Raw genomic sequence first — 45433 nt, 5'->3', positions numbered from 1 at the left:
ATTCTGGATTGTTTGTCCAGGATCCGGGGTTCAGTGCATGGCCACGCCCTCTGCACTCCCGGGCCCTGCGCCAGCCCAACCCGCCGCTTCGCGGTACCTTCACTCATTCGCGATTCCTGACGGACCGGTGTCGATTCGCTCCTGCTCAACGCCACCTCTCGCCGCATCCATGCGGCTCATCCTGGAATCCCTCACTCGTTCAGCGGATTGGGATGTCGCCTCAACACCCGCGCTGCAGCAGCATTGCGTTTTCTTAACTCACAATCGCTACAAACTCCGTAGGGTCGCCATTCATGGCGACCTGGTGCGCATAAATATGCGCACCGGCAATCGGGATTACGTTGGGCGGGTGAAAAACTGCGATTCACATTGGCGCGCGATCTCCCACAGCTTATTGCGAATCACCTGTTTCAGCTGCAGCGTGGATTGCGACTGCGGCTGATCGCGGCGGCTGATTAACATTACTTCAAACGGTAGCGGCTGCGCGACCGGCAACAGCTTGAGCTGGTCGGCATAACGGCAGGCGGTAAACAGATCGACAATCCCGACGCCACCTCCCGCCAGCACCATATCGGCAATCACCGAATAGGTTTTGATCGACAGCGAAACCGCTGGATTGAGCCCTTTATCGCGCAGCGCGCGGTGCAGCACGCGACCGAGCGGATCCTGATTCTGCATCATCAGCAGGTTGTTAGCGCACAGCCACTCCAGCGTCACCGGCTCATTGTGGGTGTGATCGCGCGGCAGCAGCGCCACCATCGACGACTGAAACAGCGGCTCCGCCAGTAAATCCGCATCCACCTGCTGACCAAACACCAGCGCGAAATCGAGCTGATTAGCCATGATCATGCCGCACAAGGTGCTGAAATGCTCGGTGACCAATTCCACGCTGACCGATGCCGCTTGTTGCCGCCAGTTCACCAGCGCTGGCGCTAACACCATCTGACCAAACGCATGAGCGGCACCGACGCGCACCGTTTGCCCTTCGCCGCGCCGCAGTTGCTCGGTCAGCTGGGTAATCGCTTGTAAACGTTGGTAGATGTCTTCCACTTCCGGCAGCAAACGCCGCCCTTCTGCCGTCACCACCATGCCCTGCGCACGCCGCTCAAACAGCGCAAAACCGAGCTGCTGCTCGGCGTGATTGAGCACGCGGCTGACATTCGGCTGCGACACATTCAGCAAACGCGCCGCCGCACTGATGCTGCCGGTCTGCACAATCGCCTGAAACACTTCAATATGCCGCAGCCGCATGATTATTCGCCCCAGGTGGCTTCAAGCACGCGCAGCCAGTTGCCGTGGCAAATCTTCTCCAGCAGCTCACGCGAATAGCCGCGTGCCGCCAGCGCCTGCACCAGCAGCGGGAATCCGGCCACGTCTTTCAAATCGCCAGGCATGGTGGCACCATCGAGATCTGAACCAAAACCAACGCCATCTTCCCCGACTTTTTCCAGCAGATACTCAACGTGACGCACAATGGCATCGACGCCGGTCGGCGCATGGCGATCGCCATCTTCACGCAGGAACGGCACGGCAAAATTGACGCCGACAAAGCCGCTGGTTTCGGCAATCGCCGCCAGCTGGCGATCGGTGAGATTACGTGACTGCGCGCTGATCGCATGCGCGTTGGAGTGGCTCGCCACCAGTGGCGCATCGCTGATCTCTGCGGTGTGCCAGAAGCCTTTTTCATCCATATGCGACAAATCAACCATGATGCGGCGGCGATTACAGTCGCGTACCAGCTGCTTGCCCGCGGCCGTCAGGCCGTTGCCGATATCCGGCGACGAAGGATAGAGGAACGGTACGCCATCGCCGAACTGATTCGGGCGGCTCCACAGCGGCCCCAGCGTGCGCAAGCCGCTGGCGTAGAGCATGTCGAGCAGTTCGCCGTGAGTATCCAGCGCTTCCGCGCCTTCCACGTGCATCACCACCGCTAACACCTTGTTTGCCATGCAGTGGCGAATATCGCGCACGCTGCGGCAAATCTTCACCTGGCCGTTTGAGGCCTGCTCAATGCGCAGCAGCAGCGCCAGCATAGAAAACGTCGCGTCGCGCGCTGAGTTGATAATTTCCTGAGGAAAATCTGCGAGGTCTGGCGCACTTCTTGCAATCAGAGGGTGGGACGGCACCCAGGTGGCGAAAATGCCACCTAACATATTTCCCTGACGGATACGCGGAAAGTCCATTTGGCCCGTTTTGGTGCCAGTGAAAAATGCATTAACCGCGTCCGGCTGATGGTGCTGCCACAGCTTATTCAGCACATCGTTGTGGCCGTCAAAGACCGGAATATCGAGGGTAATCGAGTCAGACATGTTGTTCAGTTCCATGTTCGGGGGGAAAGCGCAGCACTGCCAGCTGGCGGAGCAAATTGCACCAAAAAAGGGCGAGCACACACGCGTGAAACAAATGGCTTAGAGCCGGTATTAATCCTCCGGCAGGTGCGTAAAGTCAAGACAAAAAACAATCAAATAACAATTTTTTATTTTACTTATCAATCAGTTGGGAGTTTACATGGTTACCAGAAGACGTTTTCTTGCAGGATGCACTGCTGTACCTGTTGTTTCCTACCTCAGCCTGAATTCTTCCTTTGCCGCGACGCCGCCGACCATGCTGGTGATCGCGATGCAGCTCGATAACATCACCAGCCTCGATCCACACGAAAGCTTCGAAGCCACCGGCGGCCAGATCTGTGGCAACCTCTATCAACGTTTAGTCACGCCCGATCCAAAGCAAGCCGACAAAGTGATTGGTCAACTGGCGCAAAGCTGGGACGTCAGCAGCGATAACAGCACTTACACTTTCCATCTCGATCCGGCAGCTAAATTCGCCGATGGTTCGCCGCTCACTGCAGAAGACGTGGCGTTCTCGATTGAACGTATCGTCAAGCTGGATAAAAGCCCGGCCTTTATTATCAATCAGTTCGGCTTCACCAAAGACAACGTGACGCAGCTGGTGACCGCGAAAGATGCGCACACCGTTGAGATGAAACTCGGCGCGCCGGCGGCCGAAACCTTCCTGCTCTACTGCTTATCCGCCACCGTCGGCAGCATCGTGTCGAAGAAAGTCTGCCTGGCGAACCAGCAGAACAATGACTTCGGTAACGGCTGGCTGAAGCAACACAGCGCCGGTTCCGGTGCCTTTACCCTGCGCACCTGGAATGCCAGCGAAACGGTGATTCTGGAGATTAGCCCGCAATATAAAGGCTCAAGCAAAACCAAACGCGTGATCCTCAAGCACATCGCCGACCCAGCCGCGCAGGCGCTGATGCTGAAAAAAGGCGATGTCGATGCCGCGTATGACCTCACCACCGAACAGCTGCTGCAGGTGAAAAACGACAGCAGCGTGTCACTGGTGAATCAGTCGCTGTCGGCCATCATGCTGATGTCGTGCAACACCAATAATCAGTACCTGAAAAAACCGCAGGTGTGGCAGGCGCTGAAGTGGGCGCTGGATTACGAAAGCATCCAGAAAAACATTCTGTCGATGAGTTTTGTCACCCATCAAAGCTTCCTGCCGAGCGGCTTCCCGGCGGCGCTGGACGATACGCCATTCCACAAAGATCTGGCGAAAGCCAAAGCGCTGCTGGCCGAAGCGGGTTATCCGGATGGCTTCGAAATCACCCTCGATCACTACTCAATGCAACCGTATCCGGACATCGCGCAGGCGATTCAAACGCAGTTGGGCGCGATTGGCATCAAAGTGTCACTGATCGCCGCCGAAAACCGTCAGGTTCTGACCAAAATGCGCGCGCGTCAGCATCAGCTGGCATTGACGGTTTGGGGAGCCGATTACTTTGATCCTAACTCCAACACCGAAGCCTTCTGCGTTAACACCGACAACAGCGATAACGCGCGTGCGCGTACGCTGGCGTGGCGCTGCAGCTGGTCAGACGATGAATTTAACAAACTCACCGAGCAGGCTTTGCATGAGCCGGATCCAGCGAAGCGCATCGCGCTCTATCAGCAGATTCAGCAGTTAGGTCGCGAGAAGAGCCCGTTCATTTTCATGATGCAGAAGACCAAAAACGTGGCCACCAGCAAAGCGCTGAGTGATGTCCACATGACCGTGCTGGAGCAGTGGCCGTATGCGCAGGTGAAAAAAGCCTGATGCCGTTACTGAAGAGAATTGTCAGCACCCTGGGAAGCCTGGTGCTGACGCTGTTTGGTCTGTCGGTTTTGACCTTTTTCATTGGCCGCGTCATGCCCACCGATCCGGTGCTGGCGGCGGTCGGTGATAACGCACCGCAATCGGTGGTTGAGCGTGTGCGTGCGGAAATGGGGCTGGATCAGCCCCTTTACGTGCAGTTTGGTCACTACCTCAATCAACTGCTGCATGGCGATCTCGGTAAATCGATTCTCACCTCGAATCCGGTGATTACCGATATCGCCCGCTTCTTCCCCGCCACCATGGAATTGGCGACGGCGGCGATCATCATCGCGGCGCTGATCGGCATTCCGCTCGGCGTGTGGGCGGCGGTGCGCCAACGTTCGTGGGTCGATCAAACCATTCGCGTCATTTGTCTCGCCGGCCATTCACTGCCGGTGTTCGTGCTGGCGTTGCTGAGCCTGCTGGTGTTCTACGCGGTACTCGGCATTGCGCCCGGTCCCGGACGGCAGGACATCATCTGGCAGGATATGGTGCCGCAGGTCACCGGCTTTCTGACTATAGATTCGCTGCTGGCCGGGGAAACCGACGCCTTCTGGGATGCGCTGGCGCACATGGCGCAGCCGGTGCTGATTCTGGCCTACTTCAGCATGGCCTACATCACGCGTATGACGCGCACCTTTATGCTTAACGCGCTGAGTGGCGAGTTCGTGATTACCGCGCGCGCCAAAGGTTTGTCGTCACGGCGGGTGATTTGGCGGCATGCGTTTCCCACCGTGGCGGTTCAGCTGGTCACGGTGCTGGCGCTGACCTACGCCGGATTGCTGGAGGGCGCGGTGGTGACGGAAAACGTCTTCGCCTGGCCCGGTATCGGCCAATATCTCACCACGTCGCTGATGAACGCCGACATGAACCCGGTAATCGGCGCAACCTTGCTGGTCGGCACCGTGTATGTGCTGCTCAATCAGCTGGCTGACCTTCTCTATCGACTTTGGGACCCGCGCGTAAAATGATCTTCTTCTCACGAGAATGGCTGCTCGACGATACGCCCGCCAATCGCCGCCAGGCGGTGTGGGGCCGGCGTTATCGCCTGTGGCTCAGCCTGCGCAGTAATCCACTGGCGATGGCCGGACTGCTGGTGGTGACGGTGATGCTGCTGCTGGCATTGTTTGCGCCGTGGCTGACGCCGTTCGATCCTGGCGTGCAGCATCTGGAAAACCGTCTTGCGGCACCTTCTGCCGCGCATTGGCTCGGCACCGATGAACTGGGCCGCGATGTCTGGACGCGCATTATCTATGGCGGCCGCACCACGCTCGGCATGGTGATCGCCGTGGTGCTGCTTACCGCGCCGCTCGGCCTGCTGATTGGCTGTATCGCCGGTTATGCCGGAGGTTTCATCGATAAAGCGCTGATGCGCCTGACCGATATCTTCCTCGCCTTCCCGCGTCTGATTCTGGCGCTGGCTTTTGTCGCCGCGCTGAAACCTGGCGTCGAGAGCGCGATTCTGGCGATTGCCCTGACATCGTGGCCGCCGTATGCACGTCTCGCGCGCGCTGAGACGCTGCAGTTCCGCCACAGCGACTTTATCGCCGCCAGCCGTCTGACCGGCGCGTCGCCGTTGCGCATTATTCTGCGCCACATCATGCCGCTGTGCGTGCCAAGCCTGATTGTGCGCGTCACGCTGGACATGAGCTCCATCATTATCACCGCCGCCAGCCTTGGCTTCCTTGGCATGGGCGCACAGCCGCCATCACCGGAATGGGGCACGATGATCGCCACCGCACGTCGCTTCCTGTTCAGCGAATGGTGGGTGCCATTAATGCCGTGTATCGCGATTTTTCTGACGTCGCTGGCGTTTAACTTTCTCGGCGACGGTCTGCGTGACGTGCTGGATCCCAAGGAGCGCTAAATGTTGGTGGAAATCGAGAACCTGCGTGTTGCCTTCCGTTCGCGCAGCGAAACCTTTGAAGCAGTGCGCGGCGTCAGTTTTAGCGTGAGCCGCGAGAAGTTCGCCATTGTCGGCGAAAGCGGTTCCGGCAAGTCGCTGACCGCGCGCAGCCTGATGCAGTTATTGCCGGGCAACGCGGAAGTCAGCGCCGATGTGCTGCGCTTTGATGGTATCGATCTGCGCGGTGCCAGCGAGAAAGTGCTGCGCAAAATCCGCGGCAAGCGCGTCGGTTTTATCCTGCAGGACCCGAAATATTCACTCAATCCAGTGATGACCATCGGCCAGCAAATCGCCGAAGCCTGGCGCGAGCACAAAGGCGGCAGCCATAAAGCGGCGATGCAGGCGGCGATTGAGCTGCTGGAGCAGGTGAAAATTCGCGATCCCGCAGCCGTGGCGAAACGCTATCCGCATGAAGTCTCAGGCGGCATGGGTCAACGCGTGATGATTGCCATGATGCTGGCGCCAGATCCGGAACTGTTGATCGCCGATGAACCCACCAGTGCGCTGGATGCCACGGTGCAGGCGGAGATCCTCAAGCTGATTGACGAGTTGGTATCGGCGCGCGGCATGGGGCTGATCCTGATCAGCCACGATTTACCGCTGGTGTCGCACTTCTGCGATCGCGTGGCGGTGATGTACGCCGGTCGCATCGTCGAGCTGCTTGATGCCGGACAATTGCAGCAGGCGCAGCATCCGTACACGCGCGGTTTGCTGGCGTGTTTGCCGTCGTTGCGCCATCCGCGCGAGCGTTTACCCGTATTGCAGCGCGATGCCGCGTGGCGCGATTAATTATCGGCGCACAGCGTAGGGTCGCCATTCATGGCGACCGTTTAAATGGACGCACAGAATTCACAGGCTTCCCATGATTCAAATCGAAAACCTGCGCATCAACTTTGGTGCGCACACGGCGGTGAAAGACGTCAGCTTCACGGTCGGTAACGGTGAAAGCTTTGGCCTGGTCGGTGAAAGCGGCTCGGGCAAATCCACCATCCTGCGCGCGCTCGCCGGACTGAATGCCGACTGGCAAGGCAGTATGTTGTTTGGCGGCATGCAGCTCAGCGCCAAACGCAGCCGCGCCTTCTATCGTCAGGTGCAGATGGTTTTTCAGGACCCGTTTGGTTCGCTGCATCCGCGTCAAACTATCGATCGCATCCTGCACGAACCGCTGCTGGTGCATCAGCTCGATCGCGCCGAACAGCGCATCAGCCAGGCGTTAGCCGAAGTGGGCTTGCCCGCCTCGGTACGCTTCCGCTATCCGCATCAGCTGTCGGGCGGCCAACGTCAGCGCGTGGCGATTGCACGCGCGTTGATCGCCGAACCGGAAGTGCTGCTGCTGGATGAGCCGACCTCGGCACTTGATGTGTCGGTGCAGGCCGAAATCCTCAATTTACTCAGCGACCTACGCAGCGAGCGCAAACTCACCTACATTATGGTGACGCACAACCTCGCGGTGGTAACGCATCTGTGTCAGCGCATTGGCGTGATGCAGAATGGCGAGATGGTGGAGCAGCTGAGCGCCGACGATCTGCGCGAGCGGCGCATCCAGCATCCGCATACCGCCCAACTTTTCGATCTCAGCATGACGCTGGAGGAACCGGCATGACCGCTAACTGGCAACACGCCGCGGATGTCGCACAACAGATCACTGAAAGCTGGCAACAGCCGGGCGCGCCGGGCGGCGCAATGGTTCTGTTTGATGCGCACCAGATTCACTCAACCCACTGCGCCGGATTGGCCGATTTGGCGCAGCAAACGCCGTTCAGCGCCGACAGCGTGGTGCGTTTCGCCTCCATCACCAAACATCTGTTCGCCGCGCTGGTGACCGGGCCGGGACGCCGCTACCTCAAGCTCGACGATGCGCTGGCGCAGCATCTGCCGCAGCTGAGCGGAGCCAACGGCCAAATCACCGTCGGCCAGGCGCTGGATATGAGCAGCGGTTTGCCGGACGTGCGCGAAACCTTATCGCTGCTGGGATTGTCGGTGTACAACGCCACCCGCGCCGACGACCTGCTGGATTTTATCGCGCGCGAAGGCGAGCTCAACTATGCGCCCGGCAGCGAAATCTCCTACACCAACACCGGCTATCGGCTGGTGGAAGAGGCGCTGAAAGCCAAAGGCGTGTTATTCAATGATCTGCTGCAGCAGTACATCTGCGATCCGCTGGATATCAACCTGATTGCGCCGGAAAGCTGGTTCGATATCGTGCCTGGTTTGGTGCCTGGCTACTGGCAAAACGGCGCGCAGTGGCAGCTCTCCAGCGCCGGTTTGCATCTCTCGGCATCGGGCAGCGTCACTGGCAGCCTGAATCATCTGACGCGCTGGCTGCAAAGCCTGCTGGCCGATAGCGGACCGGGCGCAGGCGTGCTGCAGCGCCTGAGCGCGCCGCGTAATCTCAACGATGGCCGCACCAGCGGATACGGTTTGGGCATTACCAGTTCGACGCTCGGCAGCCAGACGCTGTTTGGTCACGGCGGTTCGCATGCCGGTTATAAGAGCTATTTCCTGCTGCATCCGGAACTGAAAATCGGCGTGGCGCTGGTCGCCAACCGCGAAGATGTCACCACGTCGGAAAGCGTGCTGCGGGTGATGGCGGCGCTACTCAACCGCGCATTACCGGAGAAAGGACACGATTTAACGCCCGGACTTTACGTGGCGGAAGACGCCGCCGACTGGCTGGAAATTAAAGGCGTGACCGCCACCTGGCTCGGCGCAGGCGAAACCTTGTGGCGTGACGATGTGCACGGTACGGCGGTGTCGCTCTCCAGCACTTTCCCGATGCGGTTACGTCATGATGGCACGGCGATTGTCGGTGAAATTGGGCATGCCGCACGACGTTTTGTGCCGGTGCAGGCCGATCAGGCCAGTCTCGATAATCTGCAAGGCCGCTGGTTCGCGCCGCAGTGGCGCAGCGAGTTGGTGATTGAGGGCGACAGCTTAATCATGGGCATCGGCCCGGCGGCGATTCGTGCGCGTTTGCAGTCGCTGGGCAACAATCGCCTATTAGCCACCGCGCAGGATGGACCGTGGGAGAAGCGCTTCGCGATTGCGCGCGAAGGCGATACGCTGCGGCTGCTGTTGAATCGCAGCCGCATCATTAAATTTGTACGTTAAGACATCGTAGGGTCGCCATTTATGGCGACCGTTTCGCGCACTTTGACGCCAGGTGCGCATTAATGCGCACCCTACAACGTCGCATCGCTGCGTGGATTTTATGCCACGCGGTGACGCAATCTGCCAATTTTCTCAATCTCAACTTCAATCTCATCGCCGGGGAACATAAACAGCGGTGGCGTGCGTTTTTTACCGACGCCGCCCGGTGAACCGGTGATGATCACATCGCCTGGCGACAGCGGGCTGAACGCGGAAATGTACTCGATAATCTTTGCCACCGGATGCACCATGCTGGCGGTGGTGTCGTTCTGCACTTCGCGCTGATTGAGCCAGGTTTTGATCGCCAGCTGCTGCGGATCGGGGATCTCGTCGGCGGTGGTCATCCACGGCCCGAAACCGCCGGTTTGCTGCCAGTTTTTCCCGGCGGTGAACCAGGTAAACTGCATGTCGCGCACTGTGGCATCCATAAAGCAGCTGTAACCCGCAACGTGATTCAGCGCATCGGCGGCTTTCACCTGATAGGCCGCTTTGCCAATGATCACCGCCAGTTCGCCTTCGTAATCAAATTCCTGTGTGGTAGCGGGTTTCAGCAGCGGCTGCTCGTGCGCCGCCAGCGAATCCGCGAAACGCACAAACAGCGTCGGCGCTTCAATCGTCTCGGCGAACTCTTTGCGTTTGTCGGCGTAGTTCATGCCAACGCAGAACACTTTGCCAGGATTTTCTACCACCGGCAGGAAGCGAATAGCGCTAAACGGATGATCAATGGGCTGTGACACGAAGGCGTCGAGATCGCTTAACGCGCCGCGTTGCAGCAAGGTTTTCAGGTCCGGGCAGTCAGCGCCGAGACGCACGCCGATATCAATCACGCCCTCTTGCTGCACGATACCGTAACTTTTTCTTTCCTGGTCAATAAGATAAAAACTGCAGAGCTGCATGACTGCCTCGTTGTTATATATAAATTGCGCGCAGGTTAGCAAAATTCAGCAGGAAATGCGGACCGACCTGATGATTTAGCGCGGTCGCCATAAATGGCGCCCCTACGATCACGATTGTGTACTTGCCAGATAGGAGAAGGCACTCAGCAGGCTGATTAACGTGTTCATGTCGTCGGCACAATAGCCAACAGTGACCGCGTCAATACGCGTCACGCCGGGAATCAGACTGAACAGGTCCGCCAATACCGGTTTGCTGGCTTGCAGCTGCATCTCATAAGGCGCGCTCAGCCGCGTGGTGCTGATCTGGCGTTTGCGCTGCACCGCAGCAGTTGCCGCAGCGCGAATGGCGTTTTGCGCTGCCTGCGGGCTGATGGATTCTGCACAGGTATGCGAGATGGCGCGTTTCACACAGACGTAATCCACCGAGGGATAATGCTCGGCAATCCAGCCTTTGAGCTGATCGTCACCGCTTACCAGCCACAGCGGCGTGCCCTGTTCGGCAGCGGCTGCGGCGTAGATGTCGGTCTCGCCCATCACCTTGCCGTTGATGTGAATGCGCCAGAACGCACGGCCATTAATGGTGTGCGCCAGCACGCCGGGTTCGCCCGCCGCGCTGTGATAGCCGATAAAGAACAGGCCATCAAACGGTTGCTGCTCAATGCCTTCCACCATTGATAAGCCGCGCGGTTTGCCCTGCACCATGCGCGCGCGGGGATCAATATTTTCCGCGCGCAGGTTGGTCATCTGCGCGTGGCTGTCGGCCACCACCACTTCCGTCGCGCCACCGGCAAAGGCGCCATCAATGGCGGCGTTGACTTCTTGTTCCATGAGTCCGCGCGCCAGTTGGTATTCCGCGTGGCCGGGAGAACACTGTTCCGGGCGCATGACGCCGGCGATGCCTTCGATGTCGGCAGAGATGAAGATTTTCATGAGGTTGGTTCCGTGCGGTTATTGGCAGAGGTCGCCATGAATGGCGACCCTACGATGCAGCTAATCGATCTAATACTTCGGTTAACGACGGGCGATGATGGCCGCGGAAACCGGTGACGGCTTCGGCGCTGAGTAAGGCATCCAGCACCGCGTGTTCGGTGGCATCGGCGGCGGCGGCGAGCATCGGTTCCAGCGTGGATTCTTCTGGCGGTTGCGGCTGTGGCTGGGTGGAAAATGCCACTGCAATATCGCCCGAACCGTGGCCCCAATAGCTGCCCATGCGCCCCAAACCGGCCCCGGCGCGTTTGGCGATGCGCTTCAGCTGACGCGCATCAAGCGGTGCATCGGTCGCCATAATAATGATGATGGAACCGGCATCGCGTTGCGGCGTCAGTTCCGGCAGCAGCGGCGCGATCATTTCGCCAAAGCGCACGCCATCCAGCGTCAGCGCGGTTAATGCGCCGAAGTTCGCCAGCACCAGCACGCCCAGCGTGGCGTTGAGCGACGGAATGATGCGCGATGCTGTACCAATGCCGCCTTTCAAACTGAAACAGCTCATGCCGCGCCCGGCACCAACGCTGCCGCGATCGAAATCTGCCGTGGCGTCATAGAGTGCTTGCTGCGCCATCGTTTCAGTGATCGCCAGCGCCTGAATATCGTTGAGCCAGCCGTCGTTGCACTCCAGCGCCAGCGGATTGACCGTGGGCAAGCTGCGGCCCAACTCGCTGTTGCGGCTGATGGCATCGCGCACCAGCGTGGTAAACAGCGTGCCGACCGCCAGCGTGTTGCTTAGCAATATCGGCGTTTGCAGCACGCCCAACTCTTCAACCTGCACCAGGCCAACCGGCTTGGCGAAACCGTTAAACACCGCCGCCGCACAAGGCAGCGGCTGGGTAAACAGATTGTCGCCCGGCGGCACAATCGCGGTGACGCCGGTTTGCCGTTCGCCATCGGCTAACGTGTAGTGACCGACGCGCACGCCCGGCACATCGCTAATGCGATTGGTTGGCCCGCTGGCGCTGCGCGGTTGTCCAAGCTGACGCTCGCTGCGCCAGCGTTGCAGCAGCGCGTCGCGCTGCAGTTGTTGAAAGTCCATGCTTAGCTCTTCAGTTTGGGATCGAGCGTGTCGCGCAGCGCATCACCCAACAGGTTAAACGCCAGCACGGTAATAAATATCGCCAGACCTGGAAACACGCTGACGTGCCACAAGCCAGCCATCATCATGCTGCGGCTCATCGCCAGAATATTGCCCCACTCCGGCACATCGGGTTCCGGGCCGAGGCCGATAAAACTCAGCCCGGCGGCGGTCAGAATACTGGTGCCGATACGCATAGTGAAATAGACAATCACGTTTGACAGCGTGCCCGGCAAAATGTGGCGCAGCAGAATCACGCGATCCGGCGCACCGGCACAGCGCACCGCTTCGACATACGCCGCCTGTTTCAGCGACAGCGTTGACGCACGCACGATGCGGGCAAACACCGGCACGCTGAAGATCGCTACCGCGATGATGACGTTGTTGAGTCCTGGACCGAGAATCGCCACCACCGCAATCGCCAGCAGCATACCGGGAAAGGCGAACAGCACGTCGGAACCACGCATAATCAGCATATCGATCCAGCGTCCGTAATAGCCCGCCAGCAGGCCGAGCAGCACGCCAACCACCATGCCGAGCGTCACCGACAACACGCCGACATACAGCGAGATACGCGCGCCAAAGATGATGCGGCTGAACAGATCGCGGCCGAGTTCGTCGGTGCCCATCCAGTGCGTGCTGGAGGGCGGCGATGACAGCGCCATCCAGTCGGGTGCCATCGGATCCCATGGCGCCAGCCAGGGCGCGAAAATGGCCACCAGCACCAGCAGCAGCACAAAGCCGCCGGAGACCAGCGCCAGCGGATTACGCACCAGCGCGTGCAGGAAATCGCGCCACGGCGAACGGATCGCCTCCTGCGCGTGGGCAGGCAGAGATTGCAGACTCATCAGGGCTCCTGTCGCAGGCGAATCGCTGGGTTGACCACGGCATACAGCAGATCGACCAGCAGGTTAATGACAATAAATTCAAACACGAACAGCATGACTAACGCCTGGATCACCGGCTGATCCTGCGCCTTGATCGACTCGATCAACAGCCAGCCCAATCCCGGCCAGTTGAACACGCTCTCGACCACGATCGATCCGCCGAGCAGAAAACCGAACTGCAAACCGAGCATGGTGATCACCGGGATCAACGCATTGCGCATGACGTGTTTCCACGTCACCAGCCGATTGCGCAGCCCTTTGGCTTTGGCGGTGCGCACGTAATCTTCCTGCGCCACTTCGAGAAATGCCGAGCGGGTGAAGCGCGCCATCACCGCCGCCACCGAGGAACCGAGCGTGATTGCCGGTAATACGATGTCGCTGGGTTGGTTAAAGCCGCTGACGGAGAACAGGCCAAACGGCATGGCGACGAACTGGATCAGCAGCAGGCCGAGCCAGAAAGTGGGCATCGAGATGCCGCCGACGGCGACGCTCATTAAGGTCCAGTCCTGCCATTTACCGCGTTTCAGGGCGGCAAATACGCCGAGGAATAAGCCCAGAATCACCGACCAGGCAAAACCGGCCAGCGCCAGCCACAGCGTGGGCATAAAGCCCTGTTTGATCACGTCCAGCACCGGCTGTTGAGTGCGGTAAGTGACGCCCAAATCGCCGCGCAGCAGGCCGCCAATCCAGTTGATATATTGCTGCGGCAGCGGATCGTTGAGTCCAAGATGCTGACGCGCTGCTTCCACCGCGGCCAAAGGCGCATCCGGTCCGGCGTAGATGCGCGCCGGATCGCCAGGCAGCAGTTTGATGAAGCCGAAGACCAGCAGCGAGACCACCAGCAATACGGGGATCATCTCCAGCAGTCGGCGAATGATGTATGCGAACATGCGGTTCCTTTTGGTTGGGTGCGGATTGTTCCAGGTGCGCATGAATGCGCACCCTACAACGTAGGGTCGCCATGAATGGCGACCGCCAACCTTTACTTAAACGTCGCCTGATTAAACAGGAAGTTGCCATCTGGCAGCATCGACACTCCGCTCAGCGTGCTGCGTTTGCCGACCAGATTGTCTGGCGTGCCGAGGAAGGCGACTGGCGCCTCTTTCCACAACACTTTCTGTGCCTCGGCGTAGGCCTCGCCACGCTTAGCCGGATCGGCGGTGGCTAAACCACCGGCAATTGCTTTGTCGGCTTCGGCATTGCTGAAGTACGAGACGTTATACGAGGTCGGCACCCAGGATTCGGTGGCGTAGAGTGGACGCAAGGCCCAATCGGCATCACCGGTTGATGTCGACCAGCCGCCGTAATAGAGATCAAATTCCGCCTCTTTCGGGTCCTTCACGCCCCACAGTTTGGCGTTGCGCGTGCCGGAATCCATCGGCGTTACCGTGGCGCGAATGCCCACCGTTGCCAGCTGCGCTTTCAATACCTGCGCGGCACGCACGCTGGCGGTGGCGTTGGTGACCCACAGTTTAAGATCGAGGCCGTTCGGATAACCGGCGGCTTTCAGCAGCGCTTTGGCTTCATCCGGCGCATAGCGATAGTTCGGCGCGCTCTGCTTCTGATAGAACTGCACGCCTTCCGGAATCGCCGAGCTGGCCGGTTTGCCCATGCCGGCAAATGCCACTTTCAGCCACAGATCGCGGTCGATGGCATAGTTGATCGCCTGACGCACTCGCACATCATTCAGCGGTTTGTGCTGGGTGTTGATCGCCATGTAATAGAGATAAATGCTCGGATCGCGCTGCACCGCCAGTTTGCTGTCGCTCTGCACGGTGGCGATCAGATCGGATGGCAATGGCCAGATCGCATCCACCTGACCGGACTTCAGTGCCGCAACGCGCGTGGCATCTTCCGGGCTTGGCGAGAAGATCACGTTATCCACTTTCGGCCAGCCTTTTTGCCAGTAGCCGTCGTACTTCGCCAGCGTCACGGCTTTACCCGGCTGCCAGGTCACGAATTTGAAGGGACCGGTGCCGACCGGATGCAGGCGCAGCTGCGCTTCTTCCGGATACTGCTTGAGAATCGCCGGGCTCCACATCACCGCCGACGGATGCGCCAGCGTGTTGATGAAGGCACCAAACGATTGGTTCAGCTCGATTTTCACCTGATCCGGTGCCAGCACCGTCACCTTGGCAATCATCTTGTAGAGGCTGTTGCGCTTGAGGCCTTTGGTCTGATCGGCAAGGCGATCGAGGTTGGCTTTTACCGCTGCGGCATCGAACGGCGTGCCGTCCTGGAAGGTCACGTCTTTACGCAGCGTCAGGGTAAATTCGGTGGCGCTGTCGTTGCTGGTGTAGCTGGTGGCGAGCCACGGCTGCAGCTTCATCTTTGCATCGAACTGGAACAGACGTTCGAAGATGCCGCTCTGCACCGAGTAGCTGACGTTATCGGAGGTATCGTGCGGATCGAGGCCGGTGATGTCGGCATACATCGAAATGCGCAGATCCTGCGCCTGAGCGGCGGCGGCCAGCGAGAGGGTCAATCCCAGCGCGAGCGCAGTACGGCGGAAAATCGGGTTCATGAAATCTCCTGGTATTGAGGGTTAGCGCGAAACAAAATCAGCGACCCAGTGTTGCGGAGCAACCTGGCGATAACGCGGTTTAACGACCGTTTCTCCTACCTTGCGCAGCGGCGAAGGAATTTCGCTTTCCTCGAAAGTGCGGGGTTGACGGTTCTGGGGATCGGCCACCGGCACCGAGGCCAGCAGACGTTGGGTATACGGATGTTGCGGCTGGTTGAACACCGATTGACGCGGCCCCAGCTCAACAATCTGGCCGAGATACATTACCGCCACGCGGTTAGCGATACGTTCCACCACCGCCATATCGTGCGAGATAAAAATCCATGCCACGCCGGTTTGCTGTTGCAGATCCATCATCAGGTTCACCACCTGCGCCTGAATCGACACATCCAGCGCCGAGACGGCTTCGTCAGCGATGATCACTTTGGGTTTCAGTGCCATGGCGCGTGCAATGGCGATACGCTGACGCTGGCCGCCAGAAAATTCATGCGGATAGCGCTGCGCATGTTCCGGCAATAAGCCCACGCTTTTCAGCAACGCATCGACATGCGGCGACGCTTCTTCCAGCGACTTCACCATGCCGTGCAGCAGCAGCGGTTCGGCAATGGTAAAGCCGACGGTGAGACGCGGATTGAGCGAGGCGTAAGGGTCCTGAAACACCATCTGAATTTCACGGCGCAGCGGCTGGAACTGCGCCTCTTTCAGGTTGGCGATTTCATTGCCCTGGAAATGAATGCTGTCGGCGTCGCTGTTGATCAGCCGCATCAGCGCACGACCGGTGGTGGATTTACCGCAACCGCTTTCGCCGACAATCGCCAGGGTTTCGCCCGGCCACAGGCTGAAATCGATCTGCTCCACCGCGTGCACCTGATGGGTGAGCGCTGAGAAAATGCCGCTGCGAATCGGGTAGTAGACTTTCAGGCCGCGTACATCCAGTAGCGGCGTTTCGTCGTAGCGCGCGGTGCGCTGCTCGCTGTTATCGCTGGCATTGCTGCCCAACAACGGAAAGCGCTGCGGCCATGCGTGTTCGCGCATATCTCCGAGCTTCGGCACTGCGGCCAATAATGCTTTGGTGTAAGGATGCTGCGGCGCGTTGAAGATTTCAGCTACCGTGCCCTGCTCAACCACCTCGCCGCGCAGCATCACCACCACGCGATCGGCGATTTCTGCCACCACGCCCATGTCGTGGGTGATGAACAGCACCGCCATCTGCTTCTCGCGTTGCAGGTCACGCAGGATGTGCAGAATGCGCGCCTGCACCGTGACATCCAGCGCGGTGGTCGGCTCATCGGCGATCAGCAGTTGCGGATCGCAGGCCAGCGCCTGAGCAATCATCACGCGCTGGCGCATGCCGCCCGATAGCGAATGCGGATAGCTTTTCATCACGCGATCGACATCAGCAATGCGCACCTGGCGAAGTAACTCACGGGCGCGCGCCTCGGCCTGACTTTTGTCGCAAATCTGATGATCCCGCAGCGCTTCGGTCAGCTGATCGCCGACGCGCAGCACCGGATTGAGCGAGGTCATCGGCTCCTGAAAAATCATCGCCATTTCGCGGCCACGCAAAGCACGGCGCTGGGTTTCATTCAGTGTGGCAAGCTGATGCGCGTTGCCCTGACGATCACGGAACTGCATGCTGCCGCGATCGATACGCCCGGATGCGGCCAGCAAACCCATTACCGCCAGCGAAGTGACCGATTTACCCGAGCCACTTTCACCGACCACGGCGACAATTTCGCCCTGATGAATATTAAAACTGATGCCCTTCAGCGCCTGATTTTCGCCGCTGCGGCCGCGAAAACTGACGCTGAGATCCTGAATCGCGAGCACCGGTGCTGAACCGGCAACGCTGGCGGCGTTGGGTGTAAGTAAAGTGTCCGTCATCGTTGCTCCGCGTGCGGGTTACAGCCAGATTTGGCCTTGAGCGTAAGAAAGGAAGGGCGAGCTATCGGCGGCCAGCCAGATTGGGCCATCGAGATCGACATGCTCAGCGGCAATCGCCACCGGCAGCGCTGCTTCCATCGCCAGTGAAGAGCCGAGCATGCAGCCGACCATCAACCGCATATCGCGCTTCTGCGCCTCTTCCACCATCGCCAGCGCTTCGGTCAACCCGCCGCATTTATCCAGCTTGATGTTGATCATCTCGTAGCGATTGCGCAGCTTCGCGATGTCTTCACGTGTGTGGCAGCTCTCATCGGCACACACCGGAATCGGGTGTGCGAAGCGCTGCAACTCCTGATCCTGGCCCGCTGGTAGCGGCTGCTCGATCATCGCGATGTTAAAACTCGCCAGCGCGTTGAACAGGCTGGGCAAATCCACGCCCGACCAGGCTTCATTGGCATCAATGATTAAGGTGGCGCGCGGCGCGGCCTGACGAATCGCGGCGACTTTTTCCAGAATCTCGTCGCGATTGAGTTTGATTTTCAGCAGGATGGCGCCGCGTGATACCGCATCGGCAGCGGCGGCGGCCATGTTCTCGATGGAATCGAGGCTAAGGGTTTCGGCGGTGATCACCGATGGCGGCTGACGACGCTCGCACTGTTGCCACAGCGTGTGCTTCGCCAGCGCGGCATCAAGACGCCACAGCGCGCAGTCCAGCGCATTACGCGCTGAACCGGCAGACAAACGGCTTTGCAGATCGAGGCGGCTCAGGCCTGCTTCCATGTCGGCGCGCAGCGCTTCCAGTTCGGCGTTGACGCTTTCTGGCGTTTCATCGTAGCGCGGCGTGGGCGTACATTCGCCGCGGCCAATAAAGCCGTTCTGCTCCAGCGTCACGCGAATCACCGTGACCGCCGTGCGTGTGCCGCGTGAGATGGCAAACGGACGCGCCAGCGGCAGCTCCAGCACTTCAATCTGCATGCGCCGCATAATTAGCCACGCTCCTGCAGCAGCGCGGCGATATCCGCAATGCCGAAACGCACCGGATCGGTGGCTGGCACGCCGAATTCTGCGCTGATTTCTGCGCAATAGGCGCGCGCTTCTTCTTCGCTGTAGTTTGAGGTGTTGATAGCGAAACCGGCCAGTTGCACCGCGTCGCTGGTAACGTGCGCCGCGCGCAGGTTGGCTTCAACGCAATCTTTCAGGCTGACCATCGGCTGATGCGGCAGATGACGCATATGCGGACGGCCCATTTCATGGCACATCACCAGCCAGTGCGGCTGCGCACCGTGGATCAGGCCCATGCTGACGCCAGCATAGGAAGGATGGAACAGCGAACCCTGGCCTTCGACGATATCCCAGTGATCGGCGTCATTGGCTGGTGACAGCGCTTCAACCGCACCGGCGATGAAGTCGGCAATTACTGCATCAATCGCGATACCTTCGCCCGCCACCAAAATGCCGGTCTGGCCGGTGGCGCGGAAATCGGCTTTCATGCCGCGTTCACGCATCGCGGCTTCCAGCGCCAGCGAGGTGTACATCTTGCCTACCGAGCAGTCAGTGCCGACAGTAAGTACACGCTTACCTGTGCGCTTTTTACCGCTGCCTACTTCCAGTTTTGGACGCATGTGACGCAGGTCGAACAGCTCAACACCGAACTCTTTGGCCAACGCCACCAGCTCTGGCTCATCCACCAGACGATGGTGCAAACCGCTGGCAACGTTCATCCCGGCAGAGATGGCGCTTTTTACCGTGTCGAGCCAATGCGTGGGCAAGTAACCGCCGGCATTCGCGGTGCCGAGCACCAGCGTTTTAGCACCGCGCGCTTTGGCAGCGGCAATGTCGAGGACCTCGAGGCCCAGCGATACGGTGCAGCCCGGCAATTTGATTTCGCCAACGCACTGCTCTGGACGCCAGACGTGGATGCCGCGTGCGGTTTTAGCGGCCAGTGGATCGGTTACGTCGCCGAGGAAGAGTAAATAAGGTTGTGGGATCAGCATGATGTTTCTCGTTTCAGACGGTTTATAGGGCCTGAATTGACTATTTCATGCAGGAGAAGGGGTGACGAATGCTTGTTTAGTTGCGGGGTATAACGTGCGGCTATAGCCAGATCGAAATCTGATGGCTGAAGGGTTTTATCAGCAAGTTAGGGGGAAAATGGGGGGAATTGCGGCTGGAGAGATAAGAAAACAGTTGATAACCACAGGTCGATCCCTGACCGCGATTATCGAGGGTATTCTGTTTGCGCTGGATTAATGCTGTGCGCCTGGCGGTACGTGCTTGAAGGTTTCAACATAAGCGTTAAACACGTAGCGGAAAAAGCGTTTCATAAGGCACCTGGTTCAAAAATTGTTGAAGAAATACGCAAAAAGTATAGCCGCTGAGCGTTTTTACCGCAATTATTTTTGAAGTAGATCACAGAATTGGGGTTTGGTGCGGATGTGAAGAAGAGGTCGCCATGAATGGCGACCCTACAAATTAAAACCAGCCTAAATGCTCGCTTAAAATGGTGCAGCCAATGCTGATCAGCACTACGCCGCCCAGCACTTCGGCCCATTTGCCCATCACCGGACCGATAAATCGGCCAACCAGCACGCCGGTGGTCGCCATAATAGTGGTAGCGGCGCCGATGGTGATGGCGGTCATGATGATATTCACCTGCAGGAACGCCAGGCCAACACCCACGGCCAGCGCATCAAGACTGGTGGCGACGGCGGTTAACGCCAGCACCATAAAACCGTGACGCTGCGGCGCTTCGCACGGCTCATCGGCGGTTTGACGGAAACCTTCCATCATCATACGGCCGCCCAGCACGGTTAACAGCACGAACGCCACCCAGTGATCCCACGCCATGATGTAGCGGCTGGCCGCAAGACCAATTGCCCAGCCAATCAGCGGCGTTAACATCTCGATGACGCCAAAGATCAAACCGGTACGCAGCGCTTCTTTGAAATTCGGGCGATGCAGCGATGCGCCTTTGCCCAATGCTGCGGCGAAAGCGTCCATCGACATGCCAAAGGCCAAAATCAGGGTTGCGATAAATGTCATGGGTTTTCAATCAATGCTGCGGAACAGGCGCTAAAGCCGCTACTTATCCGCATTTATTGTTCAGTAATGAAAAAGTGCGCGCAGTCTAACACGCAAAAACGGCAAAAAAAAGACAGTAAAATCAGGGATTTAAGTATAGCAAAGGCTATAACTCTTAACTTTCGCTATTTTTGACGCTAAGTGAATGGAATAGAAGAAATTTCTTAGCGTGATTCGGCACGGGGATTGCACCCTAGCGCGGTTTTATGCGCTAATGCCCGCGCTAACTGATTTGGAAAACGACCATGAATAACCCATTCGAAACGCTGATCATCCCAGGCGGCATTCTGCTACTGGGCTTTCTTTCTGCACTGCTGCTGCCCGCACCTTCATTTGGTATTGAGCTGGCAAAACAGCTGCAGGAAAGCCTGCACCTGATGGATGTTAATCAGCTGTATACCATCGTCTTTAGTTTGTGGTTTTTACTGCTGGGCGCGATTGAGTTTTTCGTGATTCGCTTCCTCTGGCGCCGCCGATCGCGCTGATCATTTTTCCGGCAAGGTGATGCATTTTTCTTCTGGCGGGCACCCACGCCCAAGCTGAAATTCATCACCACAAAAATGTAACATTACTTTTACACGATATGGCGAAATATCGCGCAACATAAAATCCGCATAAATAATCAATTTAGTTAAAACTCATTATTTTCAACACATTAAAATGTGACACACCTCACTCAACGTTTTCAATCCCACCAAAAGCACTCACAATAGCGTAACAACTGCATTACTCTAACCGTCTGATTAAGAGATAAAAATCCCTTATGACCGCGGGGTTGAGCTGATTAATTCTTATGCTGAATCATTTCCGCCTTTAAAAAATAAACAAACGTTTAATTCCGATACGAGAATGTTATATTCGAATGCATATGCATAACGTGCAGTTAACCGTTATCGTCCCCATGACTTATACCTGAGTCTTAACCTTTGAGAGATAGCGCCACGCGCTCGAAAGAAGCGCGGCTATTTCGCCTGCGAACCTGTTGAGCTTCAGGTCAACAGAGAGAGGAGATGTCGCCTCATGAGTACTACTGCGGTAAATCTGGCGCTCGCCGCCGCTGGCATGGAAAGTGCAAACCTTCAGGAACGAAAAGACGTCGACGTACTGCTGATTGGCGCAGGCGTGATGAGTGCGACTTTGGGCGCATGGCTGCAAGATCTCGAGCCTGACTGGTCGATTGAGATGGTTGAACGTCTTGATGACGTGGCTGTTGAATCCTCTAATGGCTGGAACAACGCCGGAACCGGACACGCCGCGCTGGCGGAGCTCAACTATACGCCGCAGAAGGCGGATGGCAGCATCGACATCGCCAAAGCGGTGGCGATTAACGAATCGTTCCAGATTTCGCGCCAGTTCTGGGCGTATCACGTTCAGAAAGGCAACCTGCGCAATCCTAAAAGCTTTATCCACAGTACGCCGCACATGAGTTTCGTCTGGGGCGACGATAACGTTGAATTCCTGCGCAAGCGTTTCAATGCGTTGCAGAAAAGCACGCTGTTCCGTGGCATGAATTACTCTGAAGACCGCGATCAAATCACCCAGTGGATTCCGCTGGTGATGAACGGGCGTGACAGCAAACAGAAAGTCGCGGCTACCTGGACCGAAATGGGCACCGACGTGAACTTCGGTGAAGTGACGCGTCAGCTGATTGCTTCTTTAGAGAAGAAAGCCAATTTCCGCCTGCGTCTGCGCCATGAAGTGCGTGATATCAAACGCCTGAGCGACGGTCGCTGGCAGGTTACGCTGCATAATCTGGCCAGCGGTGAAAATCGCGTGCTGACCACGCGCCAGCTGTTTATTGGTGCGGGCGGCGCGGCGTTACCGCTGCTGCAGAAATCCGGCATTCCGGAAGTGAAAGGCTACGCCGGTTTCCCGGTGGGCGGTTCATTCCTGGTGACGGAAAATCCTGACGTCGTGAAACAGCACATGGCGAAGGTGTATGGCAAAGCCAGCGTTGGCGCACCGCCGATGTCGGTGCCACACGTCGATACCCGCGTGCTGGATGGCAAACAGGTGCTGCTGTTTGGGCCGTTTGCGACCTTCTCCACCAAATTCCTCAAGCAGGGTTCGCTGCTGGATATGTTCGGCGCGATGAACACCAGCAACCTCAAGCCGATGGTGCAGGTTGGCCTGAAGAGCTTCGACCTGGTGAAATATCTGGTTGATCAGGTTTTGCAAAGCGACAGCGATCGTATGGAAGCGTTGCGCGCTTACGTGCCGCAGGCGAAGCAGGAAGATTGGCGTTTAGTCACTGCCGGCCAGCGCGTGCAGATCATCAAGAACGATGCCGTTGAAGGCGGCGTGCTGCGTCTTGGTACCGAAGTGGTGACCTCGGAAGATGGTTCGATTTCGGCGTTGCTGGGCGCTTCGCCAGGCGCCTCCACCGCCGCGCCGATTATGCTTGAGCTGATGGCGAAAGCCTTCCCGGAACAGATGCGTTCACCGGAATGGCAGACCAAAATCCGCATGGTTATCCCATCGTGGGGCCGCAAGCTGAACGGCGACGTCGCATTGACCGAGAAAGTGCTGGCTGACACCAGCCGCGTGCTGCAACTCGATTACGAGCCGGTGATTACACCTGATGCCGCCAACGATGAAGCGCGCGAAACGGCGCACGTGGTGGGGAAGTAATAAGGTAGTTCTATCCTGGTCGCCATGAATGGCGACCCTACAAGGGGTGAGCGTCGCTCGCCCCTTATTCCTTTTTTCTATTCCCCCGTAATTATTGACATCGTTGATTATATTTAATGATTGCGTTAATTAAATGCTAAAAACCTTTTCCTGTATAAAATTGATTTAACTGACTTCGCATACTCTCTATACGCGAATTGATGCAATCATATTAACCCGCATCAAATATCTCTTAATGTATAATGAGGTCATTGCGATGACAGTGAAAAATAATTATTCATCCTGCGCCATTCGTTTTCTCAATAAAAAAGATACCATCGCCCTGCGGTTATCCTTGATCGTTGTTTTCCTATTTTTTGGTATCGCCAAGTGGTTTGAATTTGAAGTGGAGGCGCTGACTCCGATAATTACCACAACATGGCTCAGTATTTTGAAGGACATGCTGGGACTGCATGGCACCAGCTACTTTCTTGGCGTAGTGGAATTAACCACCGTGGCGCTGCTGGTGCTGGGATTCAAAAATCCGATGGCGGGTGCCGCTGGCGCCACGTTGATCGTTTTAACGGGTGTGGTGACATTGAGCCTACTGCCACAGCTTGGCACGATCGATAGTTTTATACTAAAAGATATTATGGTTGTAGCTATTGGTTTAACATTGCTTAAACAAGATTTAGTTCGCTGGCAGCAAGCTTAAGCTCACCTCCCAAACAATGAATTATTCAAAGAGATAATATGATCATGGAACAACAATTCTCTGAAGCTGATGAAGCTTATATGACAAAAAAAATACCTCAATATATAGATGCGTTGGTTGAGAAGATTAATGACAAAATTATTGAAACAGAAACGACTGCCAGCTGGGATTTTGTTTCGCGCGGCATTACCTTTAATGACCACTTCCCCGCTAATGCCGATTTTTTGACAATCAGCGTGGTTGAAACGCTTTTTCATAAACTCCACGCCGGAGATAAAGACTTAGCTGAATTAATGCTGACGATGATGGGTAAGCAAGCGGGAATAGAGCTAAAACGGTGTTAATATTTTATCGCAATGAAAACACTATTAAACCCACGTTGCTGCGTAATAAGCAGCAACGTGGATAATGAATATGATTAACTCAACAATACCGCGTCGTACAACATCCAGCCCGTTGTCGCCACCAGCGATAGCGCCATTAAGCTGTTAAACGCCTGACGTTTCCAAGCCACCTGCAGATGGCTGCGCAGGCGATCGCCGAGCGCTGCCCATATCAAAATGCACGGCAGATTCAGTGCCGCAAATCCCAGCAATACCGTCAGCACGCCGTTGCTGTTGGCGTACATCAGCGCCACGTTGGTGACCATCAGCCAGGCTTTGGGATTGACCGCTTGAAACAGGATGCCGCCCACCAACGTCATGGGACGCGGACGTTCACGCAGTTGCGGCGCGCCGGCACGGAAAATCTTCCACGAAAGCCACAGCAGATAGCTACAGCCAACCACCGTCAGCGGCAGGCGAATCGCACCCATCCAGTGCAGCAACACATCTAGCGCCACACTCGCCAGCAGCATCTGTATCGCACAGCCCAGCAGGATGCCAAACAGCATCGGCAGCGTGCGTTTAAAGCCAAAGTTAACGCCCGACGTCGCCAGCAACAGGTTGTTCGGACCTGGCGTGATCGACATAACGGTGACGTAGCTGAAGAATGAGGGATCGAGCATGATGCGCTTCCTGAAGTATCAATGATGTCTTCATGCTAGTGCGAACGCTGCAATGGAAACAGAGACACAAAACCACTATTGTAATGGATACAGTTGTCTCAAAAATGAATTGTACCTATTGCGCGCGGAGGCTTTTGTGTCCCTTCCACTTTCATCTGGTCAAACGCTGTATCAGCAGCTGGTCGATAGCTTTGCCGAGTCGATTCATCAGGGCACGTTGAAGCCCGGCAAGCGGCTGCCGGCGATACGTCGCGTGGCACAATCGCATCAGGTGAGTATCAATACCGTGCTTAATGCGTGGCAAATTCTCGAAGATCGTGGCTTGATTGAATCGCGTCCGCAGTCGGGTTACTACGTACGTGGCGTGCTGCCCGCCGTGACGCGCCCGGTAAAACCGCTGCCAGCAAAAATCAACGATCCCAGCGCGCAAAAGCTGGAGCTGATTGAGCAAGTGTTCGCGGCGCAAAATAATCCCGATTACACCAATATCTCGCTGGCCTGTCCGCAGGATGGCACCTTCTATCCGGCGGCGCGAATAGCGCGAATTACTGCGTCGATTTTGCGCCAGAATCCCGACATTATCGGACGCTATGCGCTTCCGCCTGGTAGTGAGCGCTTACGGGAGGAGATTGCGCGTCGCGCTCTGCACAACGGCATCAATCTGCCGCCGCAGGCGATCACGCTGACGCACGGCTGCATGGAAGCGCTCCAGCTGGCGCTGCGTGCGGTGACCAAACCTGGCGATTGTATTGGTCTGGAATCGCCAACCTATTTCTTCCTGTTCCCGCTGCTGGCGTCGCTGGGTTTGAAGGCGCTGGAAATTCCCACCGATCCGCAACAGGGACTGTCGCTGGATGCGCTGGAGATGTTGTTACAGGAGAAGCGGATTCAGGCGGTGATCGCCATGCCGGGCGCGCAGAACCCGTTGGGATACGTGATGCCGCTGGAGAACAAAAAGCGGCTGGCGAAGTTAGTGAATACTTACCACGTTCCACTGCTGGAGGATGGTTTGTATGACGAATTGCAGTTTGAGTGGCCGCTGTCGCCGCCGGTGAAGGCGTTTGATAGCGATGGCTGGGTGATTTACTGCACCAGCTTTACCAAAACCGTGGCGCCCGATTTCCGCGTCGGCTGGACGGCCGCCGGGCGTTTTCATGATGCTATCGCTCACCTCAAAGCGGTTTCGTCGATGGCGGAATCACGCTTGTTGAGTGAAACCCTGGCCGAATTCCTTGCCAGCGGCGGCTACGATCATCATCTGCGCACGCTGCGTCGGCGCTATGCCGCCAATCTGGATGCAGCGCGCGGTATCCTGGCTCGCCACTTTCCGCAAGGCACGCGCGCTACCCTGCCGCGCGGCGGGTTTGTTTTTTGGGTCGAACTACCGGGAAATATTGATACCGTGGAGATGTTCCATCGTCTGCTGCAGGAGCAAATCTGTGTGACGCCAGGCGCGCTCTACTCGCTGAGCGATCGTTATAAACACGCCTTGCGTCTCTCCTGCTGTTATCCGTTCGATGAGCGTTATACGTGGGCATTGCAGCGTACCGGCGCGCTGGCCTGTGAAATGACAGGTTTGGCGCCGGGACAGGATCAGGGTTTGCCGTTGCGGCCCCAGGTGGTGTAAGGCTCGCGCTCGGTCAGACGCTCGTAATAGGTCTGGACCGCCGGGAAGTTAGGATGCTCCAGCGGGGTTTCAAACCAGCGGTTCACCGCCAGACCAACCGGAATATCTGCCAGCGAGAAGTTGCGGCCTGCGACGTAGCGCCCGGTTTTCTCCAGATGCTGGTTGAGAATGTTCATGGTGTGCGTCCAGCCTTTAACGGCCGCCGCCAGCAAACGGGGATCCTGATGCGCTGGCGAGTTGCGCACCAGTGACATAAACGCGTAGCGCCATGAGGTATTGAGTTCGGTGGCTTGCCAATCCATCCACTGATCGACCGGCGCGCGTGCGCGTGGATTGTCAGGATAGAGCCATTCGCCGCCATTGCTGTTGGCGAGATAGCGCAGAATGGTGTTGGATTCCCACAGCACGAAGTCGTCCTCAATAATTACCGGGACCATGGCGTTGGGATTGAGCGCCATAAACTCTGGCGAGTGCAGCGATTGCGGATCATCGCCCCAGGGTTCTAATTCGTACGCAATATCGAGTTCTGCGCACAGCCACAGAACTTTTCGCACGTTAATTGAAGAAGTACGGCCAAGAACTTTTAACATTGCGGACTCCGATTCCAGAATTCTTAATCTATTCATAGCCCTGTTGCTGGCCTTTCGCAATCAGCAGGATGTAAATCCCGATTTCAGACAACCTCAACGAGGAAGGAGTGACAATGAAGGTCGCATTTAAACAGGTGGATGTGTTTACCTCATCGGCGTTTAAAGGTAATCCGCTGGCGGTGATCATGGATGCACAGGGATTGAGTGATGCGCAGCTGACAGCGATTGCGCGCTGGACCAATCTGTCCGAAACCACCTTTGTGCTGCCGCCACAGGATGCGGCGGCAGATTACCGCGTGCGCATTTTTACCGTGGAAGGCGAACTGCCGTTTGCCGGACATCCGACGCTCGGCACCGCGCATGCGCTGCTGGAAGCGGGCTGGCCGCTGAAAACGCCGGGCAAAATCGTACAGGAGTGCGGCGTGGGTCTGGTTGAGGTGAAAATCAGCGACGACGGCGTGCTGGCCTTTGCCGCACCCGCTGCTCGCTTAACGCCCTTCAGCGATGCGCTGATGAGCAGCGCGCTGAACAGTGAAGCTTTCGATCTTAGCCAAACGCCGACCATCGTTGATATGGGCATTCGCTGGCTGCTGATTCCGATGAGTAGCGCGCAAGCGGTGCTGGATGTGGTGCCATCAGCAGCCGATTTACACCGTTTACAGCAGCATGCCGAGGTGAACGGCACGGCGATTTTTGGTGCGTTACCAGCAGGTGAAAACGAGCAGTATGAAGTGCGTGCATTGCTGGTTGAGAACGGCAGTTTGACCGAAGATCCGGTGACCGGCAGCGCCAACGCCTGTCTGGCACGCTACTTCGAGGCGAACCACCAAACGCGGGATTACCGGGCGCGTCAGGGCAGCGCGATTCAGCGTGAAGGTCGGATTCAGGTGAGTTTTACGGATGAAGCGATCTGGATTGGCGGCCAAACGGTGACGGTGATTGATGGGACGATTGATCTGTAAGGTTGCCATCTATGGCAACCTGGCTGGCGTCGCTGTTTAACGAGGTCGCCATGAATGGCGACCCTACGGATTACAGGCCTTGTCCGCCTGAGGCTTCGATGCGCTGTGCAGTGATCCAGCCGGTTTCATCGCTGAGGATCGCGCTGATGGCATCGCCGATATCATCCGGCAAGCCGACGCGGCCCAGCGCGGTCACCGAGGCGATATGATCGTTGAGATCTTTGGTATCACGCACGCGGCCGCCGCCGAAGTCGGTTTCAATCGCGCCAGGCGCAAGAATGTTGACGCGAATATGGCGCTCGCCCAACTCTTTTGCCTGATAGCGAGTTAATACTTCCATCGCGCCTTTGATTGAGGCGTAAGTGCCTGAACCCGGCAGCGTCAAACGGGTTAAACCGCTGGAGATATTCAGGATGCGTCCACCATCAACGATCAGCGGCAGCACTTTTTGCGTCAGGAAGAACGGTCCTTTGAAGTGCACATTCACCAGCGCGTCAAACTCATCTTCGGTGGTCTCGGCGAACAGCTTGTAGTGACCATGACCGGCGTTGTTCACTAAATAATCAAAATTGTCACGCTGCCAGGTTTTCTGCAGCGCTTCTTTCACCTGCGCCACGAAGCCATCGAACGTGCTGCTATCGCCCACATCCAGCTGCAGCGCCACCGCACGCGCGCCCAGCGCTTCAATCTCTTGCACTACCGCCTGCGCTTCTTCCGCGTGACCGCGATAGGTAAACAAGATATCGGTGCCTTTGGCGGCCAGTTTCAGCGCCCCATTCTTGCCTAAACCGCGATTTCCGCCGGTAATCAATGCAATTTTATGACTCATGTTTCGCTCCAGTTGGAAAATTGAACACGTGTTAAGGATATTCGTGAATAATTGATCTATAAACGCAGAGGAATACGCAGCACTGTTTCACTAACAACAACAATCGGTGAACAACATGGATAAAATTCACGCAATGCAGGTTTTTGTGCGAGTGGCAGAAATGGGCAGTTTTACCCGTGCAGCAGAAAGTTTAGGTTTACCGAAAGGCAGCGTATCGCGCCAGCTGCAGGCGCTGGAGAATCAAATGGGAACGCGCCTGCTGCATCGCACCACGCGGCGCGTGCATCTGACGCAGGACGGCCTGGTTTATTACGATCGCTGCCTCGATTTACTTTCGATGCTCGACGACATGGACAGCCTGTTCCAGCACGATCCCGGCACCTTAAGCGGCAAGCTGCGCGTGGATATGTCGGTGGCGATGGCAACCGGCTTTGTGCTGCCGCGCCTGCCAGAATTTTTGCAGCACTATCCCGGTCTGGAAATTGAGCTGAGCAGTAGCGATCGCCAGGTCGATGTGATTCGCGAAGGCTTTGACTGCGTGGTGCGCGTTGGCGAGCTGAAAGATTCCGGGCTGATTGCGCGGAAAATCGGTTCGCACGCCTTGATCAACTGCGCCAGCCCCGGCTACCTTTCCCGCTTCGGCATGCCGGTGCGGCTGGAAGATCTGTCGCAACACGCGATGGTGCATTACACCCAGCAGCTTGGGCAACCTTCACTGGGCTTTGAATATTTTGATGGCAAACAGTGTCATTACGTTCAAACCGGCGGCGTGGTGACGGTAAACAGCACCGAAACCTATCGCGCGGCGTGCATGGCCGGGCTCGGCATTATTCAGGTGCCAGCGATTGGCGTGCAACCGCTGCTGGAGTCAGGACAACTGGTTGAAGTACTGCATCACTTCCCGGCGAAACCGATGCCGATCTCGCTGCTTTACCCGCATCGCCGTAACGTGGCGCGCCGCGTACGCGTGTTTATGGAGTGGTTAAGCCACGTCTTGCAGGAGTACGTCACATAAGGCGCTATAATTGTATTTTCGCAGTGAACAGGATGACTATCGTCTATGACGGACAAAAAACCTACAGAGACAGCGGCCAAGGCAGAAGCCAAGCCGCTAATTGATATTAAAACCGGCAATAAAACCGTGGATGGCTCGATTCAAAATGTGTCGCGCTTCGCTGCCTGGTTTCAGGCGATTCCGGCAGTGGCGCATTTTATGCGCGCGCTGGAACGCTTTAACGATCGGCTCGGCAGCCAGTTTGGCGCGGCTATCACCTACTTCTCATTTCTTTCACTGATACCGATTTTGATGGTCTCCTTTGCGGCGGTCGGCTTTGTGCTGGCGTCGAATCAGGATTTGCTCACCGAGTTGATCAACAAAATCGTTAACAGCATCAGCGATCCGACGCTGGCCACCACGCTGAAGAATACGGTGAATACCGCGATTCAACAGCGCGCTACGGTGGGGATAACCGGTTTGCTGCTGGCGCTCTATTCCGGCATCAACTGGATGGGCAATTTGCGTGAAGCGGTGCGTGCGCAGTCGCGCGACGTGTGGGAACGCACGCCAGACGATCAGGAGAAACTCTGGAAGAAGTACGCACGCGACCTGCTTTCGCTGCTGGGTTTGATGTTTGCGCTGGTGATTACACTGTCGCTGACCTCGATTGCCGGTGCGGCGCAGGCGGCGATCGTTAATGCGCTCGGGCTGGAAGACATTGAGTGGCTGCGCCCGGCGATGACGGTGATTGCGTTATCTATCTCCATCTTTGCTAACTATCTGCTGTTCCTGTGGATCTTCTGGATTCTGCCGCGCCACAAGCCACGTAAAAAAGCACTGTTCCGTGGCACGCTGCTGGCGGCGATTGGTTTTGAGGTGATTAAGTTTGTGATGACGCTGACGCTGCCGAAGCTGGCGACATCGCCATCGGGTGCGGCTTTTGGTTCGGTGCTCGGCTTGATGGCGTTCTTCTACTTCTTTGCGCGTTTGACGCTGTTCTGCGCTGCGTGGATCGCCACCGCTAAATACAAAGATGATAAAGAGATGCCGCAACCGCATCAGGCTAAATAAGCCGACGAGGTTGTTACATTTGCCGTACTAGCTAAAAATGTTTCCTGCTGGCTACTTTTTCAGCAAAAACCAGCAGGAAACGCTAAAGGGTCACTTTAATTTGGCCCTTTTGCAGAGATTCCCGCCAAAAAAATGACACTTCCCGTTCCCATCCGCCACTGATTGCAGCAACTCAGAAATTATCCACTTATTCGCCGAAAAAGCCCGGTCTGACGCGGTTTTTCGCCATTGAATGCCGCAAACCAGGTGCGTAAGATTCTCTGTCTACATTTACAATTAAGAAACACTTATGCAAGCCTCCATCACAGAAACACTCGACAAAAAACACGACGACGCGCCGGTCAATTCACGTGGCAAAGTGGTTGTGGCATCGCTTGTCGGCACCGCCATTGAGTTCTTCGATTTCTATATCTATGCCACCGCCGCGGTGATTATTTTCCCGCACATCTTCTTCCCGCAGGGCGATCCGACCGTGGCCACGCTGCAGTCGCTGGCAACCTTCGCTATCGCCTTCGTGGCGCGTCCTATCGGTTCTGCCGTGTTCGGCCACTTTGGCGACCGCGTTGGCCGTAAAGCAACCCTGGTGGCATCGCTGCTGACCATGGGCGTTTCGACAGTGCTGATTGGTTTGCTGCCAGGATATGAAACCATTGGCGTGGCAGCGCCACTGCTGCTGGCGCTGGCGCGTTTTGGTCAGGGCCTTGGGCTTGGTGGCGAATGGGGCGGCGCAGCACTGCTGGCGACCGAAAATGCCCCGGCGAAAAAACGTGCGCTTTATGGCTCATTCCCACAGCTCGGCGCGCCGATTGGCTTCTTCTTCGCTAACGGCACCTTCCTGCTGCTTTCATGGTTGCTGACCGACGAGCAGTTCATGAACTGGGGCTGGCGCGTGCCGTTTATTCTCTCTGCGGTATTGGTGTTAATTGGCCTGTATGTGCGCGTTTCGCTGCATGAAAGCCCGGTATTCGCCAAAGTGCAGAAAGAGAACAAGCAGGTGAAAATGCCGATTGGCACGCTGCTGAGCAAGCATCTGACCGCCACCATTCTCGGCACTTTTATCATGCTCGCCACTTACACGCTGTTCTACATTATGACCGTGTACTCAATGAGTTACGGCACCGCGCCCGCGCCGGCTGGTCTTGGCTATTCGCGTAACAGCTTCCTGTGGATGCTGATGGTGGCGGTGATTGGTTTTGGTGTGATGGTACCGGTTGCCGGTCTGCTGGCCGATCGCTTTGGTCGTCGTAAAACCATGATCACCATTACGCTGATGATCATCGCCTTCGCATTGATGTTCCCAATGCTGCTGGGTTCCGGTTCTCAGGTGCTGGTGATGGGCTTCCTGATCCTTGGTCTGAGCATTATGGGCCTGACGTTCGGTCCGATGGGCGCGCTGCTGCCAGAACTGTTCCCGACGGAAGTGCGTTATACCGGTGCATCCTTCTCCTACAATCTGTCGTCGATTCTTGGGGCTTCTGTGGCGCCTTATATCGCGACCTGGCTGAATGCCAATTACGGTTTACAGGCGGTGGGTTTCTATCTGGCTTCGATGGCGGTGTTGACGTTGATCGCGCTGATTGCCTGTAAAGAGACGCGTAATCAGACGCTGTATGAAGCGGTGTAATTGATAGAGCGTTGAGAGAACCCGGCTTAGGCCGGGTTTTTTATTGGGTGCGGTTTAAACCAGGTCGCCATGAATGGCGACCCTACGTTGTAATCGACAATCTTACATAACAAAAAACCCCGGCAAGCCGGGGTTTTTATTGTGCTGAAAACGGTGTCGTGCGTGGCTTAGCCAGCGACAGCGATACGTTTCATATCGGTCATGTAGCCACGCAGTTTGCGGCCTACAGATTCGATTGGGTGCTGACGAACGGCTTCGTTGACGTCACGCAGCTGTGCGTTATCAACCTGAGTACCTTCAACTGCTTTGCCCAGATCGCCCGGCTGCAGCGTGGTCATGAACTCTTTCAGCAGTGGAACTGCCGCGAAGGAGAACAAGTAGTTACCGTATTCTGCGGTATCCGAGATAACTACGTTCATCTCATACAGACGCTTACGTGCGATGGTATTAGCAATCAGCGGCAACTCGTGCAGTGATTCGTAGTAAGCCGACTCTTCGATGATGCCCGCGTCAACCATGGTTTCGAACGCCAGCTCAACGCCTGCTTTCACCATCGCAACCATCACGACGCCTTTGTCGTAGTATTCCTGCTCTTCGATTTTGCCATCAAACTGCGGTGCGTTTTCGAATGCAGTTGCGCCGGTCTCTTCACGCCAGGTCAGCAGGTTTTTATCGTCGTTAGCCCAGTCAGCCATCATGCCTGAAGAGAATTCGCCAGAGATGATGTCATCCATGTGCTTCTGGAACAGCGGTGCCATGATGGTTTTCAACTGCTCAGACAGCGCATAAGCACGGATTTTCGCCGGGTTAGACAGGCGATCCATCATCAGCGTAATGCCGCCGAACTTCAGTGATTCGGTGATAGTTTCCCAGCCGAACTGAATCAGTTTTTCGGTGTAAGCCGCGTCGTGACCTTCAGCCACCAGCTTGTCGAAGCACAGCAGAGAACCGGCCTGCAGCATACCGCACAGAATGGTCTGCTCGCCCATCAGGTCAGATTTCACTTCCGCAACGAAGGAAGATTCCAGCACGCCCGCACGGTCGCCGCCGGTCGCTGCTGCCCAGGCTTTAGCAATCGCCATGCCTTCGCCTTTTGGATCGTTTTCCGGGTGAACGGCGATCAGCGTAGGAACACCGAAACCACGCTTGTACTCTTCACGTACTTCAGTACCCGGGCACTTCGGCGCTACCATCACAACGGTGATGTCTTTGCGGATGGTTTCGCCCACTTCAACGATGTTGAAACCGTGTGAGTACCCCAGCGCAGCGCCATCTTTCATCAGCGGCTGAACAGCCTGAACTACCGCGGAGTGCTGCTTGTCTGGCGTCAGGTTTACTACCAGATCGGCCTGTGGGATCAACTCTTCGTAAGTACCGACTTTGAAGCCGTTATCGGTCGCTTTGCGGAAAGAGGCACGCTTCTCAGCAATCGCTTCAGCACGCAGGGCATACGCCACGTCCAGACCAGAATCACGCATGTTCAGGCCCTGGTTCAGACCCTGAGCACCACAACCAACGATGACCACTTTCTTGCCTTTCAGGAAGCTAGCGCCATCTGCGAATTCGTCGCGTGACATGAAACGACATTTGCCCAGCTGCGCTAACTGGTTGCGCAGATTCAATGTGTTGAAGTAATTAGCCATGGGTACTCCGGTTAGATGTTGTGTTTGTTTTTGTTCAGTAACGACGTTGTCTCTTACGCCGCGAATGACCCCATCATATGACAGGAAATCCGTTGCTTAAATTGATATATTAGCAAGGTCACATTGCAAAATTTGCAACATAACCTTGAGGCGATACGCGCATGGATTTACGAGACCTGAAACTCTTCCTTCATCTGGCTGAAAGCTGCCACTTTGGTCGCACCGCGCGTGCCATGCACGTCAGCCCTTCAACCCTATCGCGCCAGATTCAGCGCCTGGAAGAGGATGTCGGTCACGCGCTGTTCCTGCGTGATAACCGCACCGTGACGCTAACAGAAGCCGGTGAGCGCCTGCGCCAGTTTGCGCAGCAGACGTTGCTGCAGTATCAGCAGTTGCGCCATGTGATGGATCTTAACGGCCCTTCACTGAGCGGCGAGCTGCGCCTGTTTTGCTCGGTGACCGCCGCTTACAGCCATTTGCCGCCGATTCTCGATCGCTTTCGCGCTGAACATCCGCAGGTAGAAATCAAACTTACTACCGGTGATGCCGCCGATGCGATTGAGATGGTGCAATCCGGTGACGCCGATCTCGCCATTGCCGGTCGCCCTGAATCGCTGCCCGCCAGCATAGATTTTACGCCACTGGGCCTGATTCCGCTGGTGCTGATCGCCCCGGCGCTGCCTTGTCCGGTACGCAATCAGGCAACGCAGGAGCAACCCGATTGGGCGCAGATTCCGTTTATCCTGCCGGAACAAGGACCTGCACGCCGTGGTATCGATTTATGGTTCCGCCGCCAGCGCATTCCTAATCCACAGATTTATGCCACGGTATCTGGTCATGAAGCGATTGTGTCGATGGTGGCGCTGGGATGCGGTATTGCGCTGTTGCCGGATGTGGTACTGGAGAACAGCCCGGAACCGGTGCGCAATCGCGTGTTAACGCTGGAGAATGTGGAATCTGTCGCGCCGCTGGAACTCGGCGTTTGCGTACAAAAAAAGCGGCTCGGAGAGCCGCTTATCAATGCATTCTGGCACCAGTTGTAATCACTGCCCGGCGAGGAAGAAACGGAACGCCGGGTTCTCTGCTTCATCACGCCATTCGTAACCCAACGCGGTGAGATGGGTTTCGAAATCCGGTTCCTGATCGTTGGCTTCAAAGGCTGCCAGCACGCGGCCGTAATCGGTGCCGTGGCTGCGATAATGGAACAGCGAGATATTCCAGTGCGCGCCAAGCGTCTGCAGGAACTTCAGCAGCGCGCCCGGTGCTTCCGGGAATTCAAAGCTAAACAGGCGTTCGCGCAGCGGCTTCGATGGACGTCCGCCCACCATGTAGCGCACGTGCAGCTTGGCCATTTCATCATCCGACAGATCCACCACGTTATAACCGGCTTCGCTCAGCTGGCTGATGATCTCACTGCGCTCCTCCAGCCCGCGCGTTAAGCGCACGCCGACGAAAATGCAGGCGTTATCCGCATCTGCGTAGCGATAGTTGAACTCGGTGATAGAGCGTCCGCCGATGGTCTGACAGAACTTGAGGAAACTGCCCTGCTGCTCTGGAATGGTGACCGCCAGCAGCGCTTCACGCTGTTCGCCCAGTTCGCAACGCTCAGAGACATAGCGCAAGCCGTGGAAGTTCACGTTGGCACCCGACAACACGTGCGCCAGACGCTCGCCTTTGATGTCGTGCAGCTGGATGTACTTCTTCATCCCCGCCAGCGCCAGCGCACCAGAAGGTTCCGCCACGGCGCGCACATCTTCGAACAGATCTTTCACCGCTGCGCAAATCGCATCGCTATCTACCGTGATGATGTCATCAAGATACTCCTGACACAGGCGGAAGGTTTCGCTGCCGATGCGTTTGACCGCCACGCCTTCAGCAAACAAGCCCACGCGCGGCAAATCAACTGGCTCTCCGGCATCCAGCGCCGCCTTGAGACAGGCCGAATCTTCCGACTCCACGGCGATCACTTTGATCTGTGGCATCAGTTGCTTGATCAGCACCGCCACGCCCGCCGCCAGACCGCCGCCGCCGACCGGCACGAAGACGCGATCGAGATGCGCATCCTGCTGCAGCAACTCCATCGCCAGCGTGCCCTGCCCGGCGATCACCGCCGGATGGTCAAACGGATGAACGAAGGTGTAACCCTGCTGCTCTGACAGCTCAATCGCCTTAGCTTTCGCCTCGTCGAAGTTGGCACCAAACAGATAAGCCTCACCGCCAAATGCGCGTACTGCATCAACCTTGATGTCTGCCGTGGCCAACGGCATCACAATCAGTGATTTGATGCCAAGCGTGCTGGCCGAGAGCGCCACGCCCTGCGCATGGTTTCCGGCCGAAGCCGTCACCACGCCGCGCGCTTTTTGCTCTTCGTTCAGCCCGGCAATCATCGCGTAAGCCCCGCGCAGCTTGAAGCTGTGCACCGGCTGACGATCTTCACGCTTCACCAGAATAGTGTTGCCAAGACGCGATGAAATTTTTTCCATTTTTTGCAGCGGCGTCACCTGAGCAATTTCATACACCGGTGAACGTAACACTGCGCGCAAATACTCCGCGCCGTTTGGCTTTGCGGAGAGCGGTTGAGACTCAGCCATTGGTTAGCCTCCCAGCTTAGACTTATCGCGCACCGCGCCTTTGTCTGCGCTGGTCGCCAATGATGCATAGGCGCGCAGGGCAAAGGAGACTTCACGCACGCGGCCGTGCGGGGTATAAGCCGCATCGCCACGCGCTTGCTCTTCTTCACGACGTGCGTGCAGTTCGTTATCCGGTACCGCCAGCTTGATGCCACGGTTCGGGATATCGATTTCAATCATGTCGCCATCTTTCACCAGCGCGATGGTGCCGCCGCTCGCCGCTTCCGGAGAGGCGTGACCAATCGACAAGCCCGACGTACCGCCAGAGAAGCGACCATCGGTGATCAGTGCGCAGCTTTTGCCGAGGCCCATAGATTTCAGATAGGTGGTCGGATAGAGCATTTCCTGCATGCCCGGCCCGCCTTTCGGTCCTTCGTAGCGGATCACTACCACGTCGCCGGCTACAACTTTGCCGCCAAGGATCGCTTCAACCGCATCATCCTGGCTTTCGTACACTTTGGCCGGGCCTTTGAAGGTGAGGATCTCTTTGTCTACGCCAGCGGTTTTAACGATGCAGCCATCTTCCGCAATGTTGCCGTAAAGCACGGCTAAGCCGCCATCCTGCGAGTAAGCGTGTTCGCGAGTACGAATACAACCATCGGTACGATCGTCATCCAACGTGTCCCAACGGCAATTCTGCGAGAACGCCTTGGTGGTACGAATACCAGCAGGACCGGCGCGGAACATATCCTTCACCGCCTGATCTTTGGTCAGCATGATGTCGTACTGATCCAGGGTTTCACGCATGCTCTGCTGCAAGATGTTGCGCGCGCTGGTGTCGATCAAACCGGCGCGATCCAACTCACCGAGAATGGCGATAACGCCACCCGCACGGTGCACATCTTCCATGTGATATTTCGGCGTACTTGGCGCCACTTTACACAGCTGCGGTACTTTGCGAGACAAGCGATCGATATCGGAGATGTTGAAGTCGATTTCGCCTTCCAGCGCCGCTGCTAGCAGGTGAAGAACGGTGTTGGTGGAACCGCCCATGGCGATATCCAGCGTCATCGCATTCTCGAACGCCGCTTTGGTGGCGATGTTACGCGGCAGCATGTTGACGTCATCCTGCTCGTAATAGCGTTTGGTCAGGCTAACGATGCGCTTACCGGCATTGATGAACAGCTCTTTACGATCGGCGTGCGTGGCCAGCAGTGAACCGTTACCTGGCTGAGATAAGCCCAGCGCTTCGGTCAGACAGTTCATCGAGTTGGCGGTGAACATACCGGAACAGGAACCGCAGGTTGGGCAAGCAGAACGTTCGATCTGGTCGCTGTCGGCATCGCTGACGTTCGGGTTGGCGCCCTGAATCATTGCATCAACCAGATCCAGTTTGATGATTTGATCAGACAGTTTGGTTTTACCGGCTTCCATCGGGCCGCCAGACACAAAGATCACCGGAATGTTAAGGCGCAGTGACGCCATCAGCATGCCTGGGGTGATTTTGTCGCAGTTGGAGATACAGACCATGGCATCGGCGCAGTGCGCGTTGACCATGTACTCCACTGAATCGGCAATCAGCTCGCGTGAAGGCAGTGAATACAGCATGCCGCCATGACCCATGGCGATACCGTCATCCACCGCAATGGTGTTGAACTCTTTAGCCACGCCGCCCGCTGCTTCGATTTCCTCAGCAACCAGTTTGCCAAGATCGCGCAGGTGCACGTGGCCCGGTACGAATTGGGTGAATGAGTTGACCACGGCGATAATCGGCTTACCGAAATCGTCGTCGGTCATTCCTGTCGCGCGCCACAAGGCACGGGCACCGGCCATGTTACGTCCATGGGTGGTAGTGGCGGAACGGTACTTAGGCATGCTCTATTTACTCCAGTAATAATCAGGTTGCGGGCGCCATCTGACGCCCGCAAAAAATCTCGTTATGCGTTAACCGGATCCAACCAGCCCCACTTGTCTTCCGTCTCGCCAGTGAACAGGCCAAAGAATGCCTTCTGGATACGACCGGTGACCGGACCACGTTTACCTTCGCCGACCTGAATGCCATCGACGCTACGCACCGGAGTGATCTCCGCTGCAGTACCTGACATGAAGACTTCGTCTGCCAGATACAGGGATTCGCGCGACAGAACCTGCTCACGCACTTCGATACCCATGTCTTGCGCCAGCTTGATGATGGCGTCACGGGTGATGCCTGGCAGCGCTGAAGAGGTGAACGGTGGCGTGAACAGAATGCCATCTTTCACTTCGAACAAGTTTTCGCCAGCACCTTCTGAAATATAGCCGTTGGTGTCGAGGGCGATACCTTCCTGATAGCCGTGGCGGCGCGCTTCGCTACCGACCAGCAGAGAAGAAAGATAGTTACCACCCGCTTTCGCGGCGGTCGGCAAGGTGTTTGGTGCAACGCGGTTCCACGAAGAAACCATCGCGTCGATACCGTTTTCCAGCGCTTCAGCGCCCAGGTAAGCACCCCAAGGGAAGGCGGCGATGATTACATCGGTGGTGTAGCCATCTGGCGGGTTCACACCCAGACCCACGTCACCGACGAAGGCCAGCGGACGGATATAAGCGCTTTTCAGTTTGTTCACGCGGATTACTTCGCGGCACGCTTCCATCAACTCATCAACGCTGGCTTTAATCGGGAAACGGTAAATTTTGGCGGATTCATGCAGACGCTTCATGTGCTCACGGTGGCGGAACACGACAGGACCTTTGTGTGAGTCGTAGCAACGCACGCCTTCAAACACAGAAGTACCGTAGTGCAGTGCGTGAGACATAACGCTGACCTTGGCGTCTTCCCACTTAACCATCTCACCATTGAACCAAATAAAGTCTGCTTTCTTCGTACTCATTGCTTTTTCCTTTGGCGACTATGCGCGGATTTGTTGTGTTGTCTGTTGTTGGATCTCGACGCAAGCGACATCCATAAGTTTGCTTAACTGCGAAGACAGTAAATCGACTGAGCGTTGGCTGGCAACGGTCATTTCGATATTAATGTTCTCGGCATTGACCGCGGAGGCCATATTCATCGCACACACCTGGAAACCACGGTGACGCACGACACGCAAAATGCGCTCCAATATTTCAGGACGAAAGCGGGCTTCGATAGACAATTGATGCTGATTCATGCGGTTTTCTCCATCATGTTTGCGTTGCTGGCACCCGGCGGTACCAATGGCCAGACGTTTTCATGCTCATCTATCGAAACATGCAGGAAGTAAGGACCTTCACTGTTCAGCAGAGCATCGAGGGCGGCGTCGACCTGATCTTTACGGCTAATGCGCTGGCCTGGGATATCAAAGGCGCTGGCCAGCGTGAGGAAATCGGGGTTATCAGTAAGAATGGTTTCGCTGTAGCGACCATCAAAGAACAATTGCTGCCACTGGCGCACCATGCCGAGACGCTGGTTATCCAGCAGCAGAATCTTCACCGGCAATTTGCCGCGCTTGATAGTGCCCAGCTCCTGAATGTTCATCATGATGGAACCGTCACCAGATACGCAGATAACCGTATCTTCTGGACGTGCAACCTGTGCACCAATCGCCGCCGGCAAGCCAAAGCCCATGGTGCCGAGGCCGCTGGAGGTGATGAAGTTTTCTGGCGCGGTGAAACTCATGTGCTGTGCGGCCCACATCTGGTGCTGGCCGACGTCGGTGGTGACCACGGCGCTATCCGCTTTACGATCGGATAACTGCTTCAGCAGCAACGGCGCGTAGATTGCTTCGCCTGGGTGATCGTAACGCCAGTCAAACTCGCTTTTCATCGCGCTGACTTCTTTGCGCCAGCCATCAATGTGCATTGGCATGCTAAGTGCGGGCAGCACCTGATTCATATCGCCCTGCAGTGAAACGTGCGCGCGGCGCAGTTTGTTCAGCTCGGCAGGATCGATATCGATATGGATAACGCTGGCGTGCGGCGCGAAGGTATCCAACTTGCCAGTAACGCGGTCGTCAAAGCGTGCGCCGACGGCAATCAGCAAATCACAGGATTGTACTGCGAGGTTAGCGGCTTTGGTGCCATGCATGCCCAGCATCCCGAGATAGAGATCGCTGCTGGCATCTGCGCTGCCGAGCCCTTTCAGAGTGGAAACCATCGGGATGCCGGTTTCCTGCGCCATGGCACGTAAGGCAGGGACCGCCTGCGCCATACCAACGCCGCCACCGATATACAGCATCGGCTTATGCGACTGCGCCATCAATGCGCGCGCCTCCGCAATGTGCTGCGCTGAGTGGCTGATTTCTTCCTCAACCGGCAGCAGATGCGGCGTCAGTTCGCCGTTGGCGATCTGAATGTCTTTTGGGATATCAACCAGAACCGGGCCGGGACGACCCGATTGCGCGATAGCAAAGGCTTCTGCCATCACCGAAGGTAAATCATCAAGGGATTCAACGAGGAAACTGTGTTTAGTGCAGGCTAAGGATAAACCGAGAACGTCAATTTCCTGGAAGGCGTCGGTACCGATAAAGGCCGATGAGACCTGGCCAGTGATCGCTACAACCGGGATCGAATCCATCATCGCATCCGCCAGACCGGTGATCAGGTTGGTGGCGCCCGGACCCGAAGTGGCGATACAGACGCCAGTCTTGCCGGTTGCGCGGGCATAACCGATGGCCGCCATCACCGCACCCTGCTCATGACGGCACAGTAGGTGTTCCACGCCGCCATCGTAGAGCGCATCGTACACTGGCATGATTGCGCCGCCAGGATAGCCAAACACTGTATCGACACCCTGCGCGCGTAAAGCCTGAACTACCCACTGTGCACCTGTCATGGTTATTCTCCTGTATTCCTAGGGGAACAACAGAATTTTATGCTACTGCTCATAATCTGTTCCTCGCTAATTTGCTGATATTTAGCCTGGTTAAAAAAAAACCCCCGGACCTTTCGGTGCGGGGGTTTTTGGAATTCCAGACTTGATTTTTAAGCCTTTCTTTCTCCAAGCGATGCCCCGCACGGTGGGATAATAATCACCACCACGCTAATCACGACTAGGCTAATCACTTGTAGAAGGGCTTTCATGTGTTGTTTGTTTTTTCGATTGTTCGAAGTAATACCTACAGAGTTATCATAGTTAGCACGTCATTGACAATAATTTTCATTGGGAATTTTTATGACGGCGCTGGCGGCTTTGCGTTATCACATTGTAAGTAAAAGGTTATTTACATTTGTGATAAAAATTCATAACGCCCGCTTCGTAATCTTCATTTGCGGTTTACGAACAGGCTCTGATTTTTAGTGAAACCGCTGCAATTCTCAGCGAATGTCAGGAATCTGGTTCTGATGTTGAGCAGATAGCCATTGTTCATCCACCTGGCTGCTCTGATGATAAGGACAACAAGGAGCGGTTATGTCTTTATCCAAAGTATTAACACGAGCTGCGCTAGGTGTTCAGGCTCCGCTGGTGACGGTGGAAGTACACATTAGCAACGGTTTGCCGGCCCTGACGCTGGTTGGACTGCCTGAAACCACGGTAAAAGAAGCGCGGGAGCGGGTGCGTAGCGCGATTATTAATAGCGGATTTACCTTTCCGGCGAAACGCGTCACCATCAATCTGGCACCTGCCGATCTGCCAAAAGAAGGCGGACGCTATGACCTTCCCATCGCTATCGCCATTCTGGCAGCCTCTGAGCAGCTGCCAGACGCAAAACTAGGGCAATATGAATTCCTGGGGGAGTTAGCGCTTAACGGCGCGCTCTGTGGCGTTCAGGCCGCTATTCCGGCGGCGATGGCGGCGCTGCAAGCGGGCAGACAAATGGTGTTAGCTGAACAGAATCAACAGGATGTTGGGTTGATTCAACAAGGCGAGACGCTGGTTGGCAAACATCTGGTAGAAATCTGTGCGTTTCTACATAACAAAACTACCCTCACCGTTGCGCATTATCACCCTGAAACGCTTGAACAGGAAAAGCAGGACCTCAGTGATATCATTGGTCAGGATCAGGGCCGACGAGCACTGGAGATCACTGCAGCTGGCGGGCATAACCTGTTACTGATTGGACCGCCGGGCACCGGCAAGACCATGCTGGCAACTCGTCTGCCCGGTATCATGCCGCCATTAGACGACCAGGAAGCACTGGAGTGCGCCGCTATCGCCAGTCTGGTAAGCAGTGGCAATCTCCATCATCAGTGGCGCAAACGGCCGTTCAGAGCGCCTCATCATAGTGCATCACTGTATGCGTTGGTTGGTGGCGGTTCATTGCCACGGCCTGGGGAAATATCTTTGGCACACAACGGTGTGTTATTCCTCGATGAACTGCCCGAGTTTGAGCGCAGAACGCTGGATGCGTTGCGCGAACCGATCGAATCCGGGGAAATCGCCATTTCACGCACGCGCGCTAAAGTGACTTATCCCGCGCGCTTTCAATTGATCGGTGCAATGAATCCTAGCCCGACTGGGCATTATCAGGGCAACCATAATCGCTCATCACCTCAGCAGGTGTTGCGCTATCTCAATCGCCTATCAGGACCTTTTCTTGATCGCTTTGATCTATCGTTAGAAGTTCCACTTCTTCCAAGCGGATCGCTGAGTAAGAAACAACAAGTCAGCGAAAGCAGCGCTGAGGTTTTAGCACGCGTCCTTGCCGCGCGACAGATTCAAACAGCACGCAGCGGAAAAGTGAATGCTCATCTCTCAAACCCGGAGATTTTACGTTGGTGTCCATTGAAGCAGCAGGATGCTGAATGGCTGGAAGAGGTGTTGAATTCGTTGGGGCTTTCGGTACGCGCCTGGCAGCGGATTTTAAAGGTGGCGAGGACAATCGCTGATTTAGCAGGTGAAGAGCTGATTACGCGGAGCCATTTGCAGGAAGCAGTGGGATATCGCAGCATCGACCGCTTAATGATCTATCTGCACAAAACTCTGGAATAAAAAACGGGGCTTATATAAGCCCCGCTATTCTTAATCATCGCTATCGCTAAAATCTTCCACCGTGTCCATCTGCGGCTTGCCGCCAGATAGCGTGTGGAAACGCTTAGGTCGCTTGATACGTGCGGTATATTTCGACCATACACGTTCAGCTTCCGTTTGCGGCTCACGAAGACCACGACATACTTCTAAAAATGAACGCTCTTCTTCTGTAATGGGTTCACGCTTAGCGAGATCCAGTTCATTAAAGGCGTAACCGTGGCGCTCCAGAAGCTGGGCTTCTTTAATGGTGAAATCACCATGACGCGAAAAACCACGTGGGTAATGTTTGTTATCAAAGAAACGATTCGTTGTTGCGAAGCTATCCGCCATTTTACACGCTCCTGACTCTCATATGGCCGTGCTATTTATGGCGCGGAGTATTAGATAGGCTTGACAGAGTGTAAAACAAAACATTTAAATCATTACGACAAACAATTTTTGGGAGAATGCAGTGGATACGGAATTACTGAAAACTTTCCTCGAAGTGAGCAGAACACGCCATTTCGGGCGTGCTGCTGAAGCGCTTTACCTCACGCAATCTGCCGTTAGTTTTCGCATTCGTCAGCTGGAAAACCAGCTGGGCGTAAATCTTTTTACTCGTCACCGTAATAACATCCGGCTGACTTCAGCGGGCGAGCGTTTATTGCCCTATGCCGAAAGCTTGATGAGTACCTGGCTGATGGCCAAAAAGGAAGTTTCACATACACAACAGCATCATGAGCTTTCGATAGGAGGTAGCGCATCCCTTTGGGAAGCGTATTTAACCCCTTGGTTGCAAACACTTTATGAGAATCGCGAAAGCCTCCATCTTGAGGCGCGCATCGCCCAGCGACACTTGCTGGTTAAGCAGTTGCATGAACGTCAGTTGGACCTGTTGATCACTACCGAAGCACCAAAAATGGATGAGTTAACCAGCCAGCAAATAGGTCATATTTCTCTCGCATTATTCCGGGCGCGCAAAACTGAGAAGCGTGAAAAATATGACTATATCAAGCTGGAATGGGGCGCAGATTTTCATCAGCATGAAAGTTATCTGTCCAGTGATGATGTCCCTGTATTAACTACGACATCGGCACATTTAACGCGCGAATTACTGCATACCACCGGTGCATGTGCATTTTTACCTGATTTTTGGCACGGCATTTATAGTGATTTGATGGTTATTCCAGATACACCCGTCGCCGTGCGACCGTTATATGCGGTGTGGCTGCAGAATAGCGATCAGCAAAGTCACATTCGTCAGCTGCTTAAATATCCGGTTTTGACACAATAAGATAATAAATGAGGGAGTTTGAGTGGATCACAGTGAAACTCAAACTCATTTCACTGCCAAATTTTGGACAAAAAAAATCCTTTGCCGAAGCAAAGGATTATTTTCTGGCAGGGGCGGAGGGACTCGAACCCCCAACACCCGGTTTTGGAGACCGGTGCTCTACCAATTGAACTACGCCCCTAATTAGGGTGGCGGAACGGACGGGGCTCGAACCCGCGACCCCCTGCGTGACAGGCAGGTATTCTAACCAACTGAACTACCGCTCCACCGATTCTGTACTGATATCAGACAATCGTTCTGATTTCAGGTGTTTCGCCCTTCCCGCGTCACTGGGAAGGTCACGACCCGATAGCGGGTCTTAAATTGATGCCTGGCAGTTCCCTACTCTCGCATGGGGAGACCCCACACTACCATCGGCGCTACGGCGTTTCACTTCTGAGTTCGGCATGGGGTCAGGT

Annotated in this window: 41 protein-coding genes, 2 tRNA genes and 1 rRNA gene; 18 read left to right on the top strand and 26 right to left on the bottom strand. The window is 56.1% G+C overall.

All coding sequences use genetic code 11. The features are described 5' to 3' along the window. Nucleotides 1-336 precede the first annotated feature (336 nt). Both BM323_RS23755 and BM323_RS23750 read right to left on the bottom strand, forming a co-directional pair. Nucleotides 337-1251, bottom strand: coding sequence for a LysR family transcriptional regulator (locus tag BM323_RS23755; RefSeq protein WP_008106692.1), 915 nt, complete (start codon nt 1249-1251; stop codon nt 337-339). A 2-nt stretch (nt 1252-1253) separates the two neighbouring features. Beyond that, entirely contained in the window at nt 1254-2309 is a 1056-nt protein-coding gene (locus BM323_RS23750) for a dipeptidase (protein ID WP_008106690.1), read from the bottom strand. A 199-nt stretch (nt 2310-2508) separates the two neighbouring features. On the opposite strand from BM323_RS23750, the gene BM323_RS23745 reads away from it, so the two are divergent. The 6 genes from BM323_RS23745 to BM323_RS23720 all read left to right on the top strand — a co-directional run bounded on the left by BM323_RS23745 (nt 2509) and on the right by BM323_RS23720 (nt 9160). After that, on the top strand, nt 2509-4104 hold the full coding sequence (locus BM323_RS23745) for an ABC transporter substrate-binding protein (protein WP_008106688.1): 1596 nt from the start codon (nt 2509-2511) through the stop codon (nt 4102-4104). Beyond that, entirely contained in the window at nt 4104-5114 is a 1011-nt protein-coding gene (locus BM323_RS23740; protein WP_008106687.1) for an ABC transporter permease, read from the top strand. The genes BM323_RS23745 and BM323_RS23740 overlap by 1 nt, the downstream gene beginning before the upstream one ends. Then, nucleotides 5111-6010 carry an ABC transporter permease gene (locus BM323_RS23735; protein ID WP_008106684.1) on the top strand — a complete coding sequence of 300 codons (900 nt, stop codon included), beginning with the start codon at nt 5111-5113 and terminating at the stop codon, nt 6008-6010. Before BM323_RS23740 ends, BM323_RS23735 begins: the two co-directional genes overlap by 4 nt. After that, nucleotides 6011-6838 (top strand): ABC transporter ATP-binding protein, encoded by an 828-nt coding sequence (locus tag BM323_RS23730; RefSeq protein ID WP_008106682.1) that lies wholly within the window; start codon nt 6011-6013, stop codon nt 6836-6838. It begins immediately after the preceding gene. Nucleotides 6839-6911: 73 nt separating this feature from the next. Continuing rightward, a complete protein-coding gene (locus BM323_RS23725; RefSeq protein ID WP_008106679.1) occupies nt 6912-7652 on the top strand; it encodes an ABC transporter ATP-binding protein in 741 nt (246 codons plus the stop codon). Then, the gene (locus tag BM323_RS23720; RefSeq protein ID WP_008106678.1) at nt 7649-9160 is read left to right on the top strand and encodes a serine hydrolase domain-containing protein; all 1512 of its coding nucleotides are present in this window, start codon (nt 7649-7651) and stop codon (nt 9158-9160) included. The genes BM323_RS23725 and BM323_RS23720 overlap by 4 nt, the downstream gene beginning before the upstream one ends. Before the next feature lie 98 nt (nt 9161-9258). Here the strand turns inward: BM323_RS23720 and BM323_RS23715 are convergent, their stop codons facing one another. The 10 genes from BM323_RS23715 to mntP all read right to left on the bottom strand — a co-directional run bounded on the left by BM323_RS23715 (nt 9259) and on the right by mntP (nt 20497). Continuing rightward, entirely contained in the window at nt 9259-10095 is an 837-nt protein-coding gene (locus BM323_RS23715) for a fumarylacetoacetate hydrolase family protein (protein WP_008106676.1), read from the bottom strand. A 108-nt stretch (nt 10096-10203) separates the two neighbouring features. Continuing rightward, nucleotides 10204-11025, bottom strand: coding sequence for a M55 family metallopeptidase (locus BM323_RS23710; protein ID WP_008106674.1), 822 nt, complete (start codon nt 11023-11025; stop codon nt 10204-10206). A 49-nt stretch (nt 11026-11074) separates the two neighbouring features. Next, a complete protein-coding gene (locus BM323_RS23705) occupies nt 11075-12121 on the bottom strand; it encodes a DmpA family aminopeptidase (RefSeq protein WP_008106672.1) in 1047 nt (348 codons plus the stop codon). Nucleotides 12122-12123: 2 nt separating this feature from the next. After that, a complete protein-coding gene (locus tag BM323_RS23700) occupies nt 12124-13008 on the bottom strand; it encodes an ABC transporter permease subunit (protein ID WP_007891891.1) in 885 nt (294 codons plus the stop codon). Beyond that, nucleotides 13008-13937 (bottom strand): ABC transporter permease, encoded by a 930-nt coding sequence (locus BM323_RS23695; RefSeq protein ID WP_008106670.1) that lies wholly within the window; start codon nt 13935-13937, stop codon nt 13008-13010. The genes BM323_RS23700 and BM323_RS23695 overlap by 1 nt, the downstream gene beginning before the upstream one ends. A gap of 92 nt (nt 13938-14029) precedes the next feature. Then, the gene (locus BM323_RS23690; RefSeq protein WP_008106667.1) at nt 14030-15571 is read right to left on the bottom strand and encodes a glutathione ABC transporter substrate-binding protein; all 1542 of its coding nucleotides are present in this window, start codon (nt 15569-15571) and stop codon (nt 14030-14032) included. 21 nt (nt 15572-15592) lie between these two features. Next, nucleotides 15593-17455: an ABC transporter ATP-binding protein gene (locus BM323_RS23685; protein WP_008106665.1), complete on the bottom strand. Its 1863-nt coding sequence runs from the start codon at nt 17453-17455 to the stop codon at nt 15593-15595. A gap of 18 nt (nt 17456-17473) precedes the next feature. Beyond that, nucleotides 17474-18439 (bottom strand): N-acetyl-D-Glu racemase DgcA, encoded by a 966-nt coding sequence (dgcA, locus tag BM323_RS23680; protein ID WP_008106663.1) that lies wholly within the window; start codon nt 18437-18439, stop codon nt 17474-17476. Nucleotides 18440-18441: 2 nt separating this feature from the next. Continuing rightward, on the bottom strand, nt 18442-19449 hold the full coding sequence (gene dgcN, locus BM323_RS23675; RefSeq protein WP_008106661.1) for an N-acetyltransferase DgcN: 1008 nt from the start codon (nt 19447-19449) through the stop codon (nt 18442-18444). A gap of 478 nt (nt 19450-19927) precedes the next feature. Then, nucleotides 19928-20497 (bottom strand): manganese efflux pump MntP, encoded by a 570-nt coding sequence (gene mntP, locus BM323_RS23670; RefSeq protein ID WP_008106659.1) that lies wholly within the window; start codon nt 20495-20497, stop codon nt 19928-19930. A 284-nt stretch (nt 20498-20781) separates the two neighbouring features. On the opposite strand from mntP, the gene BM323_RS23665 reads away from it, so the two are divergent. The 4 genes from BM323_RS23665 to BM323_RS23650 all read left to right on the top strand — a co-directional run bounded on the left by BM323_RS23665 (nt 20782) and on the right by BM323_RS23650 (nt 24205). Next, on the top strand, nt 20782-21021 hold the full coding sequence (locus BM323_RS23665; protein ID WP_007891898.1) for a DUF1158 domain-containing protein: 240 nt from the start codon (nt 20782-20784) through the stop codon (nt 21019-21021). 535 nt (nt 21022-21556) lie between these two features. Then, on the top strand, nt 21557-23167 hold the full coding sequence (gene mqo / locus BM323_RS23660) for a malate dehydrogenase (quinone) (protein ID WP_091004354.1): 1611 nt from the start codon (nt 21557-21559) through the stop codon (nt 23165-23167). A 256-nt stretch (nt 23168-23423) separates the two neighbouring features. Beyond that, nucleotides 23424-23861: a DUF417 family protein gene (locus tag BM323_RS23655; protein ID WP_008106653.1), complete on the top strand. Its 438-nt coding sequence runs from the start codon at nt 23424-23426 to the stop codon at nt 23859-23861. Nucleotides 23862-23899: 38 nt separating this feature from the next. Next, entirely contained in the window at nt 23900-24205 is a 306-nt protein-coding gene (locus BM323_RS23650) for a hypothetical protein (protein WP_008106651.1), read from the top strand. 74 nt (nt 24206-24279) lie between these two features. Here the strand turns inward: BM323_RS23650 and BM323_RS23645 are convergent, their stop codons facing one another. Continuing rightward, on the bottom strand, nt 24280-24867 hold the full coding sequence (locus BM323_RS23645) for a LysE family translocator (RefSeq protein WP_008106649.1): 588 nt from the start codon (nt 24865-24867) through the stop codon (nt 24280-24282). Nucleotides 24868-25003: 136 nt separating this feature from the next. Between BM323_RS23645 and BM323_RS23640 the strand changes: the two genes are divergently transcribed. Further along, the gene (locus BM323_RS23640; RefSeq protein WP_008106646.1) at nt 25004-26494 is read left to right on the top strand and encodes an aminotransferase-like domain-containing protein; all 1491 of its coding nucleotides are present in this window, start codon (nt 25004-25006) and stop codon (nt 26492-26494) included. Here the strand turns inward: BM323_RS23640 and BM323_RS23635 are convergent. Beyond that, nucleotides 26461-27084, bottom strand: a complete 624-nt coding sequence (locus BM323_RS23635; RefSeq protein WP_008106644.1) for a glutathione S-transferase family protein — start codon at nt 27082-27084, stop codon at nt 26461-26463. The genes BM323_RS23640 and BM323_RS23635 overlap by 34 nt on opposite strands. Nucleotides 27085-27197: 113 nt before the next feature. Between BM323_RS23635 and BM323_RS23630 the strand changes: the two genes are divergently transcribed. Beyond that, complete coding sequence (locus BM323_RS23630; RefSeq protein WP_008106642.1) at nt 27198-28046, top strand: PhzF family phenazine biosynthesis protein; 849 nt, start codon at nt 27198-27200, stop codon at nt 28044-28046. Between the two features lie 70 nt (nt 28047-28116). On the opposite strand, the gene BM323_RS23625 is transcribed toward BM323_RS23630, so the two are convergent. Next, nucleotides 28117-28875 carry an SDR family NAD(P)-dependent oxidoreductase gene (locus BM323_RS23625; protein WP_008106640.1) on the bottom strand — a complete coding sequence of 253 codons (759 nt, stop codon included), beginning with the start codon at nt 28873-28875 and terminating at the stop codon, nt 28117-28119. A 115-nt stretch (nt 28876-28990) separates the two neighbouring features. Between BM323_RS23625 and BM323_RS23620 the strand changes: the two genes are divergently transcribed. From BM323_RS23620 to BM323_RS23610, 3 genes are all read left to right on the top strand, one after another. Then, the gene (locus BM323_RS23620) at nt 28991-29890 is read left to right on the top strand and encodes a LysR family transcriptional regulator (protein WP_036648956.1); all 900 of its coding nucleotides are present in this window, start codon (nt 28991-28993) and stop codon (nt 29888-29890) included. 45 nt (nt 29891-29935) lie between these two features. After that, entirely contained in the window at nt 29936-30943 is a 1008-nt protein-coding gene (gene yhjD, locus BM323_RS23615) for an inner membrane protein YhjD (protein ID WP_008106636.1), read from the top strand. 289 nt (nt 30944-31232) lie between these two features. Continuing rightward, nucleotides 31233-32567 (top strand): MFS transporter, encoded by a 1335-nt coding sequence (locus BM323_RS23610; RefSeq protein WP_008106634.1) that lies wholly within the window; start codon nt 31233-31235, stop codon nt 32565-32567. Between the two features lie 167 nt (nt 32568-32734). Here BM323_RS23610 and ilvC read toward each other — a convergent pair whose 3' ends face one another. Continuing rightward, the gene (ilvC, locus tag BM323_RS23605) at nt 32735-34210 is read right to left on the bottom strand and encodes a ketol-acid reductoisomerase (protein WP_008106632.1); all 1476 of its coding nucleotides are present in this window, start codon (nt 34208-34210) and stop codon (nt 32735-32737) included. A gap of 161 nt (nt 34211-34371) precedes the next feature. Here ilvC and ilvY point away from each other — a divergent pair, with 161 nt between their 5' ends. Then, nucleotides 34372-35253 carry an HTH-type transcriptional activator IlvY gene (ilvY, locus tag BM323_RS23600; RefSeq protein WP_008106630.1) on the top strand — a complete coding sequence of 294 codons (882 nt, stop codon included), beginning with the start codon at nt 34372-34374 and terminating at the stop codon, nt 35251-35253. On the opposite strand, the gene ilvA is transcribed toward ilvY, so the two are convergent. The 6 genes from ilvA to ilvL form a co-directional block, all read right to left on the bottom strand. Further along, nucleotides 35254-36801 carry a threonine ammonia-lyase, biosynthetic gene (gene ilvA / locus BM323_RS23595; protein ID WP_008106627.1) on the bottom strand — a complete coding sequence of 516 codons (1548 nt, stop codon included), beginning with the start codon at nt 36799-36801 and terminating at the stop codon, nt 35254-35256. Nucleotides 36802-36804: 3 nt separating this feature from the next. Continuing rightward, the gene (gene ilvD / locus BM323_RS23590; protein WP_008106626.1) at nt 36805-38655 is read right to left on the bottom strand and encodes a dihydroxy-acid dehydratase; all 1851 of its coding nucleotides are present in this window, start codon (nt 38653-38655) and stop codon (nt 36805-36807) included. Nucleotides 38656-38717: 62 nt separating this feature from the next. Then, on the bottom strand, nt 38718-39647 hold the full coding sequence (locus BM323_RS23585) for a branched-chain amino acid transaminase (RefSeq protein ID WP_007888821.1): 930 nt from the start codon (nt 39645-39647) through the stop codon (nt 38718-38720). Between the two features lie 18 nt (nt 39648-39665). Beyond that, entirely contained in the window at nt 39666-39923 is a 258-nt protein-coding gene (gene ilvM / locus BM323_RS23580) for an acetolactate synthase 2 small subunit (RefSeq protein ID WP_008106624.1), read from the bottom strand. Continuing rightward, the gene (gene ilvG / locus BM323_RS23575; protein WP_008106622.1) at nt 39920-41566 is read right to left on the bottom strand and encodes an acetolactate synthase 2 catalytic subunit; all 1647 of its coding nucleotides are present in this window, start codon (nt 41564-41566) and stop codon (nt 39920-39922) included. The genes ilvM and ilvG overlap by 4 nt, the downstream gene beginning before the upstream one ends. Nucleotides 41567-41715: 149 nt before the next feature. After that, a complete protein-coding gene (gene ilvL, locus BM323_RS23570; protein WP_071531048.1) occupies nt 41716-41814 on the bottom strand; it encodes an ilv operon leader peptide in 99 nt (32 codons plus the stop codon). Nucleotides 41815-42142: 328 nt separating this feature from the next. Between ilvL and BM323_RS23565 the strand changes: the two genes are divergently transcribed. Then, nucleotides 42143-43663: a YifB family Mg chelatase-like AAA ATPase gene (locus BM323_RS23565; protein ID WP_008106618.1), complete on the top strand. Its 1521-nt coding sequence runs from the start codon at nt 42143-42145 to the stop codon at nt 43661-43663. Between the two features lie 30 nt (nt 43664-43693). Here the strand turns inward: BM323_RS23565 and BM323_RS23560 are convergent, their stop codons facing one another. Then, on the bottom strand, nt 43694-44032 hold the full coding sequence (locus BM323_RS23560; RefSeq protein WP_008106616.1) for a MaoP family protein: 339 nt from the start codon (nt 44030-44032) through the stop codon (nt 43694-43696). A gap of 121 nt (nt 44033-44153) precedes the next feature. Between BM323_RS23560 and hdfR the strand changes: the two genes are divergently transcribed. Next, the gene (hdfR, locus tag BM323_RS23555) at nt 44154-44975 is read left to right on the top strand and encodes an HTH-type transcriptional regulator HdfR (protein ID WP_008106614.1); all 822 of its coding nucleotides are present in this window, start codon (nt 44154-44156) and stop codon (nt 44973-44975) included. Between the two features lie 105 nt (nt 44976-45080). Here the strand turns inward: hdfR and BM323_RS23550 are convergent. The 3 genes from BM323_RS23550 to rrf form a co-directional block, all read right to left on the bottom strand. Continuing rightward, nucleotides 45081-45156 (bottom strand) — tRNA-Trp (locus BM323_RS23550). Nucleotides 45157-45164: 8 nt separating this feature from the next. Next, nucleotides 45165-45241 (bottom strand) — tRNA-Asp (locus tag BM323_RS23545). A gap of 102 nt (nt 45242-45343) precedes the next feature. Beyond that, a 5S ribosomal RNA gene (gene rrf, locus BM323_RS23540) occupies nt 45344-45433 on the bottom strand; the annotation flags it as partial.

It is taken from the genome of Pantoea sp. YR525, assembly GCF_900116775.1.
GTDB lineage: Bacteria > Pseudomonadota > Gammaproteobacteria > Enterobacterales > Enterobacteriaceae > Pantoea > Pantoea symbiotica.
This window is presented reverse-complemented; position numbering and strand designations above follow the sequence as displayed.

What these genes read in the sequence shown, in the direction of transcription:
- BM323_RS23685 (WP_008106665.1), bottom strand. Translation starts at nt 17,455, where the DNA reads ATGACGGACACTTTACTTACACCCAACGCCGCCAGCGTTGCCGGTTCA.
- BM323_RS23715 (WP_008106676.1), bottom strand. Translation starts at nt 10,095, where the DNA reads ATGCAGCTCTGCAGTTTTTATCTTATTGACCAGGAAAGAAAAAGTTAC.
- BM323_RS23695 (WP_008106670.1), bottom strand. Translation starts at nt 13,937, where the DNA reads ATGTTCGCATACATCATTCGCCGACTGCTGGAGATGATCCCCGTATTG.
- BM323_RS23630 (WP_008106642.1), top strand. Translation starts at nt 27,198, where the DNA reads ATGAAGGTCGCATTTAAACAGGTGGATGTGTTTACCTCATCGGCGTTT.
- BM323_RS23745 (WP_008106688.1), top strand. Translation starts at nt 2,509, where the DNA reads ATGGTTACCAGAAGACGTTTTCTTGCAGGATGCACTGCTGTACCTGTT.
- BM323_RS23725 (WP_008106679.1), top strand. Translation starts at nt 6,912, where the DNA reads ATGATTCAAATCGAAAACCTGCGCATCAACTTTGGTGCGCACACGGCG.
- ilvL (WP_071531048.1), bottom strand. Translation starts at nt 41,814, where the DNA reads ATGAAAGCCCTTCTACAAGTGATTAGCCTAGTCGTGATTAGCGTGGTG.
- ilvM (WP_008106624.1), bottom strand. Translation starts at nt 39,923, where the DNA reads ATGAATCAGCATCAATTGTCTATCGAAGCCCGCTTTCGTCCTGAAATA.
- BM323_RS23650 (WP_008106651.1), top strand. Translation starts at nt 23,900, where the DNA reads ATGATCATGGAACAACAATTCTCTGAAGCTGATGAAGCTTATATGACA.
- BM323_RS23565 (WP_008106618.1), top strand. Translation starts at nt 42,143, where the DNA reads ATGTCTTTATCCAAAGTATTAACACGAGCTGCGCTAGGTGTTCAGGCT.
- BM323_RS23730 (WP_008106682.1), top strand. Translation starts at nt 6,011, where the DNA reads ATGTTGGTGGAAATCGAGAACCTGCGTGTTGCCTTCCGTTCGCGCAGC.
- BM323_RS23710 (WP_008106674.1), bottom strand. Translation starts at nt 11,025, where the DNA reads ATGAAAATCTTCATCTCTGCCGACATCGAAGGCATCGCCGGCGTCATG.
- BM323_RS23740 (WP_008106687.1), top strand. Translation starts at nt 4,104, where the DNA reads ATGCCGTTACTGAAGAGAATTGTCAGCACCCTGGGAAGCCTGGTGCTG.
- BM323_RS23610 (WP_008106634.1), top strand. Translation starts at nt 31,233, where the DNA reads ATGCAAGCCTCCATCACAGAAACACTCGACAAAAAACACGACGACGCG.
- BM323_RS23635 (WP_008106644.1), bottom strand. Translation starts at nt 27,084, where the DNA reads ATGTTAAAAGTTCTTGGCCGTACTTCTTCAATTAACGTGCGAAAAGTT.
- BM323_RS23705 (WP_008106672.1), bottom strand. Translation starts at nt 12,121, where the DNA reads ATGGACTTTCAACAACTGCAGCGCGACGCGCTGCTGCAACGCTGGCGC.
- mqo (WP_091004354.1), top strand. Translation starts at nt 21,557, where the DNA reads ATGAGTACTACTGCGGTAAATCTGGCGCTCGCCGCCGCTGGCATGGAA.
- ilvC (WP_008106632.1), bottom strand. Translation starts at nt 34,210, where the DNA reads ATGGCTAATTACTTCAACACATTGAATCTGCGCAACCAGTTAGCGCAG.
- ilvG (WP_008106622.1), bottom strand. Translation starts at nt 41,566, where the DNA reads ATGACAGGTGCACAGTGGGTAGTTCAGGCTTTACGCGCGCAGGGTGTC.
- BM323_RS23585 (WP_007888821.1), bottom strand. Translation starts at nt 39,647, where the DNA reads ATGAGTACGAAGAAAGCAGACTTTATTTGGTTCAATGGTGAGATGGTT.
- BM323_RS23750 (WP_008106690.1), bottom strand. Translation starts at nt 2,309, where the DNA reads ATGTCTGACTCGATTACCCTCGATATTCCGGTCTTTGACGGCCACAAC.
- BM323_RS23655 (WP_008106653.1), top strand. Translation starts at nt 23,424, where the DNA reads ATGACAGTGAAAAATAATTATTCATCCTGCGCCATTCGTTTTCTCAAT.
- BM323_RS23620 (WP_036648956.1), top strand. Translation starts at nt 28,991, where the DNA reads ATGGATAAAATTCACGCAATGCAGGTTTTTGTGCGAGTGGCAGAAATG.
- BM323_RS23625 (WP_008106640.1), bottom strand. Translation starts at nt 28,875, where the DNA reads ATGAGTCATAAAATTGCATTGATTACCGGCGGAAATCGCGGTTTAGGC.
- BM323_RS23665 (WP_007891898.1), top strand. Translation starts at nt 20,782, where the DNA reads ATGAATAACCCATTCGAAACGCTGATCATCCCAGGCGGCATTCTGCTA.
- mntP (WP_008106659.1), bottom strand. Translation starts at nt 20,497, where the DNA reads ATGACATTTATCGCAACCCTGATTTTGGCCTTTGGCATGTCGATGGAC.
- ilvA (WP_008106627.1), bottom strand. Translation starts at nt 36,801, where the DNA reads ATGGCTGAGTCTCAACCGCTCTCCGCAAAGCCAAACGGCGCGGAGTAT.
- yhjD (WP_008106636.1), top strand. Translation starts at nt 29,936, where the DNA reads ATGACGGACAAAAAACCTACAGAGACAGCGGCCAAGGCAGAAGCCAAG.
- dgcN (WP_008106661.1), bottom strand. Translation starts at nt 19,449, where the DNA reads ATGCTGATCCCACAACCTTATTTACTCTTCCTCGGCGACGTAACCGAT.
- BM323_RS23700 (WP_007891891.1), bottom strand. Translation starts at nt 13,008, where the DNA reads ATGAGTCTGCAATCTCTGCCTGCCCACGCGCAGGAGGCGATCCGTTCG.
- ilvY (WP_008106630.1), top strand. Translation starts at nt 34,372, where the DNA reads ATGGATTTACGAGACCTGAAACTCTTCCTTCATCTGGCTGAAAGCTGC.
- BM323_RS23645 (WP_008106649.1), bottom strand. Translation starts at nt 24,867, where the DNA reads ATGCTCGATCCCTCATTCTTCAGCTACGTCACCGTTATGTCGATCACG.
- BM323_RS23690 (WP_008106667.1), bottom strand. Translation starts at nt 15,571, where the DNA reads ATGAACCCGATTTTCCGCCGTACTGCGCTCGCGCTGGGATTGACCCTC.
- BM323_RS23720 (WP_008106678.1), top strand. Translation starts at nt 7,649, where the DNA reads ATGACCGCTAACTGGCAACACGCCGCGGATGTCGCACAACAGATCACT.
- ilvD (WP_008106626.1), bottom strand. Translation starts at nt 38,655, where the DNA reads ATGCCTAAGTACCGTTCCGCCACTACCACCCATGGACGTAACATGGCC.
- BM323_RS23560 (WP_008106616.1), bottom strand. Translation starts at nt 44,032, where the DNA reads ATGGCGGATAGCTTCGCAACAACGAATCGTTTCTTTGATAACAAACAT.
- BM323_RS23735 (WP_008106684.1), top strand. Translation starts at nt 5,111, where the DNA reads ATGATCTTCTTCTCACGAGAATGGCTGCTCGACGATACGCCCGCCAAT.
- BM323_RS23755 (WP_008106692.1), bottom strand. Translation starts at nt 1,251, where the DNA reads ATGCGGCTGCGGCATATTGAAGTGTTTCAGGCGATTGTGCAGACCGGC.
- dgcA (WP_008106663.1), bottom strand. Translation starts at nt 18,439, where the DNA reads ATGCGGCGCATGCAGATTGAAGTGCTGGAGCTGCCGCTGGCGCGTCCG.